This is a genomic window from Telluria sp. ZT3P26 (genome assembly GCF_059686035.1).
The window spans coordinates 1-55767 of record NZ_JCASII010000009.1; the positions used below are offsets into that span (position 1 = coordinate 1).

At 53.3% G+C, this 55767-nt stretch carries 46 protein-coding genes and 4 pseudogenes; 29 read left to right on the forward strand and 21 right to left on the reverse strand.

The window, feature by feature from the left end:
• From AC56LN_RS21940 to AC56LN_RS21950, 3 genes are all read right to left on the reverse strand, one after another.
• A partial coding sequence (locus AC56LN_RS21940; protein ID WP_499574704.1) for a transposase occupies positions 1–271 on the reverse strand: 271 nt, incomplete at its 3' end.
• A gap of 300 nt (positions 272–571) precedes the next feature.
• Positions 572–2164 carry a Na+/H+ antiporter gene (locus AC56LN_RS21945; RefSeq protein ID WP_499574705.1) on the reverse strand — a complete coding sequence of 531 codons (1593 nt, stop codon included), beginning with the start codon at positions 2162–2164 and terminating at the stop codon, positions 572–574.
• 5 nt (positions 2165–2169) lie between these two features.
• Complete coding sequence (locus AC56LN_RS21950) at positions 2170–2841, reverse strand: HAD family hydrolase (RefSeq protein ID WP_499574706.1); 672 nt, start codon at positions 2839–2841, stop codon at positions 2170–2172.
• Positions 2842–3429: 588 nt separating this feature from the next.
• Here AC56LN_RS21950 and AC56LN_RS21955 point away from each other — a divergent pair.
• Positions 3430–4080 carry an OmpA family protein gene (locus tag AC56LN_RS21955; RefSeq protein WP_499574707.1) on the forward strand — a complete coding sequence of 217 codons (651 nt, stop codon included), beginning with the start codon at positions 3430–3432 and terminating at the stop codon, positions 4078–4080.
• Between the two features lie 30 nt (positions 4081–4110).
• On the forward strand, positions 4111–5256 hold the full coding sequence (locus AC56LN_RS21960; protein ID WP_499574708.1) for a YsnF/AvaK domain-containing protein: 1146 nt from the start codon (positions 4111–4113) through the stop codon (positions 5254–5256).
• A 387-nt stretch (positions 5257–5643) separates the two neighbouring features.
• Here the strand turns inward: AC56LN_RS21960 and AC56LN_RS21965 are convergent, their stop codons facing one another.
• Positions 5644–5805, reverse strand: a complete 162-nt coding sequence (locus AC56LN_RS21965; protein WP_499574709.1) for a hypothetical protein — start codon at positions 5803–5805, stop codon at positions 5644–5646.
• 171 nt (positions 5806–5976) lie between these two features.
• Between AC56LN_RS21965 and AC56LN_RS21970 the strand changes: the two are divergent.
• Positions 5977–6522: pseudogene (locus tag AC56LN_RS21970) on the forward strand (transposase); the annotation flags it as partial.
• 84 nt (positions 6523–6606) lie between these two features.
• Here the strand turns inward: AC56LN_RS21970 and AC56LN_RS21975 are convergent.
• Positions 6607–7314, reverse strand: a complete 708-nt coding sequence (locus AC56LN_RS21975) for an IS6 family transposase (RefSeq protein ID WP_499560972.1) — start codon at positions 7312–7314, stop codon at positions 6607–6609.
• A 61-nt stretch (positions 7315–7375) separates the two neighbouring features.
• Here AC56LN_RS21975 and AC56LN_RS21980 point away from each other — a divergent pair.
• The 10 genes and pseudogenes from AC56LN_RS21980 to AC56LN_RS22025 form a co-directional block, all read left to right on the forward strand.
• A pseudogene (locus tag AC56LN_RS21980) lies at positions 7376–7669 on the forward strand (TrbI/VirB10 family protein); the annotation flags it as partial.
• Between the two features lie 15 nt (positions 7670–7684).
• The gene (locus AC56LN_RS21985; protein WP_499574710.1) at positions 7685–7936 is read left to right on the forward strand and encodes a type IV secretion system protein; all 252 of its coding nucleotides are present in this window, start codon (positions 7685–7687) and stop codon (positions 7934–7936) included.
• 18 nt (positions 7937–7954) lie between these two features.
• Positions 7955–8464, forward strand: coding sequence for a TrbJ/VirB5 family protein (locus tag AC56LN_RS21990; RefSeq protein WP_499574711.1), 510 nt, complete (start codon positions 7955–7957; stop codon positions 8462–8464).
• A gap of 10 nt (positions 8465–8474) precedes the next feature.
• Complete coding sequence (trbK, locus tag AC56LN_RS21995; protein ID WP_499574712.1) at positions 8475–8675, forward strand: entry exclusion lipoprotein TrbK; 201 nt, start codon at positions 8475–8477, stop codon at positions 8673–8675.
• 9 nt (positions 8676–8684) lie between these two features.
• The gene (trbL, locus tag AC56LN_RS22000; RefSeq protein WP_499574713.1) at positions 8685–10487 is read left to right on the forward strand and encodes a P-type conjugative transfer protein TrbL; all 1803 of its coding nucleotides are present in this window, start codon (positions 8685–8687) and stop codon (positions 10485–10487) included.
• Positions 10488–10498: 11 nt separating this feature from the next.
• Entirely contained in the window at positions 10499–11065 is a 567-nt protein-coding gene (locus tag AC56LN_RS22005) for a TrbM/KikA/MpfK family conjugal transfer protein (RefSeq protein WP_499574714.1), read from the forward strand.
• A gap of 19 nt (positions 11066–11084) precedes the next feature.
• On the forward strand, positions 11085–11660 hold the full coding sequence (locus AC56LN_RS22010) for a transglycosylase SLT domain-containing protein (RefSeq protein WP_499574715.1): 576 nt from the start codon (positions 11085–11087) through the stop codon (positions 11658–11660).
• Positions 11661–11731: 71 nt separating this feature from the next.
• On the forward strand, positions 11732–12445 hold the full coding sequence (locus AC56LN_RS22015) for a TraX family protein (RefSeq protein WP_499574716.1): 714 nt from the start codon (positions 11732–11734) through the stop codon (positions 12443–12445).
• Positions 12446–12455: 10 nt separating this feature from the next.
• Positions 12456–12887: an OmpA family protein gene (locus AC56LN_RS22020; RefSeq protein ID WP_499574717.1), complete on the forward strand. Its 432-nt coding sequence runs from the start codon at positions 12456–12458 to the stop codon at positions 12885–12887.
• A 48-nt stretch (positions 12888–12935) separates the two neighbouring features.
• Positions 12936–13361 carry a hypothetical protein gene (locus AC56LN_RS22025; RefSeq protein WP_499574718.1) on the forward strand — a complete coding sequence of 142 codons (426 nt, stop codon included), beginning with the start codon at positions 12936–12938 and terminating at the stop codon, positions 13359–13361.
• A 200-nt stretch (positions 13362–13561) separates the two neighbouring features.
• Here AC56LN_RS22025 and AC56LN_RS22030 read toward each other — a convergent pair whose 3' ends face one another.
• From AC56LN_RS22030 to AC56LN_RS22070, 9 genes are all read right to left on the reverse strand, one after another.
• Positions 13562–14188, reverse strand: coding sequence for a recombinase family protein (locus AC56LN_RS22030; protein ID WP_499574719.1), 627 nt, complete (start codon positions 14186–14188; stop codon positions 13562–13564).
• A gap of 96 nt (positions 14189–14284) precedes the next feature.
• Entirely contained in the window at positions 14285–15040 is a 756-nt protein-coding gene (locus AC56LN_RS22035; protein WP_499574720.1) for a hypothetical protein, read from the reverse strand.
• Between the two features lie 148 nt (positions 15041–15188).
• Entirely contained in the window at positions 15189–15482 is a 294-nt protein-coding gene (locus AC56LN_RS22040; protein ID WP_499574721.1) for a DUF7673 family protein, read from the reverse strand.
• A 60-nt stretch (positions 15483–15542) separates the two neighbouring features.
• Positions 15543–15932: a hypothetical protein gene (locus AC56LN_RS22045; protein ID WP_499574722.1), complete on the reverse strand. Its 390-nt coding sequence runs from the start codon at positions 15930–15932 to the stop codon at positions 15543–15545.
• A gap of 68 nt (positions 15933–16000) precedes the next feature.
• A complete protein-coding gene (locus tag AC56LN_RS22050; RefSeq protein WP_499574723.1) occupies positions 16001–16180 on the reverse strand; it encodes a hypothetical protein in 180 nt (59 codons plus the stop codon).
• 73 nt (positions 16181–16253) lie between these two features.
• Complete coding sequence (locus AC56LN_RS22055; RefSeq protein ID WP_499574724.1) at positions 16254–16583, reverse strand: hypothetical protein; 330 nt, start codon at positions 16581–16583, stop codon at positions 16254–16256.
• Positions 16584–16615: 32 nt separating this feature from the next.
• Positions 16616–17323, reverse strand: coding sequence for a phospholipase D family protein (locus AC56LN_RS22060; protein ID WP_499574725.1), 708 nt, complete (start codon positions 17321–17323; stop codon positions 16616–16618).
• Between the two features lie 497 nt (positions 17324–17820).
• Positions 17821–18147, reverse strand: a complete 327-nt coding sequence (locus tag AC56LN_RS22065; protein ID WP_499574726.1) for a hypothetical protein — start codon at positions 18145–18147, stop codon at positions 17821–17823.
• A gap of 55 nt (positions 18148–18202) precedes the next feature.
• Positions 18203–18424, reverse strand: coding sequence for a hypothetical protein (locus AC56LN_RS22070; RefSeq protein ID WP_499574727.1), 222 nt, complete (start codon positions 18422–18424; stop codon positions 18203–18205).
• A 489-nt stretch (positions 18425–18913) separates the two neighbouring features.
• Between AC56LN_RS22070 and AC56LN_RS22075 the strand changes: the two genes are divergently transcribed.
• From AC56LN_RS22075 to AC56LN_RS22085, 3 genes are all read left to right on the forward strand, one after another.
• On the forward strand, positions 18914–19204 hold the full coding sequence (locus AC56LN_RS22075; protein WP_499574728.1) for a hypothetical protein: 291 nt from the start codon (positions 18914–18916) through the stop codon (positions 19202–19204).
• An 85-nt stretch (positions 19205–19289) separates the two neighbouring features.
• Positions 19290–20867 carry a methyl-accepting chemotaxis protein gene (locus AC56LN_RS22080; RefSeq protein ID WP_499574729.1) on the forward strand — a complete coding sequence of 526 codons (1578 nt, stop codon included), beginning with the start codon at positions 19290–19292 and terminating at the stop codon, positions 20865–20867.
• Between the two features lie 1622 nt (positions 20868–22489).
• The gene (locus AC56LN_RS22085) at positions 22490–24268 is read left to right on the forward strand and encodes a site-specific integrase (protein WP_499574730.1); all 1779 of its coding nucleotides are present in this window, start codon (positions 22490–22492) and stop codon (positions 24266–24268) included.
• Between the two features lie 609 nt (positions 24269–24877).
• On the opposite strand, the gene AC56LN_RS22090 is transcribed toward AC56LN_RS22085, so the two are convergent.
• Positions 24878–25528, reverse strand: coding sequence for a hypothetical protein (locus AC56LN_RS22090; RefSeq protein ID WP_499574731.1), 651 nt, complete (start codon positions 25526–25528; stop codon positions 24878–24880).
• Between the two features lie 563 nt (positions 25529–26091).
• Here AC56LN_RS22090 and AC56LN_RS22095 point away from each other — a divergent pair.
• The 5 genes and pseudogenes from AC56LN_RS22095 (at position 26092) to AC56LN_RS22115 (ending at position 37800) form a co-directional block, all read left to right on the forward strand.
• A pseudogene (locus AC56LN_RS22095) lies at positions 26092–26681 on the forward strand (recombinase family protein).
• A gap of 10 nt (positions 26682–26691) precedes the next feature.
• Positions 26692–31464: a DEAD/DEAH box helicase gene (locus tag AC56LN_RS22100; protein WP_499574732.1), complete on the forward strand. Its 4773-nt coding sequence runs from the start codon at positions 26692–26694 to the stop codon at positions 31462–31464.
• Positions 31465–31533: 69 nt separating this feature from the next.
• Complete coding sequence (locus tag AC56LN_RS22105) at positions 31534–34188, forward strand: TrlF family AAA-like ATPase (RefSeq protein WP_499574733.1); 2655 nt, start codon at positions 31534–31536, stop codon at positions 34186–34188.
• 569 nt (positions 34189–34757) lie between these two features.
• Complete coding sequence (locus AC56LN_RS22110) at positions 34758–36467, forward strand: methyl-accepting chemotaxis protein (RefSeq protein ID WP_499574734.1); 1710 nt, start codon at positions 34758–34760, stop codon at positions 36465–36467.
• A 112-nt stretch (positions 36468–36579) separates the two neighbouring features.
• Positions 36580–37800: an HD-GYP domain-containing protein gene (locus AC56LN_RS22115; protein ID WP_499574735.1), complete on the forward strand. Its 1221-nt coding sequence runs from the start codon at positions 36580–36582 to the stop codon at positions 37798–37800.
• A gap of 285 nt (positions 37801–38085) precedes the next feature.
• On the opposite strand, the pseudogene AC56LN_RS22120 reads toward AC56LN_RS22115, so the two are convergent.
• The 4 genes and pseudogenes from AC56LN_RS22120 to AC56LN_RS22135 all read right to left on the reverse strand — a co-directional run.
• Positions 38086–38304: pseudogene (locus AC56LN_RS22120) on the reverse strand (IS3 family transposase); the annotation flags it as partial.
• A gap of 12 nt (positions 38305–38316) precedes the next feature.
• Positions 38317–39378: an IS110 family RNA-guided transposase gene (locus AC56LN_RS22125; protein ID WP_499504476.1), complete on the reverse strand. Its 1062-nt coding sequence runs from the start codon at positions 39376–39378 to the stop codon at positions 38317–38319.
• 314 nt (positions 39379–39692) lie between these two features.
• On the reverse strand, positions 39693–40409 hold the full coding sequence (locus tag AC56LN_RS22130) for an IS6 family transposase (RefSeq protein ID WP_288064078.1): 717 nt from the start codon (positions 40407–40409) through the stop codon (positions 39693–39695).
• Positions 40410–40683: 274 nt separating this feature from the next.
• A complete protein-coding gene (locus tag AC56LN_RS22135) occupies positions 40684–43371 on the reverse strand; it encodes a putative bifunctional diguanylate cyclase/phosphodiesterase (protein WP_499574736.1) in 2688 nt (895 codons plus the stop codon).
• 271 nt (positions 43372–43642) lie between these two features.
• Here AC56LN_RS22135 and mscL point away from each other — a divergent pair, with 271 nt between their 5' ends.
• The 4 genes from mscL (at position 43643) to AC56LN_RS22155 (ending at position 47177) form a co-directional block, all read left to right on the forward strand.
• The gene (mscL, locus tag AC56LN_RS22140) at positions 43643–44053 is read left to right on the forward strand and encodes a large conductance mechanosensitive channel protein MscL (protein ID WP_499574737.1); all 411 of its coding nucleotides are present in this window, start codon (positions 43643–43645) and stop codon (positions 44051–44053) included.
• Positions 44054–44212: 159 nt separating this feature from the next.
• Entirely contained in the window at positions 44213–44458 is a 246-nt protein-coding gene (locus tag AC56LN_RS22145; RefSeq protein ID WP_499574738.1) for a hypothetical protein, read from the forward strand.
• Between the two features lie 398 nt (positions 44459–44856).
• Entirely contained in the window at positions 44857–45507 is a 651-nt protein-coding gene (locus AC56LN_RS22150; RefSeq protein WP_499574739.1) for an MBL fold metallo-hydrolase, read from the forward strand.
• A 731-nt stretch (positions 45508–46238) separates the two neighbouring features.
• Complete coding sequence (locus AC56LN_RS22155) at positions 46239–47177, forward strand: IS5 family transposase (RefSeq protein WP_499574740.1); 939 nt, start codon at positions 46239–46241, stop codon at positions 47175–47177.
• Positions 47178–47490: 313 nt separating this feature from the next.
• On the opposite strand, the gene AC56LN_RS22160 is transcribed toward AC56LN_RS22155, so the two are convergent.
• Positions 47491–47931 carry an Rrf2 family transcriptional regulator gene (locus tag AC56LN_RS22160; RefSeq protein ID WP_499574741.1) on the reverse strand — a complete coding sequence of 147 codons (441 nt, stop codon included), beginning with the start codon at positions 47929–47931 and terminating at the stop codon, positions 47491–47493.
• A gap of 83 nt (positions 47932–48014) precedes the next feature.
• On the opposite strand from AC56LN_RS22160, the gene AC56LN_RS22165 reads away from it, so the two are divergent.
• A complete protein-coding gene (locus AC56LN_RS22165; RefSeq protein ID WP_499574742.1) occupies positions 48015–48245 on the forward strand; it encodes an alpha/beta fold hydrolase in 231 nt (76 codons plus the stop codon).
• A 276-nt stretch (positions 48246–48521) separates the two neighbouring features.
• Here AC56LN_RS22165 and AC56LN_RS22170 read toward each other — a convergent pair whose 3' ends face one another.
• Positions 48522–51515 carry a Tn3 family transposase gene (locus AC56LN_RS22170; protein ID WP_499574743.1) on the reverse strand — a complete coding sequence of 998 codons (2994 nt, stop codon included), beginning with the start codon at positions 51513–51515 and terminating at the stop codon, positions 48522–48524.
• A gap of 263 nt (positions 51516–51778) precedes the next feature.
• On the opposite strand from AC56LN_RS22170, the gene AC56LN_RS22175 reads away from it, so the two are divergent.
• The 3 genes from AC56LN_RS22175 (at position 51779) to AC56LN_RS22185 (ending at position 55617) form a co-directional block, all read left to right on the forward strand.
• Positions 51779–52255, forward strand: coding sequence for a chemotaxis protein CheW (locus AC56LN_RS22175; RefSeq protein ID WP_499574744.1), 477 nt, complete (start codon positions 51779–51781; stop codon positions 52253–52255).
• A 64-nt stretch (positions 52256–52319) separates the two neighbouring features.
• Positions 52320–54056 (forward strand): methyl-accepting chemotaxis protein, encoded by a 1737-nt coding sequence (locus AC56LN_RS22180; RefSeq protein ID WP_499574745.1) that lies wholly within the window; start codon positions 52320–52322, stop codon positions 54054–54056.
• A 994-nt stretch (positions 54057–55050) separates the two neighbouring features.
• Positions 55051–55617, forward strand: a complete 567-nt coding sequence (locus AC56LN_RS22185; RefSeq protein WP_499574746.1) for a recombinase family protein — start codon at positions 55051–55053, stop codon at positions 55615–55617.
• Positions 55618–55767 lie beyond the last annotated feature (150 nt).

Here is a 55767-nt window from a genome sequence, read left to right on the forward strand (position 1 = left end):
CCGGCACCGGCCAATCGAGGCCGGCAAGCTTCAGGAGGCTTTGCGTCATGCCTACAGCCTGGCGCAGCGGCAGACTGAAGAGGCACTTGATGCTCAGGCAGAACTGGATTGCCTCGTCGCTGAATTTCTCGCTGCGTCCTCGCTTACCGCTCGGCTGGCCATGCCAGTTCATGTTCGGATCAAACCAGATGAGCAGCGAGCCGCGTGACTTCAGCGCTTCGTTGTATGACTTCCAGTTCGTAGTACGGTACTTCTGAGGAGCCGGTTTCATCCGCTCAGGCTACCTGATCAGCATGATCCATGCTGATCAGGGCTGATTTGCGCAACAAAGCCTCGGTAATTGGTCAACTGCGCAATATGGCAAAGACAGAATAAGTAACTTACTTTATCGGAAGTTTTGAAGGCGCCTCCCTTGCTTGATGGCAGCAAGGCTTATCGTGATGACGCACAACGCATTTTGTTAAACGAAATAACTCGTCAAGGTATGAGTGGCACCGCTGGCGATCGCAAAAGCTGAAATATATCCCCCGTATTGAAGCTTTTGCGTAGTTTGCAGGCTGACACCGACAAGTTAGCTAGATTTGTTCATTGCACTTCTGATTTGCTGCTCCTCCAGGTCCAATTCGTTTGCCAGTGAGCGGTGCGTCTCCGCATCGACCTGATCTGTGTGCTCTGACAGCTTCTCTCGGGCTGCTTCAATTGCCACCAGCCGCAAGCGTCTTTGCGCATTGAACTGTTCGGCATTCTCGGGCGATTCAGCTTCTTTCTCGTCAGCTGCCCGCTCAGCCCTGGCTTCGTACTCGTCAACGAGTGCAGACGCTGCAGTTGAATGTTCCGGGCTGGCGGCTGGTTCGAGGTGTTCCTTGACGACTTCAAGCGCGGCGTCAGCAATCTCTGCCCTGGCCAGGGCTTCTGCTGGTTCAGCAGCGTCCTTCTCCGGCTCGATCACTTCGAGTTTTCGTACCAGCCAGCCAAGCGTGGTGCCCTGAACAATCAGCGTTGCAAAAATTGCACAAAATGCCAGGAAAACGATGACATCTCGCGCGGGGAAGTTGGCCGGCAATGCAAGTGCCGCCGCCAGGCTGACCACCCCTCGCATCCCGGCCCACGACACGACCGCATGGTGCGTCCAGAGGGGACGCGTCGACTGCGCTGCCTCGCTCCGGGAGAACGCGCCTGGCAGCCAGCCTGTCATGAACACCCAAACGAAGCGGCTGACAATGAGGGTCACAGACACGGCAAGTGCAAGCAATGCAAGCGAGGTAAGCGTCGTAGCACTCTCTCTCGCAAGCCGTTCAACGATGCCCCGCATTTGAAGTCCGATCAGCATGAAGATGAGGCTGGCGAGCAGGAACTCGATGAAATTCCAGACTGCATGGAGCTCCAGTCGGGTACGGGCTGTGAACTCTGCATGCTGTTTCCGGCCGAGAACGAGACCACAAACTACCGCGCCTAACACCCCCGATGCGTGCAGCGCCTCAGCGCTCAGGTAGGCGGCAAAGCCCGCCAGAATGCTGATCGTGATGTCGAGCATCGTGTCATCGATCTTGCTGAACACCCACATTGCCAGACGACCGGTCAACCAGCCGATGATGATTCCGCCGATTCCCATGCCAAAGAACTGAAGCAGGCCGCTCGAATAGCTGACCGAGCTTGCCGCTACCGCCGCCACAGCAAAACGGTAGAGAACCAGTGACGACGCATCGTTGATCAGGCTTTCGCCTTCCAGAACGGTAACGATCCGCTTGGGCAGGTTAAATTTCTTCAGAACCGAGCTGGCGGCAACGGCATCGGGCGGCGCCACGATGGCACCAAGTGCTGCTGCAGCCCACCAGGGAAGTCCGGGCACCAGCCAGTGCGCCACAACGGCGACTGCAGCTGTCGTAAAGAGAACGGCGCCGATAGCGAGTAAAAGAATAGGCCGAAGGTTCGAACGGAACGCTGGCCAATCTGTGCGGTAGGCACTGACCTGCAGGAGCGGCGGAAGAAACAGAGCCAGTGCAAGCTCCGGATCCAGCTCGACCGCAGGCAGACCTGGTATCAGAGCCAGACCCATGCCGCCCAATACCAGGGGGATCGCCACCGGCAAATCCAGGCGCTGTGCCACGATCGCAAGCACGACGCAGAATGCCACCAGGCTAAGAAGAATTTCGAAATTCGCCATCGAATTCAGCCTGCCAGCAGCGAGTCGGGCCAGTGACGCAATAATGTTGCGGGATCATCGAAGATGGCGACGGCTTCGGACGACGCTGCATCGTCCCAGTAGCCGCCGCAGCGCAATGCAATGCACTTGACCCCGGCTGCCTTGGCCGCTGCAATATCGTAGGGCGTGTCGCCAATCATCACGGCCTCGGTGGGATGCACGCCGGCCTTTTGCAAGGCAGCTTCGATGATGTCACCGTCGGGTTTGGACTCCTTTATCTCATCCGAAGAGACCGATGTGTCGAGCAAGTCCTGCAGGCCGGCCTGCTCGAGTAATGCCGGTAGCTCTTCGCCGCTGGATGACGCAATGACCAGACGCAGACTTTTGGATCTCATGTGCTGCACCAACAGCCGGGCGCCGGGTGTCGGGTTCAGGTTCGCCATAAAGCTGCTCAGCAATAACTGCGTGCGGTCTTTTCTGATCTGTTTTGCCAGAGCCGATTCTGAATCGATGTCAAGTAGCTCAGCGAAAACCTTGTCCGATCCCTTACCGATCAAACTCCTTATCTGCTCATAACTAATTACATGGCCATGCCGTTCAAGAGTTTGCATCCACGCTTGCGTATGAGCATCATTGCTATCGATAAGCGTGCCGTCAATGTCAAACAAAACAGCTTTTAGTGCGATTTGATTCATCATATTTTTAATTAAAACGGAATATTTAATGTTAATTTATAGTTACTATTCGACCTAAATGACCAAAGAATCCGCGTCGTTCGAACCGAGAGCAAATGCCCGGAGCAGTATGTCAGCTAGTTTGCACCTGCCTGCGCGGTTCTGTCGCACTGTTAATCAAAGGAGAATATTTACCGGACGGCACTGTAGATGAACTGGATGAACCATTTCTGACACTACAGAAAATCGGTCGTAAACGATATGCTCTCAATGCCGTCGCTTGCGAATGCGCCTGCGAATCTTCTCTGTCAGTTCAATACAGGTGATCACGGAGCTGGCAAACCGGAACGATTGACTCAGAGAACTACTCGTTACTATGTGTCATATGTAAAAGGCTGCCAGGTCAATTGTATTTACGAATACATCATTTGTCCTACATAGATTTGCGCAATATCCTTACAAAAACTCCCAAAAAATTCAAGCCGAATTGCTAGAATGACCCGCTAAGTAACGACCTGGCTAACTAGCCGCGTAATAGCTTGAATAAAAACTGATCGTTTCAATGTCGACTTGATTAGAAATTTCTAAAACACACAAGAGAGGATATACCTGATGGCAAATTCGGATCATAAAGGCAACGGCGCACCGCCAAGCAAAATTCATGTTGGCCCGGCGACAAAGAAGGCAGGCTGGCTCCCTTGGCTGCTGCTGGGATTAGGCCTCATCGCCCTCCTGTTCGGGCTGCGACGCTGCAGTAACGACGAAGCAACGACACGAGTTGAGACGGCCCCAGTGGCCGCGCCTGTTGCTGAGACAGCCATGGTTCCAGCACCTGCCCCGACAGCCGCTGCTGGCACTACCGCGATTCTGGCCGGCACCTCCGGCGTCGGTCTCTATCTTGCTGGAACTGATGCACTGCCCCGAACCTTCGTGTTTGAAAAACTCTATTTCGATACCGCCAAAAGCGACATCCGGACGGCCGATCGCGAAGAGGTAAGCATGCTGAGTGCCGCCATGAAGCAATATCCGAACTCGCGCATCCAGATTGTCGGTTATGCCGATGCACGCGGCGACGCCTCTGCAAATGCAACGCTTGGCAAGGAACGTGCTGAGAGCGTGAAAGCGGCACTCGTGGCTGACGGCACTGCCGCCGATCGAATCGACACTGCTTCTGGCGGCGAAACGAACCCTGCCAACACCAATGCCACCTCGTCAGGCCAAGCCGAAAACCGCCGGACCGAGCTGATCGTCCTCCAGCGCTGATCCTAACAATTTCCAAGAAAGGAACATCCCATGTCACGTACTATTACCGCACTGTTCGACAGCTATGCCGATGCCGATGCAGGCCGCCAGCGGCTGCTTGCCGCCGATCTCGATACCGATAATGTCAAGATTTACGACAAGTCGGCGCTTGGCGATACGGGCCACTCGTCGCAAGAAGGCGACGGCATGTGGGCGTCGAACAAGAACGCGTTCCTGCCCGGGGAAGATCGCCATGCCTATGAAGAGGGTGTGCGTCGCGGTGGCTTCCTGCTCATCGCCGACGTCGACGACGACGAGGCCGACGAGGCCGTTGCAGCACTTAACGAATCCCATCTGAAAAGCGTCGATATCGAAGACCGCGCCCATCAGTGGAAGTCGCAAGGCTGGATGCCAGCGGTCGCCGGTGCTGGAGTGGCGGGCATGGGCACCGGCACGCAGCAGCCGTCCTCATCGATGTCGGCGCAGTCGTCGAATCTGCAGGGCAACATGGGCCGCACTGACTCCCCGCAGGTCGATACGTCGACCCAGAGCATTCCAGTCGTGGAAGAGCAGCTGAAGGTCGGCAAGCGTGAAGTCGAGCGGGGCGGCGTGCGGGTCTATTCGCACATCGTGGAAACACCTGTCAACGAGAGCATCGAATTGCGTGAGGAGCATGTTGACGTGCAACGTCGCGCCGTCGACAAGCCAATCAGCGCCTCCGACACGACCGCTTTCAGGGAGCAAAGTATCGAGATGCATGAGATGGCCCAGGAAGCTGTCGTCCAGAAAACGGCGCGTGTCGTCGAGGAAGTCACGATCAGCAAGGAAGTCAGTGAGCGTCAGGAACAGATCCACGATACGGTGCGCCACACCGAAGTCGAAGTCGAGCGTTTTGACGGTTTGGCAGCTGGCGCCGGCACGAATGACGATACCTACTACCGCAATCATTTCCAGAGCAACTACGGCAGCGCGAACGATTCGTACGAAGACTACGCCCCAGCCTACAGCTATGGCTCCCAGATGCGCGGCGACAACCGCTACAGCGGCCGGCAATGGGACACTGCCGAAACTGATTTGCGTAACGACTGGGAATCGCGCAACACCGGCAGTGGTTCGACCTGGGAAAAGGTAAAGGCGGCTGTGCGTCATGGATGGGATCGCATGACTGACAACAACGGCACAAATCGATCGAATTAATGTTTGGAAGCCCGCAGAAGCCAGTGCCTTACCGGTAGCCAGTCATAGAGTCGCAAAAGGGATTGAACGAGCGGGCGATATATACGGTCTTATGCAAAAAACGCGGCATGTCTGCGTTTTTTTTCATGGGCTCAATTCGCCAATGCCTTGTTTCAAGGGGAGCTCCGGCTAATGAGCTTCAGCATCAGCGCGATATCGTAGACAAGGAACGCATCCGTAAATTACGAACTGAAGGAAACGTCCGATTGCCATCCGGACTATGTAAAAATTTAAATTTAACATCGACCTTGTGAGATTCGACATCTTTTAGTCGCCAGCACTAGCATCAAAATGCTCGGCGAAGGCAAATGGAAAACCAAGAAGCATGATGCGGACTATCGTCGGACTTCAGTTTTTTCGCCGGCACGCCTCTTTGTATGCTTCGACATAGGGCATGTCGAAGCATTTTTGAAGTCCTTCGGCGACATCGATATTGGGAGGCCAGCGCATCTTTCTCGTAGTACCGTCTGCTAATTTCACTTCCATGTAGCCGTTGACGATTGGCGGCATATTCGCGTCTTTGGGAGGCGCAGGAAATGCCGCCAGCTTTACCTTTGCCTGCTGGAGTGGGGGTAGGAGGTGCAACGGAACGGAAAACCTGGTTAAGGGCTGCTTTCGACCTTGGATTCAACCGGTCGACGCAACACACTAAACTCTGGGTAAGCAGAAGGAGTGTTACGGATGAAGCAGAGAGCAAGGATTTATTATACGGATGCCCAGAAGGCGTTGATGTGGGAGCACTGGAAAAAGGGGGAATCGCTCCAGCAAATTGCCCAGCTGTTCGATCGAAACCACTCGTCTATACAGCGAATTCTTGCCGAGTCTGGTGGCATTCGGCCCGCAGAAAGACACCGATCAAGACTGGCATTAACCTTGGCCGAGCGGGAAGAAATATCACGCTCGCTAGCTACTGGTCAATCGATCCGTCAGATTGCTCAAGCACTTGGACGAGCACCGTCCACTATTAGCCGTGAGATCAGTCGCAATGGTGGCCAGACGAGCTATCGAGCTGGCTGTGCAGACGCGGCTGCTTGGAAGCGAGCCCATCGTCCTAAGTGCTGCAAACTGGTGACCAACCCTGAGTTGGCAAATATCGTAACAAGCAAACTCCAATTACAGTGGTCGCCTGAGCAAATTGCTGGGTGGCTCAAGCATACGTTTTCAGGCAGCGAGGATTACCAGGTGTCGCATGAAACGATTTATCGCAGCCTCTTCATTCAGGCCCGGGTACTGTCAACTTGCTGAACCTGGACGGCGAGTCGTAGAATTCGAAGTGAAATTGCTTCTGGTCGGGTAATACTGTCCCACGAATTAAGCGTTCTTTGCGACCTGGGTGACCTCACTCCATATAGAAAATGCCTGCGTGCGGACGTGCCGGTACTGCTCCGCTGTCAAGCGGTTGCGCTGGCAGCGGAAAGCATTGTTGATCGGGCCATGCGCCGACAAAAAGCGCTGACCTTGCCCGGCTGATTTGAAGCGGCGCATCTGTCGTTCTCGTTGCCGCGTCGGTTGATGCGAGAGTTCGGCCCGGTTGTTGAGGCCCTTGTGCTGGCGATGCTCGACACCCGGCATGATTTGCTTCTTCGCCGCAGCATAGCTCTTCAGCTTGTCGGTGATCAGCACCCGTGGTGCGTAACGCAAGCCCTTGAGGAGCTTGCGCAAAAAACGCTTTGCTGCCTGCCGGTTACGCCGACTCTGGATCAAGATATCGAGCACCTGACTGTTCTGATCGACTGCACGCCAGAGGTAATGGTGCTTGCCCTTGATTGTTAGCACCACCTCGTCGAGATGCCATTTGTCCCCGCGCTGCGGTTGACGCCGGCGAAGTTCATTGGCATAGCCCTGGCCGAACTTCAATGTCCATTGGCGGATCGTCTCGTACGTTACGCTGATGCCACGGCTTGCCATCAGCTCTTCTATGTCGCGAAAACTCAGCGCGAACCGGAAGTAGAGCCATACGACATGACTGATGATTTCTGCCGGGTAGCGGAAACCGCAGTAGAGTTGGGATTTTTTCATCCCGCTACTTTACAAAGTTTTCCCCGCACCTGTAAGTTGACAGTACCGATACGCTGGCTTAAGAGACCAAGTGAACAACCACTACTTCCGGCTTTTTGGCTCCGCTTTCTTAATGTCGGGAGTCACAGCGGGTATCGCACTTAGCCAGCCTGATCAGGGAATAAATTCGCGCCCTACAGCAAGCAGTGCTATGAGTGAAGCGCTTGGCCAACAGCTGGGCCAGGTAACCGCTCAAATCATCTCGAAAAACCTGAACATTTCACCGACAATCGAGATTCGGCCAGGTTATCGGTTTAACGTCATGGTCACTAAAGACATGACATTCTCAAAGCCTTACAAGGCATTTGACTATTAACGCCAAGGAGAAATAATGAAACCGTTCACTCGTAAAATTTTAGCCGCTAAAGTTGCTTTAACGATGGCAGTGTCTTTGCTTCCTGGTGTCATTAGTCCGGCACATGCTGGCATTCCAGTTGTTGACGGGGCGAACTTAAAACAGAACTTGATGACTGCTTTTGAGAGCGTTACGCAGACGCTCAAGCAGGTTCAACAGTACCAGACTCAACTCCAGCAGTATGAAAATCAATTGCGGAATACCTTGCAGCCAACAACTCAGCTGTAGGACAACGCGACTACAACGATGGGCAAGCTGCGCGGCGCTATCGACACTCTAGAACATTACAAAAGGACGCTAGGTACTGTTGACGCATATCTGGAACGTTTCAAGGATACCGCTGAATATCGCAGTTCGCCCTGCTATTCAGTAAAAGGGTGCTCGGCCGAAGAATGGAATGCGATGAAAGCAACTGAAATTCTAGGTTCGCAGGCGCAAAAGAAAGCGAACGATGCTATGTTCCGTGGGCTTGATCAGCAGCAGCAAAATTTGGAACTTGACGCCTCTCAGTTGGGTCGTCTTCAAACTGCGGCGCGTGGAGCGGACGGACAATTACAAGCCATTGGGTATGCGAACCAGCTTGCAAGTCAACAGGCCAACCAGCTGCTGCAAATTAGGGCGTTGCTAATTGCGCAGCAAAATGCCGTAGCTACTCGCAACCAGGTCTTACAAGATCGGGAAGCGCGGGAAGCTGCCGCTGCTCAGGCGATCCGTCGAGGCACTTTCACCCCCACGCCTTATACGCGTACTTACTAAAGGATAGATCATGATATTGAAAAAAAATGCGCTGTTTCTCATCTTGGCTGTTGCACTCGTGAGCGGCTGCGATAAGCCTGTGGAGGTGACAACTACTCCATGCGACCAGCTGGGAAAGACAACGGACCCGGAACTGAAAGAGAAGTTGAAAAAACAATGTGGTCACGGCGGCGCTGAATTCAAGCCAACGCCGAAAACCAAGACCTACTAAGGAGTTTCCATGAATAAGCCAGTCATCGCGATAAAACCTATCTACTGGTTGCTGTTTCTATGGCTGGCGTTTTTCTCAGCACACGCCTTTGCCGAAGTTACTAGCACGGGTGTCCTCAACTCCGTTTTAGACAAGTTCCAAGCCCGATCTACCACTTGGCAAACAATCATGGTGGCGCGAGCGACCTGGTTGTTTTGGCTTTTGGTCGTGATTAGCATGGTGTGGACCTTTGGTTTTATGGCCTTGCGTAAAGCCGATATTGGCGAACTATTCGCAGAGTTCATACGATTTACAATATTCACCGGATTCTTCTGGTGGTTACTAATGAATGGCCCGCGATTTCCAGTAGATATTATGAACTCACTTCGCATGGTTGGTGCGCAAGCATCGGGATTACCCAATGACTTAGGACCGTCCGGGATTGTTGATGTTGGCTTTGATATTTTCTACAAAGTCCTTGATCGAACGACCGGGTGGCAGCCAATTGACAGTTTATTCGGGATGCTCCTGGGTGCGGCAGTTTTGATCATGTTCGCCCTAATTGGCGTCAATATGCTCCTGCTTCTGGTCAGTGGATATTTCTTGGCGTATGCAGGCGTGTTCATCCTGGGGTTCGGCGGCTCGAAATGGACCTCGGAAATGGCCATCGGCTACTACAAGTCCATCCTCAACATTGGCCTGCAACTGATGGCGATGGTGTTGATTATCGGCGTAGGCAAATCATTCATTGACGACTATTACAAGGCGTTGAGTGCCGGTGTTGAATTGAAAGAAATGGGCGTGATGGTGGTCGTGGCGGCTTGCATGCTGTTCTTGGTGGCGAAGGTGCCACCTCAGGTTGGTGCTCTCGCTGGCGGGACAACCGGCAATCTTGGCTCTAACTTTGGCGTAGGCGCGGCTGTAGGCGCAGCAGCAATGGGTGTAGCAGTTGTGGCCTCGGCCGGCGCAGCGCTCGCAGCCGGCGCAGCCAATGCAGCTGGCGGCACGCAAGCGTTGATGGCGGCGTTTTCAAAAGCTAACGCAGCGGAAAGTGCAGGCGGTGGCAGTTCCTCTGGGTTGATGAGCGCAATGAACAGTGGCGGTGGCGCGGCTAACGATGCTAGCGGTGGCGGTAGCGCTCTCGCTGCGGCCATGGGCGATTCCTCCGGAAGTGGCGGTGGCGGTGGTAGTGGTAGTGGTAGTGGTGGTGGTGGTGGTGGTGGTAGTGGTAGTGGTGGTGGTGGTGGCGGTGGCGGCGGTAGTGGTGGTGGCGGTAATCTAGCGTCAAGTAGCGTTAGTGATTCATCGAGCGCCGCAGGTAGCTCATCTTCTCCAGGCAGTTCCGAAAGCCGTTCGACAGCAAGCACAGGTAGTTCAAGCGGCGGAAATGGAAGTGCAGGGGTAGCCGATACTGGGTCTGGCGAAAGCCCGAAGACCGAGAGTGTTGCGAGCAGCGGTGAGGCCGGCTCTAGCAGCCAATCTACTGTTGGCGCCAATGGGACCACTGGTCAAGCAAAGTCGGGAGGTACGCCATTAAAAGCAAGCGCACTAGCGGCGAAGGCCGGAAGACTTGCTGCTGGCACAGCTGCTAATTTGGCACAGGGGTCATGGGACGTGGCGAAGGGTAAAGCACTTGACATGAAAGAAGCAGCACAGGCTCGAATTGACGACACGACTGGCGGGAAGATCGCTGCCGCCATCAAAGCTAGTCAGGCGGGTGATGTGGGGCATTCGAATAGCTTTGAAGGTGACAGTCTGTCGGCCGGAACTACGTCAGCCGATGATGAAGAAGAAATCGCGGCATTCCGCGACGGTAAATCACAATCTACATAATGGAGTTCGTTATGAAAATAAAAGCTATGGTAGCCGCGACCGCATTAGCTGTCACACTGCCTATCTCAGCGTCAGCGCAGGAAGTTTTAACCGGCGATACTAGACTCGCGTGCGAGGCTGTTTTGTGCTTGGCTGCTCCGACACGACCAACTGAATGTGTGGCATCGATTGCTAAATATTTCAGCATATCGCTTCGCCGTTTTAGCCAGACATTACGTGCTCGTCGCAATTTCCTTTCGCTTTGCCCACGAGTAGATACCGCCACCATTGATCATGTCATTAACACGTACCCCCCCGAGCCTGATCCACCGGAGCCGCCGCCCCCGATACAACCAGGTACGCCCGCTAACCGCTCGGAGATTGAGACACGACTAGCCTATCTGCTGCCGATATTCGAGAAAAAGGCGACACTTTTGACAAATCTACGTGCCACGCTCGATTCTTGCATTGCTCAGAACGGGCGCGTCGAGGACGGTGCCTGCGGCTCTCAATCGTCTGATTACTCCAGTGAAAGTGCAGCAGCACAGGAAATGAGCGATGAAATTGCACGACTACAGAACGGTCTGAGCACCCTGTAACTTGTTCTTAGGACCATATATGCCCCTTGACCTTCCACCACAAATGCAAGAAAGGGTAGTCTGCTCGATAGCAGCGGCTACCAAATACGAAGTGCCAGCAAATATCATTCTTGCCGTCGCTGAGAAAGAGAACGGGAGGCCAGGGCAGTGGGTTCGCAATAGCAGTAACGGAAGCTATGATGTGGGTCCGCTCCAGTTTAATACTCGCTACCTGCAAGACCTGGCACGCTACGGAATTACGGCTGAACATGTAGCGGCCGCAGGTTGCTACTCGTTCGAACTAGCGGCCTGGCGCCTGAGAATGCACATTAAAAATGATCGCGGCGATTTGTGGACCCGTGCCGCAAATTACCATTCGCGCACGCCTCAATTCAACCAGATCTATCGCGCCGACTTGATGATTAGGGCCGCGAAATGGGCAAACTGGCTGACGATCCGCTATCCGACGCACGACGTGTCAAAACCTGCCTCGACAGTTGCAGCCGCAGCTCCTGCTAAATCTGCACGAATCCTACCTGCAGCCACTCCAAAAGCAGCTTCTCTAGCAACGCCAGCATACGTGCCAAGGCAGTTGATCGTCAGTACGAATCCATAATTTAGCAGCTAAAATTGAACTCTCTAGGCCCGTCGTCGTCGTCGAAAAAAGTGCGCCCATCTCGCATAAAGATGGAAAGTATTACGCTTCCACGCATCCTGATCGCAGACCAAACGCTGGAAGCGATCAAATGGATAGCATTGATCTTGATGACCGCAGATCATGTCAACAAGTATCTATTCAACGGGACAAATGAGTGGCTATTCAATTGTGGGCGGTTGGCTATGCCGCTCTTCGTTTTTGTCCTGGCGTACAACCTTGCTCGGCGCAAAACTTTCGAGCGCGGAGTGTACTGCCGAACCATTTGGCGCCTCTTCGTTGTGGGTTGCGTTTCCACGCCTTTTTTCATAGCTCTCGGTAACGTTGTCTATGGGTGGTGGCCGCTCAATATTATGTTCACACTGACCTCAACGGCAGGCATTCTGCTGCTGATTGATCGAGGCTTAATGTCGCATTACTTAGTGGCAATTGCGCTGTTTATCGCTGCTGGATCAATTGTTGAGTTTTGCTGGCCGGCCTTAGCTCTTGGCGTTGCTATTTGGATGTACATCAGGCAACCATCCTGGGCCGCCTTTACCTTGGCCGTGGCGGGTGCTGGAGGCGTGTTCTACGTGAATGGCAACGGATGGGCAATTCTTGCTATTCCGCTCGCCTGGGCTGTATGTCGCATGAATTTGGGGGTGCCTCGGCTGCGATGGGTTTTTTATGCGTATTACCCTCTCCACCTAATTGCTCTACTGCTTATCCGCATTCCAATGAGTAAAATGGGCTACATCTTCTTTTGACGGAATGTTTATGCGTACCAAACTGCATATCGCTGCTTTCGCAGCATCACTCGCTTTTACGGTGCCGGCCTCCGCTCAACCAATTGAGTATTCAGGCATTCCCGTATCGACCACAGTGTTTGTCTCATTTCCGCATGGCGGGGCTGTTTTTCTTCCACCAGTGGAGAGCCTGGAAACGCTAGCGGCAGCAAAAGATGCGGCCATGATAACGATTCGTGGCCGCACCAGCACAGTTGCTCCGACCGCTAAAGATGAGGCATTGGCATTCGCACGGGCGGCCGCTGCACGAAAATTCCTGATCCACCAGGGCGTCTCGCCGCTCAAGATCATGGTCAACTACGCTTCGGCAGCCGACTTCATTGCTGATAACAGTACCGCCGCTGGCAGGATTGAAAATCAGCGGGTAGAAATTGACATCGTGTATGTTCCTCGAAATAATTGAGGCGTGTCGGGTGGGTCAATTTGTCAATTTAAACTAAAAGGAATGGAAATGCGTCTTCTTACAAAATTACGAGTGCTTAGCGCCGCGTTTACCTGCCTTATCAGCGTTACGGCAAATGCTATGGATATTCCTATGGATCGTGGCCTGGCATATAAACAGCTCGAATCAAAAACATGCTTTTCTGAATTTTCTCGAAATGGCCAGCTGGCCGGCATCGAACTGCAAGACCTGCTGATTTCGCAGGGCGGTAGGCTTGCGACGTTGAAACCAATAGGATCATTCGAGGTAGGCGACAACACTACACGGAAATATCGCGGCGCTGGATTAGAAATCAGCATTACGCCTAGCTCAAGTCAGAAAACCGGCAACGACCTGGCTTATGAAATTCGGGAAAAGGCGAAACTGACCATTACACGGAAGGGAAAGCCTGTGAAATATAATGTGGAAGTCATTTTTAAATGTCCCCAGTTATAAGGCAGCTCTCATATGAAAAACGGAAACTGTCTTGCGAGCCACGCTGAAACTGTCTTGCGAGCCACGCTGAAACTGTCTTGCTGGCCACGCTGAAACTGTCTTGCTGGCCACTGCGTACGGGAGCTTCGAGCTGCCTTCTCGAACCCCTATCACTGCGTACCTTGAAAAACGTATCGCTCAATAGAAGTCGCAGGCTGGGCCTACTTGGCCGCCCTCTCTTGGCGTTCTACCGCGCAAATGCGCTTGACCTGGCTCTGGCTATATCCTGAAAGCTTCGCCGTAACGGCGATGCTATTACCTCCCGCACGCAATGCCAAGATACGGGCATGCACATTCGCGTCGTGTTTTCGGCCAGCATACTTCCCTGCCTGCTTGGCCAGCTCCACGCCTTGACGTTGCCTTTCACGCCGGTCTTCGTAATCGTCTCGGGCGCTCTGCAGGGCCAGGCGTAAAAGCATGTCCTGGACCGACTGCAGCACGATCTTGGCGACACCAGCCGCTGCGTCTGCCAGGTCGCTGAGGTCGATGACGCCAGGGATGGCGAGATAGGCGCCTTTGTCGCGGATCGACTGAACAAGGCGTTCGGCCTCGGGAAGCGGCAGCCGGCTAATCCGGTCGATCTTTTCCGCGATGACCGTTTCCCCTGGCTGCAAATCGTGGATCATGCGCAGCAGCTCGGGCCGATCTGCTCGCGCTCCAGATGCCTTTTCTCGATACACGCCAGCTACATAGAAGCCAGCCGCTATCGCATCTTCCTTGATTTTCTCTTGGCGGCCCAAATCCTGTTCGGCTGTGCTAACACGCAGATAAATGCGAGCTATTTTCATGATGCTCCGTATGTTTACAATTTATCACTCGGATTGGCCTAGTCGTAAACAGTTTATCAGTTTCAAAGTTACCGATCTGCTTAGCAACTTCAAAAATCATTTCTGAACTTCTTGCTGCAGTTTTTCGCCCTGCTTGCTAGGTACGCTGCGCGAGACTTCTTTTGCAGTCTGGCGTTGATTCACTCGGATACCTTCCGTGACTTCTTTTACTGGCTGTCTTTCGGATTTTGCTTTAGCCAAGGCGTCTGCTTGCACGACGTTCTTTTGTTCCGAAGGGTTAAGTTGGCTTTCGAGTCGGTCAAGACGCGTCTCTATTTCGTCATTTGTTTCCTTACCACTCAAATTAAACGATGATAGTTGCATCACCGTGCCAAATACCACAAATCCGAGAGCAATGCGAATATGCCGCTTTTGCTTGGGAGCCAGGCTTTCGTCGCTCTCTCCCGGTGTTCGCTCTGGCTGTAGCGCGAGCATAAGGGTTGCCAAATACAAAAAGAAAATACCGGCAAAATCGGCGGTTCGCTTGATTTCGAAGTGCATCACGCACACCATACTTACAAGCAATATAATTGCGAATAAAACCCGCCATAGCCAGCTTAACTCTGTGAGGGCTATCTTCCTTTTTAATTGAATGAACTGCTCAATGATGGGCCAGTCACGCCATGTTTTATCTTTTTTATTCTCCTGCAGGCTTGGACTGTTTTCTTGCTGCTCTGGACTGCTTTCTTGCTGGTCTGGACTATTTTCTAGCATTTCCTTTTCTTCTTTAGAAGTCGGGCTGTACAGCCGACGCACGCTAACGATCCACCCGGCCAGGAGCAACCACCACATCAGATTATTTTTTTTGAACATAGTTTTTTGTAACCCCTAGAGTTTTGGATTATCGTCAGAGCGGATTCTTTGATCGCCTAGTTAATTCAGGAAATCCAACGCACTGCTTTTTCAGCAATGCTAATGGCGGCAAAACATTGCGATACTAGCGAATGGCGTAGCAATACCGCTAAGCAGAAAGTTCGGGACGCCATTCGCGGATGATCATTGCGAAGTCTGATTCAAAGCCCAAGCTATCGGGGTACGAGTTATTTCGAGCGATGAAAGCAAAGATGGTAATCATGTCCTCTGTGATAGCCTGGTCGCAACCCCACATGGTTGTAAAGTCGAAACCGCCACATTGTGCCGGGTTCCACCACGCCAGAAGGAAGTCAGCAATACGACGACTCTGACCTGTATCGCGTTTGGCATACTCTATGAGGCGCCGTAGCGCTTGACTTTCAATTTCGCTCAGTTTAGCCATTTGACTATGCTTTCCGTAATTCCTTAAATCCCAGCTCTATTGATAACCGGATTTTTTGCGTTACCACTGGGCCAACAGCGATTGGTACTCAACAAGTTTTACAATCAACCCGTGTTCGTCTCTGAAATTATTTAGCGCGTTCGCCGTATCTTTTCGCTTATCCATTGCTGCTAGCATGGGCGCTATTTGTTCCTTCGCAATTTCCTTGCCATATTTCTCCACGCGCTTTTCCCATCCCAAATTTTCAGGATGCGCGGCATTTGAGATAGCTTCGAATGCGTCTCTATCCTCCGCCTGCAATACAACGTAATGGGCGTACAAGCTTTTACGTTCGTCATCGGAGTAAAATTCTTTTGCAAGATTTAGAACGGCAAGTACACCTAGCTTTTTGTTTAGACCGCCAATCGTCGGCTCAAGCATGTTAAATAATTCTGAAATTTCTTTATTCATTTCGTTCCTTGAAAATAGAATAGGATCACGCAGCCCGGAATGGGCTTATCGCGTTTTCCGAATGTGAATCAGGTCGTCGCCAAGCTGCGCAAAGTTGCTATCACCGTAGTCTTCTCGTTTTCGCTCATCGCGGCAAACCAACCGCCAGCGTTCGTTGCGATTACGTCGTCAGCGGCGCTCGATTCGACGCCAGCTGCTGTCAACTCGGCCTGCAGTTTCACTGCATTTTCATTCCAATAATCACGCATTGTTACTCCTTGTCTTGCCGGCATCCTGCCGGAGCGGGGCGCCGATCGGCACCAGGTTGTTTTCCTTGGCGTCTTACGTGAGCTGGGCTGATGCGGAAGAAACGACAGCATCCAGATCGGCGGCCGAAGGTAAGTGCAGGCGTGATGCCGCCAGCATTTCACCGTGTTGCCGCACGATTACGGTAAGCCATTCCATAGAAGCCACGATACCCCGCATGCGGAATCCCAACTCAAGTCCCTCGATATCGTACTGCGCGATGTGTTCGGCATGGTCCGAGCAACGCATGCTTGCCTCAGCCGCGTGTGCAGCACCTGGCGCGCGGTTCATCACCTGAAAGCTGGTTGCCTCTGCAACTTGGCACAAGTAGCGAACAGCCACCATGGAAATTTTTCGATCATCCATTTTTAATCCTAGACAAGCTTTATACCGTTTTCCTAGTTCAGTTGAACATCGAGGGGCCAGAGGAAGTAAGGGCCAAACCGAGATTTCCCGATGTACTCGATGCCAGCCAGTTCACCCTTCACCGTAGGGCCGTATTTGTTGTCGCCTAACGCCTCGACGTACCCGGCAGTGGCCGCTCGTTCGAGCACCTGAGCTGTCTTCAGGCCAAGCTTCTGCCCAAGCTTGGACGTTGTAAGCTTCCCAGCGTCTGCGCCATCCTCGTCGGCAGCTGCTACTCCTTCCGGCTCACTTAAAACGCGCTCCAGTGAAATGCGTATTTCATCGCTGACGCGAATAATGCGCTGCGCTTCTTCGTAGGCATCTTTGTACAGCTGGGCGTCTTCTGACCGTCGAATCAGAATCCCCATTTCATTATTGTTGACCTGGCTGAACTCGTACAGGTTCAAACTGGTGATAATGCACAGCTCTTCGCTCAAATAGCATTTGGCATGGAGGTTTTTGCAGAAACTTGTCCGTACATATGGCAGACCGCGCAGCCACTCGATTTCGGCAGGCTGCAACTCGCTTTTGCCGTACACAATTCGCACATCGATCTTGAGCCGGTCCTTGTCAACTAACAGCTCCTTGATTCGGTCGTTAAGCTTCAGGAACGGGCTAATCAAGATCACCCGATCTTTCGCGTCCTTGATCAGCTCTTCAAGAAAATAGTTAGTGCCACTCGTATTCAGGAATTTCGCCATAATCCGCGTTATCGTTCAACCTGGGTGGCACCGTGCCAACCCTCTCACGGCCTCAGCCGCGTCGAGCGCGGCGTGGGCAGTTCTGGGTGTTTCCCTCATGCGCCGACGCCGTGCAGCCCTCTCATTGCGTCGGGCCTGCTATGCGGGCCGTGGATGCTGCTCTGCGCGTTTTCCGTGATTCGTAGAGTTTCGGTTTATCAGCGCGGGGCGAAGCCCAATAGCTTGAATATCGGCTCCAAAAAGCCTAAGCCCATAACCAAGCACCCGCCCAGGACAATGCTCATCTTCAAGAGCACGCCAGGTTTTTGCAACCTTTCACGTGCATCTTGAACTCGCTTCTGTCGAGCCTGCATCGCCTTGTACTGCTCCCGAGCCTTACGAACCCGGTCTTGATCGGTAACCATATCTTGCCTCTTCTCCGCTGGCCAGGCACCGTGCCCCAGCCTCTCAATGCCAAGGCCAGCTCGTGGCTGGCATCGGGTTTCGGATGTGGTCGATCAACAGGCGCTGTCTAGCATGAGCTGGTAGCTGTCGATAGCGCATTGCCAGTATTCGGTGCTGCTGAAACGCGCGTCGCCGTAAATGGCCCGATCGAAGGTGTCGCCAGCATTGACCACGCCGGTTCCGTCTTCATCACCAGTCGCGTCGTATTGGGCTTTCAAACGACGGCCCTCGTTCAATTCCTTGGCGTAGGCGCTCTGTGCGGCTCCTGCGACCTTCTCAAGCTTGTGAATCGTGGCTTGAGGGGCGTTGGCCTCCAGGGCGGTGTCGAACGCCTGTTCCGCGGCTTCCATCGCATTGCGCAATTCGATAAACCTGAGCATTTCGTTTCCCGGATGCGTTTAAGAGCCTCTATATTGGTACACAGTGTGTACCATGTCAAGCACTCTTTTTGCCTTTACTCGAAACATCGACCAGCGCATCTTCGACGGCCTTTCGCACGAATTTGTCCATCCCCCGATAGCCCTTAGACGAAGCCGGTAGCCGATAGCTTTTAAGGGCACGCGCAGCGATTTGCGTTTGGGCGGCTACCTCATCCCAAGTGCCGCCGAGGGCAATTTTTAGGTCTTGAAGTAAGTCCTGTTGTGATCGTTCAGTCATAGTCATCGTTTGTACACATTGTGTACCATCATAGCACGCTGGCAGACATGGCTTACAGTCCGCCGTTACTTTAATACGTGTGACTTTCCGAAATAGATGCGACGTTTTGGAAATTACTGCGACGACAGGGCATGAAGTAGCAAGGTCCATCGTTTCTTGCTCAGTTACACTGGCGACGACGAACTTCCGGTTTGGGCCTTGCTGCCAGTGGTGACCACTCGTGAATTCCAGCTTGGCAACCTGCTAAGCTGACGCGAATGGCTGAACCCAGGGCGAAACCGGTCCATAGATTTGCGCTGCGCATCGGACAAACTCGTGCGACAAATAGAATTTCTGCTCCACTAGCCGTAGAATTTTTACTTCAACAAACGTTCGAACAAGGACCTTGATTCAACGTTTCCATCACGTTCCGCCTAATTTAGGTGCGGGATGCGAGGTACCTTCCCCGTCGATTCGCGTCAACTCGATGCGCCAAGCACAAGTTCCCTCATGACCACGTTCTACATTGACCAAGCAGTCAGCGTTGTGAGCAATATCTTTAAAGCTGTCGAAGGCGAAACGACGCAAGCTGTTGATGATGGGCGTGCCTCCATACTGCTCGACGTCCTGGGTGACATGCGCGTGTCCATCGACTACTGCGTTAGCCCTATATCGATGGTAGGTCTGCTGGCTGACGGATCCGAGCCCGTCACTCAAAAAAACATCACCTACTGTGCATATCGTCTTAGAAACAATACTTTCTTTAAGGAATTCACAGCGTGCTATCTATCTTGTCTATAATTCCCAACTTCTTAGTTTTTCTCTAGCTGGTCAACTAAAAGCTAGCAATAGGAACCTTTTACTTTATATTTTAAGTTGTTACTAAATGAACATATTTTCTACACTCAGCACACGGGCAAAACTCGGTGCGGGTTTTGGCCTGATCAGCATCCTTATCATCGTACTCTCAGTATTTGCTTGGCAGGAGCTGGGAAATGTCGGTCAAGAATTAGCCACACAGAACGCTGTCCGCACAACGAAACTCGAACGCCTGTACACACTACGCGAGTCACTTGCACAAACCGGGCTCGCGGCGCGCAACGCGTATATCCTACCCGATGCCAACGAAGCCACGCGTGAACTGGCCCTGCTCAACGAACAGAAGGCGAGCTTCCTCAATGAACTGCAGGCTTTGGCGCCACTTTTCAAAGACAACAATGACTTCACAACGATGCGTACAGGTTTGCTGCGCATGGCCGAAGAACTCAAGCGTCCGCAGCTCTACCGCAATTCGGGTCAGATGGCCGAATTTGCTGCTTTCTTGGTCAATGAGTGCGGCCCGCTGCGTCGCCAGAACGTGCTGGATATCAATCGTGTGATCACTGACGTGCAAAAGCAGGTTAATGCGAGCACCTTGCAGGCCCAAGAATCGATTAGCTCTGCACGGACAACTATCATCATTGTGACGCTCGCTGCAGTTGTCCTGAGCATTTTGGTCGGCAGTGCCATTACAGCGCACTTGTTACGTCAGTTGGGTGGTGAACCGATTGAAGTGAACCGCATCGCGTCCGAAATTGCATCAGGCGACCTCACAGTCAATGTTGTCGTGCGTCCGGATGATAATACTAGTGTTATGCACGCCATTCGCGAGATGCAAACCAGTTTGCAACGCATTGTTGCGCAAGTTCGTAGTGGCACCGATATGATCGCAAATGCATCGAGCGAAATCAGCGCTGGTAATAGCGATCTCTCCACCCGCACGGAGAAGCAAGCGCACTCACTCGGCCGCACGGCAACATCGATGAACGAACTCACCGTTGTGGTGGAACAAAACGCTGCACACGCCCGTCACGCGAATAGTTTAGCTGCTTCGGCCAGCCTAGTTGCCAGCAAAGGAGGTACGGTGGTTACGGCAGTGGTAAACACAATGCAGGAAATCAACGCATCGGCCACCAAAATATCTGACATCATCAGTGTTATCGATGGCATTGCATTCCAGACGAATATTCTTGCGCTTAATGCTGCCGTGGAAGCAGCGCGTGCAGGGGAACAGGGGCGCGGCTTTGCCGTCGTTGCAAGCGAAGTGCGTAACTTAGCGCAGCGTTCAGCTAGTGCTGCTAAAGAGATTGCCGCTCTGATCGGCGAATCTGTAGCCAAGGTGGATGCAGGGTCAAAGCTAGTAGAACAGGCCGGCATGACGATGAAAGACATCGTGACCAGCGTGCAGCATGTCAGTGGCATCATTGAAGAAATCACTGCTGCAAGCGAAGCGCAGCACGCCGGCATCCAGCAGATCAACCACGCAGTGGATCAAATGGATGAAGCAACCCAGCAAAATGCTGCACTGGTCGAGCAGGCTGCAGCATCGGCAGCGGCGCTCAAGGAGCAGGCCGGCAGTTTATCACGGACTGTCCGTGTGTTTCGTGTTCGTACGGAAGCCAATTCTTTTCAAATAACTGCTTAAGCATAAAGACGATCGATGCAGAAAGACTATTAGCTAACGGGCGGTAAGCTGAAGAAATATTGTAAGAGATGAACATCCGACAACATCAACTTTGCCTCGGATTCAGCCTTTTGCGTTCTGTTCCTGCCAGTAACCCGTCCCTAGCCCTCTGAGTGATATTTGTACTTGATCCATCGATACGCGTCTTGCCCAGATCAACTGGTCATGTCATTCAACGCAATTCTCGTTGTATCCCTTTACAATTAGGAGTCTTGTTCCCATCAAGCTGCCGCTTTGGATCGAACCCGACCATCATGAGGGATCATGATTCGGACTTAACGGCCTGCTATGCGCAGCTCAATAGCCAAGATCGGAATCTAGTGAACTATTTTTTCTTTCAGCTACTCTTATGGAACAAATACTAAGTTACTTTATGGCACCTAAGCTAGGTCGCGGAACCGTGCTTGCGAAGTTCCTCGCTGGTAGAGAGGCACTCATTATCATCGAATTTGCTACGCCGAGAGGGGAGCAAAACTGTGTGAAACTCAGGGCTGTGCCTTCTCAAGTAATGTCAATGTCTTCGCCAGGAATTCACACTTTGTATCGACTGAGTCGCCACGCAATATCGCAAGTCCAGCACTGCATGAAAGGTGAATCGTTTGATGAGGACTATCTGGAGCTAGACTGCTCAGTGCGCCCATGGAATGGCGACCTTTCCGAATCACCTTATGGAGGCGCCACTGTGGGTCAAGTTCGGCTACGAGCAGCCATCCCAATGAGCATTAAAAAAGGATAATGAGTTGGAAACGTACCGGCCCGATCTCTTATTGATCGAGGAAAAAACGGACTTCCCCCAAATATGCAAGTCGAATTGCAATTAATCGCCGAGTGGGATGGCAGCTGGTATGCGCTACCAAATGCTCTGGCTCCCAACATGCGAAAAGCGGGCCTGACCGTACTAAGAGCACCACGAGGCCCAGCATCCTCAGTTTACGTCTCCATACAACACATCGATACCAAGCAACAGCCGATAACTACAAAAGAACAGCTGCTAGCCGCAATCGAACAGTACGGAAGCACGGTGCGTGCCTGTGCTTCAGTTGAGGCAACACGCTTGGCGACAGATCGAAAGGACCATGGGCCGCGGCCTGACGAGTTACGCATGCGAGACAACGCACAAGAACTGAGGATCATGATCCAGAACGCTATCGAAGCGCTGCCAATCGAATAGGTAATCTGGTGAACATCAGAACGGCAGTTACGAACCTAGTGATTTGATCGAAGTCTATGTTCTTAGAAGCGGCTTCTCTGCATCGTCGTCTGACAGATTGGCGCGAGTGACCGCAATGGGTCGGAAGCAGCCGGTCGTAACAGTGTGTGATTTTTCGACCATGACGGCGTGCCATGCCGATTTGGTTCGTTATCCACCCGAGTCATATAAGCTCTGCTGGCTTGTTCGATAAAACCAGCGAACTAAGTAAAAACTCACTTTGTTCGGGGTTTCACACACGCTTACTTGCCTGATAAGATTATTTATCAAGAAAGCATTTATAGCGATTTTGGCGTGAAACAGGGATAATTCATGGGTATCTACCTTCCTAACGGGCACGATGCTGTCTCCGTAATCGCCAACAGAAGCCACAATGAGCCAGAACACGAACGTCCTGCTTGCTCCCGTCACTTACAACCGCAGTGACTACACTGCGCTACGGGCGCACTGCCTCAAAATTCCGATCGCGAAAATCGCCGAGCTGTACTACAGCGACGACAGCCCACAAGTCGAGATGGGCCTGGAGCGGTTTTTACTGTTCATGCGCGCGGACTTGATCGAGCGCTGTATCGTCAACAATCCTGCCACGGCCCAGATTCTTCAAGGTGCCCGCCAGGGCGGCTCCATCACCAGCCGAGCACTGGAAATCTTAATCAAGGCTGCCGACGCGCCGGCACCCGTACCCCACCCGGATCAACCGGTTTCGCAATGGTTTCGTCCATTAACGGCTAAGGCGCTGAGAGCAGAGCACATCCACACGCTTGCCGATCTCACAGCCATCATGACAAATCGAGGCCCCAGCTGGTGGCGCGGCTTACGGCGCATAGGCGTTCACAGGGCCAAAGTGATGCATGCCTGGATGGGACGTCATGAACGCACCCTTGGTACGACCTATGCGATTGATCTAATGGCACCGCCTGGGCTGTCGAAGGTCATCGTCGGTCCTGAGAACGACAGTTCTTTAGCACCCATCGAGCGCCTGGTGGCGCCGAGCTGGCTGGACGGATCCGAAGGTATCAACCGCGACACACGCTTCAATTACATCGGCGCCGCCAATGACCTGGAAGCGATCAACAACTACCTGCACCGGTTCCGTGATCGTCCGCACACCCTACGTGCCTACACGAAAGAGATAGAACGGTTTTTGTTCTGGTGCATCCTGGAACTGCGTAAGCCGCTTTCTTCAGTTTTGGTACCCGACTGTGAAAGCTATAAAGATTTTTTGAAGGCGCCCAGTGCGCGCTTCGTAGGAGGGCGTGCGCCTCGAGAGTCGGCGCGCTGGCGACCGTTTTCGCACACCAGGCTCTCACCGGCATCTCAAAAACAAGCAGTGTTGGTCGTCAAGATCGTTTTCGAGTATTTGGTGGGCGTGCGCTACCTGGCAGGCAACCCATGGTCTGCCGTCGACCTGCCCAAAGTGCCAGTCGCAGTCAACCGGATGCAGATCGAAAAGGCATTGGCGCAACCGCTTTGGGACGAGCTTATCGAACGCCTGGAAGCAAGTGGTAACCATCCCGAGCGTATCCAAGACCGTGTCGCTTTGTCAATGATGCTCCTGTTTGGGGACTCAGGGTTGAGGCGGGCGGAAGTTGCCGGCGCCCAGCGTATTGCTTTGTTGCGCAGCAAGTGGAGCTCAGAGGTATTTGAATTGACCGTGCTTGGTAAACGCAGCGCGTATCGCGTCGTGCCGGTTAGCGGTCGCACTGTCGAAGCGCTGCGCCGGCATTGGAAGGACCGAGGTCTGGATTTCGACTCAGAAAACGCAGAAGGTGCCCTGCTTGCTCCGGTGGTCATTCCTGGCCACGCTGCAGCGTCGTTACGACATCGGGAAGGAGATGCGCAGTCTGGATATACAACGGATGGCCTGTACAAACTGTTTCAGAGCTCGATCAAACGTTTGAGGCGTGATCATACGGTCGAAAAAGGCTTCAGTCTAGATGACCTTGCCGCCCTTTCCAGAGCCTCGCCACATGCGTTAAGACATACCTTCGGCACATTGGCCGTAGCCGACGGTATGCCAATCGATGTCGCGCAAGCAGTGCTTGGCCACAAGGACAGTGCGACGACAGCCATCTATGTGCAAGCGAAGACCAAGCGAGTCATTGAGGAAGGTGCAAAATATTTTGCCAGCAAGCGAGCAAAGGTATCCTGACGAGGTGCCAGTATGGTCAATGCTGCCTATTTCTAATGCATCGGGGTGGAACCCGCATAGGCAGCGACTTTCGCTATATAAACCAACCAGTTATCCACAGAAATTGTGCATAACTAGTTAACCCCAATAATTGCGGCAAGACTGGCACTCCTGTGCAAAACCTCGTAAATCTAGGAAAAAGGTGCTTTCTTGTCAACATGTGTGGCACTACTAGTACTACTGATAATGTATTTTATCAACAGTAAAAAGAAACCTCTGTACTGAAGTAGTAGGACCATGCCTTACCATCTACTAGGGTAGTTAAAATGACTCGGAAATCTGCCAAGGCTACTCCATCCTGCCTCTCCTACGGTGAGGTAGGGATGTCACAATAAAAAAAGCCGCCCTGAGGCGGCCCTTACATGCTTGATGACGCTATTTAAGCGTATACCTCCTCAGTAGTCATTCCAACCGACTCAAACGTAACATGCTCAATTACACCTTCTTGGGCGCGGCGCTCCAAGAGAGCAAACATGTCATCAAGCGAGACTTGTCCCTCTACTTCGAATACTCGATCAGTCGAAGTACTGTCCATTTGTCCAGTATAAAGTTGAAGTGATAAAAATTTGTTCATGGAAAGAACCCCTTTCTTTTGCCATATGCCACGAAGGTCTGTGAATGAACACTATTCGGATCGACGTCAAAAGTCAATCTACAACCATCTCCATGGAGCACCCATTGAGCCAGACCCTCGTCTGCCTGGATTAGTTGTTGCACAGTTCTACAGTGAGAAAAATTCGGTCCTAGCGTCTCTACTGAGGTCGCCGGAAGCGGACCGTCAAACCCAAGCTTTGGCCATACTATATACCCATCCAGCGGTGTACGCTTGCCTTGCTCATCCTTAGCCCATCTTCCTGCAATGCAAGCAATGGTTGTTACTTCAAGTTCGCGACAGGCATTGATCTGACTGTTCAGCATCTGGAAGCCAACCCCACCGTGGTACTCAGGTTTCATGTGGAATTGTGCGTTTATCAACACTAAGCCTCTGTTAGAATCATTGATGAGTAACCTTTCCATCTGCTTACCAGCTTGGAAAAACTGAGGATGATCGCCAGTAATAATCACGCCACCGTGAGTCTTCCCAAAGGCAAATTTCGTGCCGTCAGGAGCACCAGAGAGATGGGCCAATTGACGTGTCGTAAAGTTTTTTCCCCCAATTTTATAGACGGCCATCTCTCTGATACGATGGTTTTGGGTGAATTCTGGACTAGGATCTTGCACCAAGTACCTCAAGGATTATTTTATCAATATTTTTATTGATAGAATTCTAACATCCCGACATTGGTTATCCAACCCGTCCTGTAAATGAACTTGTGTGCCCGTTGCGCACGGGTTTGGGGTGCTAGGGCAAAAGCTACATAGGCAGGGACATCAAACGGTTCTGTCTCATTGCTGATCAAACGGCAGAAATTTCCTGGAAGGGCACTGTCCCACTCATTCCAGACGGACCATTCATGCCAGCTTAGAAAATTGGTCGGCGACCGACATTGCATCCACGCCGTTGGTCGCGAACATCCTTTGATCATGTGTATCAGCTCGATGCTGGTTAGCACGGAGTCTGCTGCAAAAAATACTCTTCCGCTACCGACAACCACGAACTGGAATTATGTTAAGTCTGCGTTGAGAGCAGTTGGCTACTGTCCATAAAACGGTGGTTTGTTGAACAGTTGCTACAAGGGCGGTTTTGCCTGCCCAAAGTGATCTTCGGCTGTTAAAATCGCCGTCCAACGTCCAGCAAGGACACCTTTGTTGGGCATTTTTGTGTCTGAAAGGCGGATCGGCCAATGGGGCAGCGCATCGGGTACGCCCGAGTCTCGACGGATGACCAAAACCTTGATTTGCAGCTTGATGCGTTACACAGGCTGGCATCGGTGAGGATTGCCTCTACTCCGACACGGCAAGCGGCAAGGATGCCGAGCGGCAAGAACTGGCTGCGTGCCTCAAGGCGATGCGAGAAGGTGACACCATCGTCGTATGGCGGCTAGATCGCCTCGGTCGCAGCCTGCCCGATCTCGTGCGCATCGTTGGTGAGCTAGAACAGAAGGGCATCAGCTTTGAGAGCCTGACCGAGAGGATCGAGACGCGTAGCGCAGCGGGGAAGCTGGTATTTCACGTCTTTGCAGCCCTCGCTGAGTTCGAGCGGAACCTAATCCGTGAGCGCACGCGAGCTGGCCTTGTCGCCGCCCGAGCCCGAGGCCGCTCCGGCGGACGGAAGCCCAAGCTCAGTGGAGCACAGATCAAAGAAATCAACGCAATGATGGATGCGCAGAAGCTCCCTATAAGCCGAATCGCCGAGCTGTATGGCGTATCGAGGACAACCATTTACAACGTCTCACCCCGCAGGAAAAACGAAGCGGGTGAACACAGTCAGTGAAGAAGAAGACATGATCCGAACCATCCTTCAACAGTATCGAGAAGAGTCTGCTTTTAACCGTGATCTTGGCGATCTCTTTGAGCGCCTGATGCGGGCATATCTCAAGCTCGATCCTCAGTACGTCGCCCTCTTCTCCGACGTATGGATGTGGAAAGACTGGCCCGAGCGTGAGGCCTTTGGCTACAAGGCACCGGACACGGGCATCGACTTGGTGGCCAAGCTGCGTGATGACGAGGGCTTTTGTGCCATTCAGTGCAAGTTCTACGAGATGCCAATTCCCCTTGGCGACCTTGGCAATTTCTTTACCCTGTCCGGCAAGGGTGGGTTCTCGCAGCGCTTAATCGTCGCAACGGCCAACCTCAGCAAGCACGCAGCCGATGCGCTGGAAAACCAGACCATTCCGGTCGAGCTGATGACCTTGGAGGACTTGGATGCGTCACCTATTGACTGGTCGCAGTTCTCGCTCGACAAGCCCGATCAACTACGCAAGCTGCCGAAAAAAGACCCTCGCGAGCACCAAAGCGAAGCCTTAGTGGATGTACTCAAGGGCTTCAAGACCAGCGACCGCGGCAAGCTCATCATGGCTTGTGGTACAGGCAAGACCTACACTTCGCTGATCGTCGCTCAGGAGATGGTCAGGCCGGGTCAGACTATTCTTTTCCTTGTTCCGTCCATTGCGCTGCTGTCGCAGACGCTGAGAGCATGGACTGCTGATGCTAGCGTACCGTTGCGCTGCTTTGCTGTGTGCTCAGATAGTAAGGCCAGTCGAAACGAAGAGGACATGCGTATCTATGAGCTGGCTTATCCAGCTACGACGAACGCAACCAAGCTCGCTAAGGCTATGAACGAGACGCAGGACAGTACGACAGTGACCGTGGTGTTCTCGACGTACCAGTCCATCGAGGTGGTGCATCAGGCCCAGCAACAGACCGGCATCGAGTTCGACTTGGTGGTTTGCGATGAAGCTCACCGGACAGCAGGCTACACCGTGCCTGGCGACGATCCTTCGGCCTTCGTGCGGGTGCATGACAACGCCGTCATCAAGGGTAAAAAGCGGCTTTACATGACCGCCACCCCGCGCATCTACGCAGAGGCCAGCAAGAGCAAAGCCGAAGAGTCGAACGTGCAGGTTTACTCGATGGACGACGCGTCCACTTTCGGCCCAGTTTTTCACCGCCTGCGCTTCGACGAAGCGGTGCGGCGCGACCTTCTTTCCGATTACAAGGTGTTGGTGATTGCTGTCGACGAGCTGCACGTCAGTCAAGTGTTAAATCAGCGGATCGCTGACAGTGGTGATGAACTCAAGCTAGACGATGCGGTGAAGGTGGTGGGATGCTGGAACGGTTTGGGCAAGCACGTCGCCGCCGAGGATGGCATGGACATCAGCGGCGACCCGCAACCCATGCGCACGGCCATTGCCTTTGCTCAGTCTATTAAGCATTCCAAGTTGCTAACCGCTGAATTTGAGCGGGTGTCTAACGACCTTGGCGATAAGATCGACTACCTGCCCGCTTTGGAAGCCAAACACGTTGACGGAACCATGAACGTCGTCGAACGCAATCAGAAGCTGTCATGGCTAAAGGGCAATATTGGCAAGGATGAGCCAGTGTGCCGGATATTGACCAATGCCCGATGCTTGTCGGAAGGCGTGGACGTACCTGCGCTCGATGCCGCCATCTTCTTGAATCCTCGCGACTCGGTGGTGGACGTGGTGCAGTCTGTTGGCCGCGTTATGCGCAAAGACCCGACAGGCCGCAAAAAGTATGGCTATGTGATCCTGCCCATTGGCATACGTAAGGACACATCGCCCGAGGCTGCCCTGGATGACAATAAAAAATACCGCGTTGTATGGCAGGTGCTTAATGCCTTGCGTGCTCACGATGACCGGCTCGATAAGCAATTCGCTACCATTGACTTGACCGGAAAAGCCAATGGCATCGTCAACATCATTGGTGTTGGAGCAGGCAACGAAAAAACAGACCGTATGCCCGATCAGCTCGGTTTCGCCTTCGACCCGGTGGAGCTAGGCAAGTGGCAGGATGCAATGTTCGCGAAGATCGTTCACAAGTGTGGCAATCGTCGCTACTGGGAGGACTGGGCCAAGGACATCGCGGAGATTGCCGACCGCCATCAGATGCGTATTCGCGCTTTATTGGAAAAGCCGCATAGCAAGGGCAAGAAGGCCTTTGACGAGTTCCTCAAGGGAGTGCGTAAGAACCTAAACCCGAGCGTCAGCCAAAACGACGCCATCGAGATGCTGGCACAGCACATCGTTACCAAGCCGGTGTTTGATGCGCTGTTCGAGGGCTACGCCTTCACAAGCAAGAACCCTGTGTCACAGTCCATGCAAAAAATCATGGACATCCTTGAGGCGCAGGCCTTGGACAAGGAGCACGAAACGCTTCAAGGCTTCTATGCAAGCGTTCGCGAGCGCGCTTCCGGTATAACTGATCCAAAAGGCCGCCAGAAGATTATCGTTGAGCTGTACGAGCGATTTTTCAAGACAGCCTTCCCACGCATGGTCGAGCGTCTTGGTATTGTTTACACACCGGTCCCCATTGTGGATTTCATCTTGCACAGTGCCGACGCTGCTTTGCAGGAGCATTTTGGCTGTCGTCTTGCGGACGAAAATGTCCACATCCTCGATCCGTTCACTGGCACCGGCACTTTCCCGGTTCGCCTTATCGAAACCGGGTTGATCCCGGCAGATAAGTTGCACTATAAGTATCGCCATGAGCTGCACGCTAATGAGATCGTATTACTGGCCTACTACATTGCAGCTATTAATATCGAAGAGTCGTTTCATCGCGTTACTGGACAGGATTATGAGCCGTTTCCCGGTATCGTGCTGACGGATACTTTCCAGATGGGGGAACCGCAGACCAGCGATCTTGACGAAGGTCTCCCAGAAAATCATGAGCGAGCAGATGGGCAGAAAGCCCGTCACATCCGTGTAATTGTTGGCAATCCACCATATTCTGCGAAGCAAGAAGACGTGGGCGATAACAATCAGAATATGAATTATCCGATTCTGGACGGAAGAATCACCGCAACATATGCGGCAAATTCAACCGCTGTTTTGAAAAATAGTCTTTATGACCCTTATATTCGTGCCTTCCGATGGGCAGCAGATCGCATTAAAGATGAAGGGATTGTCTGCTTTGTGACGAATGGCGGCTGGATCGACGGAAATACGATGGATGGCTTTCGAAATTCCCTCCAAAACGAATTCTCTGACGTGTATGTTTTTAACCTGCGTGGTAATGCTCGTACTCAAGGTGAGCAACGTCGCAAAGAAGCAGGGAACGTATTTGATGTCGGTTCACGGACACCAGTAGCGGTTACGCTGCTGGTCAAGCGAAAGGAGCACCAAGGTAAGGCCGTTGTTCGCTATTACGACATAGGTGACTACCTTAGCCGTGACCAAAAGCTGGACATTATTACCGGATTTGGCGGGTACGAAAACGTTCCGTGGAAGAATCTTGAGCCAAATTTGCACCATGACTGGATTAATCAGCGTAGTGGCGATTTCAGCGAATTCACCCCCTTGGCTGATAGTGCCGGATCTATATTTGTTGATCGTTCGATCGGAGTTAAAGCAAATCGAGATGGATGGGTTTTTGATTTTGGAAAGAAAGCCCTTCTTGTTAAATCTGAGCGGATGATTGATTTTTTCAATAATCAGCGTAAGGCACACTGGCCGACATTACAAGCCCTAGGTGGTAGTGATGCCAGGAAAGATATGGCTGCAAAAATTTCAGACTCTAATCCGAGGAAAATAAAATGGACACGCGGGTTAATTAATGATTTAGCTCGCAATAAAGAAGCTTTCTTCAGATCTGACCATATTAGGGTAGCGTTATATCGACCGTACTGTAAAAATTGGTTATATTACGACCCACAGTTTGTTGAAGTGCCAGGAAGATTCCGTGAATTGCTGCCTTCCGAAAAAACTAAAAACATTGTCATTCAGGTCGTTGGTACTGGAACACCTAAAGAATTTTCTTGTATCGCCACAAACGTTCACACCGATTACTCGGTGATGGCGAATGGACAATGCTTTCCGCTCTATTGGTACGAATCAGCCACCGAGAACGCCGTCCAGTCAGGCTTTAGTTTTGATGGCAGCAACACCGTCGATGTCAGGGCTCACGGCTATGTAAAGCGCGATGGAATCACTGACGTGGCACTTGCTAACTTTAGCAAGCAGTATGGGGATGCAGCTATCACCAAGGAAGCGATCTTTTACTACTGCTACGGCATACTGCATTCATTGCAGTATAGAGAGCAATACGCTTCCGACCTCAAAAAAATGCTGCCCCGAATTCCATATGCATCGGATTTCCGATCGTTCGAGCAGGCTGGGCGTGCTCTTGCCACGTTGCATCTTGACTACGAAACGGTGGATCCGTGGCCGGTGGTTGAGGAGGCGAAGGAAAAAGGCGACCTCAACGACTTGGCATACTATCGGGTGGAAAAGATGCGCTTTGCTTCTGCAGGTGGAAGGGCGAAGGACAAAAGCGTGCTGATTTTCAACGGGCGCATTACTCTCAAGAACATCCCATCAGAAACGCATGAATACATGGTCAACGGTAAGAGCGCGCTTGAATGGGTAATGGAACGCTACGAGCCTTATACCGACAAAGACAGCGGTATCAAGAACGACCCAAATGATTGGTGCAGTGAGCACCGCGATCCAGCCTATATCTTAAATCTGGTTAAGCGTGTGATCCGTGTCAGTGTGGAGACGGTCAAGATCGTAGCCAGCTTGCCCTCGATTTAGTGACGTCGGGGTTCATAGGTATCAGACTGTGTAGCTAGTTACACGGCGCCGAGCAACTCTGAGAGGAATATGAGCGACCAATACACTTACGCGAGATTTTGGCGTTGCGCGCTACAGGTCAATCCTGTCGGCTACAACGGCATCTATCGGGGAGCCGATCATGGATTGGACGAAGGCAGCTACAACCAAGCCCTACTTCAGAAGTGTCTTGATCTGGATATTACGGTTGTAGGTTTGGCCGACCATGGCAGTGTAACCAGTGTCGATGCCTTACGTCAGGTTCTCCAGCCAAATGGAATTGTGGTGTTCCCCGGCTTTGAGATCGCTTCAAACGACAAGACCCATTACGTTTGCCTTTTTTCCGAGGATACGACGGTACAGCAGCTTGATCGCTATCTTGGGCACCTCAGGTTGCTTGATCCAACGGATGGTATCCGGCCTTCCCGCTTGAGTTCGGAAGAGTTGATCGAACAGGTCGATCAACTTGGCGGGTTTATCTATGCCGCGCACTGCACACAGGATAGTGGGCTCTTAAAGAATCGACTAAACCACGTTTGGAAGCACCCTAAGCTGCGCGCGGCCCAGATTCCGGGACAGATAGATGACTTGGTCAACGTCGAGAGCAACTTCTACCGAAAGGTGTTCTTGAACCAGGACGCTAACTACCGGCGTGAGCGGCCAGTTGCGGCGATCAATGCCAAAGATGTCGCCAAACCTGACGACTTGGAGCAACCGGGGGCGACTTGCTTCGTTAAGATGACAAGGCCCAACTTCGCCGCGTTCAAAGTTGCCTTCCTTGATCCCGGATCGCGAATCCGTCTCAACTCGCAAAAGGCTCAAATATCCATTGGCAAAATTGTGCGCATGACAGTGGCAGGTGGCTACCTCGATGGTATCAGAGTAGACTTTTCCGATCACCTTAACACCGTCATAGGTGGGCGTGGCACAGGCAAGTCAACCTTGCTTGAATGTTTGCGTTATGCCTTGGATTTTCCGCCCAAGGGCAGGCAGGCCCAAAAACTCCACCAAGAAATCATTAAGGAAAACCTTGGCCGGTCAGCTGGTCGAGTTGAACTCACGGTGATTTCATCAGCCCAGAATGGCAGGCAATACACCATCTCTCGCCGCCATGGCGAGCCGCCGATGGTGCGTGATATAGATGGCAATGTCTCCACCCTACACCCACGCGACTTACTTCCGGGCATTGACATTTATGGGCAAAACGAGATTTACGAGTTGGCCCAAGATGAGACCAGCCGGTTACAGTTGCTGGATCGCTTCCTTCCCCATAATGGCGATTATGAAGCGAAGAGCCCTGATGTGCATAAGCGCTTAAAGGAGAACCAGAAGCATCTCACGAAATCTTTGACCGACCTCGATGACTTGAAGGCTCAGGTTGAGCGTTTACCTAAGCTTGAAGAGCAGCTTCGAGGATTCGATGAGCTGGGCATCAAGGAAAAACTGGCCAAAACCTCATTGCTTGCGCGCGAGCATGAGATTGCGAAAACCGCTATCGAGGGCATGCAAAGCTTTAAGGACGCGCTCTCGAGCCTGAGTGACAGCCTTCCCAACCTCGCATTTTTCGACGATGAAGCTCTTGGCGGGTTGCCAGATGCTACCCAGTTGCTTGCCATGCGTACGTCACTTGAAGGACTCAAGCAAGGTTTTGTCAGCCATTTGACTACTATGCAGATCTTGCTTGATGAAGGGACGCGCCAGTTCACTGCCGAGCATGTGACGTGGCAGCAGGCCATTCAGGGCTACGAGGCCGAGTTAGAAAAGGCACTTCGGACTTTGCCTGCAACTGCGGGCAAGAGTGGGCAAGTAGTTGGTGTTGCCTACCAGCGGCTTATGAGCGAAATCGAGCGCATTAAGCCGATGAAATCGCGAGTGTTCAACCATCAGACACTGCAGGATACCTTAAAGCAGGAGCGACGTAACTTGTTGGCCGAGTTGTCCGATTTAAAGGGGCAGCGCATTCAAGCATTGCAGAAGGCCGTGAAAAAATTAAACAAGCATCTGGAAGGCAAGCTCAGGGTGGAGATCGTGCCAGAGGCTGACCGCACGCCGCTATTGAACTTTCTACTGGGATGTAAACTAGATGGCATTGGCGAAAAGCGGCTTGCGTTTATTGATGAAGCAGTGACGATCAGCTCGTTGTCATTGGCGCAGTCGATACAGAAAGGTTCATCCAACGTACAACTGGACTGGGGAGTCACGCAAATGGTAGCCGATGCACTTACCAAGCTCCAGTCTTCGCAGATCATGGAGCTGGAAGCGTTGGAGCTAGAACACCGCGTGGATATTTTTTTGAATGTCGCCCATGGCCAGGCCGAACCAGTCTTTCGGCAGCTCAGTAAGCTCTCGACAGGTCAGCAATGCACAGCCATCTTACACATGCTTCTCTTGGAAAACGTCGATCCTCTTATTATGGATCAGCCGGAGGACAACTTGGACAATGCCTTCATCGCAAATCGGATCGTTACCGAGCTGAGAGAAGCGAAAACCTGTCGGCAGTTCCTGTTCGCAACACACAATGCAAATATCCCAGTCTTTGGCGATGCCGAGTGGATCGGTGTTTTTACGGCTGCAGAGAACCAAGGATACCTCGGACTGGAAGCACAAGGTTCGATTGACGTGCCGATGATCCGCGATCATGTAGCTAGTATTCTCGAAGGTGGTCGTGATGCCTTTATTCAGCGCAAGGAAAAGTACGAGTTCTGAATTCTCAGCATTCAGTAAAAAATTAAAGAATAAACCAGCGATAACAACAAGCGGCGCGGAGGAAATTTTAGGGAAGCGCTGATTCATTCTAAGTTGTAATCTTGGCGCCTTTAACGTAATTTATGTCAAACAAAGGAGCAAAAATTGTCTTATTTTCACTCAAGTTGTGATATTAAATTTATTATGGGTTAGCTAAATTGATAAATGCTTGGCTGATAAAGAGCATTATCAATAGTAGAGTTCACGGCTTGTGACATGATCGGCCAATCTTGATCAGATCGGTGACCTGTTTTTCCATTGGATGACGTGTACGTACAGTCCTACGCAAGTCCGATACCCGCATGCACTGGACGCACTGTTTCGCATGTAGAGGCTTGAGTGGCGTCTTCGAGCTCTTCTGTAGGTCTATAACATGAACGGCATCCATGAATAGGCCTTTTCAAAATCATCAATTTTGTTGATTTTCCGCAATAAAACAACACATTAAACGCAGTTTCTTAACTAATAGTTAATTTTATGCGATAGGAATGATGAATTTACTCTCTAATGGTTCTTAGTTTCCCGATGGCATGATAAATTGTCCGTGTGACCCCACCCTTGTCGCTCCTACCAAAGGAGTCCTAACTTCCGACGGCCAACGTCTCCTGTCAATATATGACTATCATGCTATCCCACACTTCAATCACAACGCGGCTGCGTATCGGTTTTTTTGCAGTGTTGGCTTCCTTGATGGTAGTCGCTGCTACTGGCTTGTACAAGATGTCTCAACCAATCAAGCCACGGCCAACATCGTCCACATCAACATGAAGAAGATTGAGCTGCTCGAACAGATGTCCGACTCGGTGCATGTCGTCGCGCGCGTAGTCCGCTCAATGGCTCTGCTCAAGGACCGTGAAGCCGCAGCACAAGAACAACGCAAGGTAGTAGCCGCCCGCGAACGCTATGACCAAGCCTTGGCCAGTCTCAGTACCATGCAGTTGGATCCACAAGGGAAAGACCTGGTACAGCAACTGGCGGACTTATCGAAAGAGGTACGTCCACTGAACAACCGTTTCGTCGAGATGGCACTGGCCGGTGATGAGAACGCAACTCGCTTCCTTCTCGATACTGCGGGACCGGCCACAACCAAATGGCAAAACACGATCCAGGCACTCAAGGATAGGCAACAGAAAAAAAGCGCAGCTGATGCAGAGGCTACGGCAGCCGCCTACAAAACCGCGAGAAACTTGATGCTCGGCCTCGCCCTGGTCACGCTGACCGGTGGCGCAATGTTCTCCCGATGGGTGACGCGATCAATCGTCATACCCATGGCACGTGCCGTTGATGTTGCTGATGGCGTCGCCGGTGGCAACCTCACTCAGCGAGTGGAAGTCGATCCCAAAGACAGGTCCGAAAGTAGCTCGATGCTGCGTGCGCTGAACGACATGAGCGATGGCCTGAACTCGATAGTTGGCCAGGTACGCGTAGGCGCGCACACGCTAACCACCAGTGCGACTGAAATCGCTGCGGGCAACCTGGATCTTTCGGCACGAACCGAACGTCAAGCAAGCACGCTCGAAGAGACAGCCGCTGCCATGGAAGAGTTAACCTCGACCGTCCGCAACAACGCTGAGCATGCGCGCAAGGCCAGCTCGATGGCAAAACACACTGCGGAAGTTGCTGCCCATGGAGGAACTGTCGTCGGCCAAGTGGTCGAGGTCATGACCGGCATCGAATCTTCGTCGACGCGCATAGTCGAAATTATCGATGTCATCGACAGCATTGCTTTCCAGACAAACATTCTCGCATTGAACGCTGCGGTAGAAGCCGCACGCGCAGGCGAACAAGGACGAGGCTTTGCCGTTGTCGCTAGTGAGGTCCGTACACTTGCGCAGCGCTCGGCAGGTGCCGCCCATCAAATCAAGGAACTGATACACAGCTCAGTGAACCAGATTAAGGCTGGTAGCGTTCTGGTCCAAGATGCCGGCACGACGATGCAGGATATCGTCACAGAAATTGGCAACGTGTCCGGCCTGGTGGCCGAGATTGCCGATGCAACCGAACAGCAATCGGTCGCCATCGAACAGACTTACCAAGCCGTAAGCGAGCTTGATACCATCAATCAGCAGAACACAGCCCTGGTCGAAGAGGTCGCGGCAACAACTGCCTCATTGAGGGATGATGCGATGGCACTCGAAGAGTTAGTGAGTCGCTTCGTCCTCCAGGGTGGGTTGCTAGCAGGTGTATCGACCAAGGCAACTCGCCCAACTGAAAGAACAAAGTTGAAGTTAGTTGCCTAGCTATAGCGGCTCGGCACAGACAAAGTAGCCATATCGCGATCACCAGCTTGCCGTTCCGCCAAAGGTCGCTCGGTACAAGTTTCTTGTAGTAGAAATTATCCTTCAATGAATTATGCTTAAAACACTCGACTCCTCGGATCTTCGCACTGGTATGTTTATCCAGGACCTTGATTGTGGCTGGATGGAGCACCCTTTTGTCCTCCCTCGTTTCGTCATCACTCGCCAGGAAGAAATCCAAAAAATCATTCATGCCGGTATCCGCAGGGTGACGATCGATTGCGCGCGCGGATTGGATGTGGACGATGCTCCCACGATTGAAGAAGCAGCAGCGGCAACCGAGGCTGAGGTAATTGCACTCGCAGTCAAGCCGGTAGCGCCGCTGCCTGTATCATTGGCTGAAGAGCTCAATCGCGCAGCTGTGATTCAGCGCCAGGCCGCGGATCTAGTGCGTATTGTGATGCAAGATGCAAAGTTGGGCAAGGCAGTAGAACTGGACAGAGTATCGCCAGTAGTGGAAAACATTACCGCTTCGATCCTGCGTAATTCCAGCGCTTTACTTGGCCTGTCTGTGATTAAAAAAAAAGATGAATACACTTTCTTGCATTCGGTCAGCGTATGCACGCTGCTGGTGGCATTTTGTCGTTCCCGCAAACTGAATGCCGATACGATATATCAAGCTGGTATCGGAGGATTGCTGCACGACACCGGCAAAGCACTAGTCCCCGACCATATCCTGAATAAACCAGGCCGCTTGAGCAACGAAGAATTGGAGGTAGTACGCAAGCATCCAAGAGACGGCTACGACATCCTGTGTCGTACGCCAGAGATCGGAGCAATCCCGCTTGATATTACCTTGCACCACCACGAACGACGCGACGGTACAGGTTACCCGGATCGCCAGGGCGAGCAGGAAATCAGCGAGATGGCGCAGATGGCGGCTATCGTCGATGTCTATGACGCTATCACAACCGACCGTTGTTATCATAAGGGCATGCAGGCGGCCGAGGCGTTACGCAAGATGTACGAGTGGAGCAAATTTCACTTCAACCCAGCCCTAATGCAGGAATTCGTACGCTGCGTAGGCATATATCCTGTTGGTACCTTAGTGCTGCTGGAGTCACGCCGCTTGGGCGTGGTAGTCGAGCCGCACGAAACCAGTCTGCTCACGCCCAAGGTCAATGTGTTTTACAACACTAAGACCCAAACATATATTAGGCCGGAAACGGTCGATCTGGCACGCGGAATTGGTTTTGGTGGAGGCGACAAAATTATAAGCCACGAATCCCCAAAAAAATGGAAGGTTGACCCGCAACGCTTTATGGTTCTAGACTAAATTAGACAGCAGGGTTAGATCGTCAACTGAAGGGCTAACGTTGAGGTCGGTTGGATAGCACAAAGGTCTTGATATTCCATCCCTAGTATAGCTACACTAAACTAGGGATCAGGTTAAGCAGACTTTTTGACAAAAAAGGGACAGTTCGATCAGAGGTCGACTAAATAGGTTCGTTGACAATTTTATAACCCATTTCCATACAGTAAGCTTGCTGTTCCTTAGGTAGATCCTCAATAAAGATTTGTCTGCAGCCCCAGCTGCATGCCTCAGCCTCGACTGTAGTGGTCAAGTAATTTCGGACACGACGATAAATTCTTTCTCTGCCATTGTGCGTTCATAGACGCTGGGCGGCAGATTGCCCAGTACTGAGTGCAGGCGCTCACAGTTATAGAAGCCGGCGATGTAATTGGCCACATCCAACTTCGCTTCCGCGTGGTTCGCATAATTGCGCTGCCAGACACGCTCCATCTTCAGGTTTAGGAAGAAGCGTTCAGCGACGGCGTTGACGCTCCTATGTCAAGAAACCTCTGCTACAGAGGCGAGATCCGCCATGATCAGCGGATAAAGTTCCCGCACAATGTAGCGCTTCAAGCAGCGATGAATCTCCTTGTTTGACATGCCTTCTGCCGATCTCCGGGCAACGTACGCGCGGGTTCTTGGTTCACTTCTCATTCGAACCATCGCGATGGTCCAGAGCGCATTGTTGGCCTGGCGATCTCCGCCGCGATTCAACCGGTGTCGTACAGTTTTACCCGACGACGCGGGGAGAGGATTTACGCCACAAAGGGCTGCAAGCGCCGCCTCGCTACGCAAGCGCTCTGGATTGTCCCCGGCCGTTGCAATCAACACAGCAGCAGTTTGCGGGCCAATGCCAAACTGTGCTCTCAGATGTGGCGCTGAAACATTGGTCAAAGTCTCCAAGCTCGCATCGAGCTCCTTCAATTCAGCAGCCAGTGCAAGCCAGCGTTTTGCGAGAAGTCGCAACGCAGTGGTCAATGTCTGTAGAAGTAAGGTCGGTCCCAGATTGCGCAAATGCGCGCAGGCCGCCACGCAATGTTCGGCTTTTGGTTTCCACAGACGTTCTCGGATATCCTGGGGTGCACTGATTAGAATCGCACGCAGCTGGTTAATTGCTTGTGTCTTGGCCTTGACTGCACTACGCCTGGCGACGGAAATGGTCCGCAAGGCTTCAGCCGCACCAGACTGGATTTTTGGGATGGCAGTTGCCACTCCCGAGAGAACAGAGCGCGCAGCGCTCTCGGCGTCGGTAGGATCGGACTTTCCCTTCAATCTGCGCTTACTACGGTCAGGGCGATTTACCTCCAACACTTCTATCCCTTGCTCGCGTAAAACGCGAGCAAGGCCGGCACCATACGTCCCAGTTCCTTCAACACCGGCTCTACAAACGCAGCCGAATGATCGGGCCCATGTTAGCAACGATAAATATCCTGACTGGGTCGTTGGTGCCGCGTACGTTCCAAGAAACTTGCCGCTTTGGCTGATTGCCACGCCGACGTGGGTGTCCAGATGTGTATCAACACCCAAGATTACTTCGTCTTGTTTTGCATGACCGTCCATCTCGCGCTCCTCATTCCTAGGTGGGCGCATCACCAACCCCACTTGCCGGACAGGACACTCACGGTGCAGTACAAAGCTCCTATTAGGTCACAAGCACTGGGCCCGGCAACGCTCGGGGAACGCTCTGACCAAATCGACAGGTCAACGCAAAGGCAAACTGGCCAATCCCAGCACGGGTCAGATTCGGCAGGCGTTCTAGACCATATTAAACTGAGTATCCCAGCAGTTACCTTTGCGGCTCATGCTGCAGACGAAGCGGCTCTGGTGCAAATTACGAGTGAACCGGCGCAAAGCGGCATATTCACCGAATGGGTTCATGCTGCTAAGACAGCTGCCCAGATTTCGGACGGAGTTTGCCCCTGAGTTGCCAGATCTCGTAAGTCGAACTGGCCTTTGCGAATGCGATGTATGAGCTCGACGCCTCGAATTGTCGTGGCAGCCGAAGCGAAGCTTTTCAGGCCTAGCATGACGCTCAGCCTGGACTTCACATTGCGATGATCCTGCTCGATTAGATTGTTTAGGTATTTTGACGAGCGAAGCTTCGTCAGCTCGGGAAGCCTTCCTTGCTGTTGAAGTTCGCGAACGGCCCTGTGCGAGGCTGCATAGCCGTCCAGTGTGATGGTTTCCGGCGACCGACCCTGAGAACGTACGGCCTTGCGAAAAAAGGCTTTTGCCGAGGCGACGTTGCGCCGCGGGCTGAGCCGGAAGTCGATGGTCTTGCCTGATGCATCCACAGCCCGATAGAGATAAGCCCACCGGCCACGGATCCTGACGTAGGTCTCATCCACTCTCCAAGAAGTACCTGCCTGCGATGAAAATCGACTCCAGCGCTTGTCGAACTCCGGCGCGTAACGCTGGACCCAGCGCAGGATTGTCGTGTGAGCGATTGACAGGCCGCGCTCGGCCATCATCTCGACCAGGTCACGATACGACAGCTTGTAGCGCAGGTACCAGCGTACGCAGAGAATAATGATCTCTTGTTCGAAGTGTCGGCCCTTGAAAAGATCAGTTTTGCTTGGAGGGTTACGCATGCTGGGCAAAGCTCGTCATTCTAGCCGAGCTGCAGGTTTGCACCACAGCCAAAATTAACTGAGTAGCAACGGCAAGTCTTAAGCCTGGACAAGAAGTTTCAAGCGCGTTACTTGTTACAAGTGCGAAGACGTGGACTCAGGCCCCAACGGAGAGAGGCCAATCCAAGGAAGGACTCAACTAACTTAGCAGTGATCGTGGTGGTTGGCTTTCCCGCCCGATCACGGGGCAGGCGGGACGGTTCTTGGCATATGGCAGCACCTAACGAGCCAGGAACTACTCGCCAACGTTGCGAACTGCATTCTCGAAATTTTTAATCGCATTTTTGAACATTTGCGATTGATCAGAATTGGCGGCCAACGGATGCGATATCAAAAAGCCTTGGATTTCGTCGCACCGCAATTGTTTGAGTAGTTCAAGCTGCGTTGCATCTTCCACTCCCTCAGCTACGACGCTCATTCCTAGCCCATGGGCCATGGCAACGATGGCGGAAAACAGGATCTTTGCCTCTGCAGTCAATGCAATACGATCGGTAAATGCCTTGTCGACCTTTAAGACATCGAATGAATATTCCTGTAGTTGTGCGAGCGACGAATAGCCTGTTCCGAAATCATCTATGATGAGCTTGATTCCGTGCGCTCTCAGCAAATTAATGGCGTCGCGAATGTGATTTCCCTTTGCCATCATTGCTGATTCTGTCAATTCAATTTCAATCAAATGAAACGGCACTCCCGATTCTGCCACAGTCTCACAGAACCTTTGCGCAAAGTCAGATTGTTGAAACTGTCGAGGTGAGACATTAATTGAAATCGGCACAACTGGCGAACCCGTAGCACCCCATTTTTGGAGTTGCGTACAGACCTTCCGTAACACCAGCAGGCCAAGTTCGATGATGGTTCCGTTTTCCTCGGCCAAGGAAATGAACAAAGCTGGGCTTAAACAGCCTTTTGTAGGATGATTCCACCGCATGAGAGCCTCCATACCGCTTGGTCTTGCTTCATCAATGGCGAGTCGCGGCTGATAATAAACCTCAAACTGGTCGCTCTGTATGGCGTTCTTCAACGCAATGTCGAGCGTAGCCTTGCTGCGCAAATCGTCGTATAGCTTCGGCTCAAAAAACCTGTACGTACCTTTCTGGGCACTAGTCTTCACCGAATACATTGCGACATCGGCGTTTTGCAGGAGCGTGGCTGCATCGTTTCCATCTCTCGGAAACATCGCGATGCCAATTGACGCTCCCAGATTGTGCGATCCTTTACTTAAGGTGAATGCCGTTCGAAATCCTGTAATAATCCGTGTTGCAATAGCCGCGGCCCCGTCATCGTTGACATTGCTCTGTAAAACAATGACGAACTCATCTCCGCCAATACGTACGACGTTGTCATGAGGCCTGACCGCGTCCTTGAGTCGGTGAGCTACATGTTGCAACAGTTCGTCTCCAGCAGCATGCCCCATCGTGTCATTTGCCATCTTGAACCCATCGAGATCGATGAACAGTAGGGCAGCGGTTCGACCGCTTTCATCAGCGAGGCTCAGGGTTGACGGTAGATGGTTTAATAGCCAGAGCCGGTTAGGAAGACCGGTCAGTGAATCATGTGTGCTCTTGTACTGCAATTCGTCAAGATGGGCCTTAGACTCCGAGATGTCGCGAAGCGTTACCGCTAGCCGGTTACTCGATCTGACTGCGCGTATGAACATCCAGCGGACCATGGGTCCAGGCCCGTAGAACTCTGCTTCGCCTTCAAAGCTGGAATCAAAATAAGCCTGGCACAGAATTTTGTCGATACGATCGAAGTTGCGCGCTCCGTATAGCTGCGAGAATCGCTGGCCTACCAGGGTGCTATGATCTTTGTTGCAAAACGCGGCACCGGTGCGGTTGCAGTCGACGACCGTAAAGTCTTCGACCGATCCGTTTGAGTTTAGCAGCACTTCAACAATGAAAAAACCCTCGTTACTCCCTTCAGTTGCCATCCTGTAGGTCTCTTGAGTCGTCGTCACCTCTTGCTTTCGCCAGGCAAGGGTCAGCAAGAATCCAATGAAAAGCATTGATACCGCAACAGCGGCAACAGATCCAGCAGCTGTTACCCAAATGGTTCGAGTCCGAAACGCACTGTAGTCTTCTGACTCGACAGAAAAATCAACGCCGATCAAGGCCGACAATGGATAGCCGGCGATTGGCGCGGTCTCAACGAATCGTGCACGGCCATCACGAAAGTGGGACTTGTCCCAAAGCTGTGCTTGTGTCACCGATCCGAACTTCCCTCGTTCTAACGTCCGAGGCGAAAGCGCTGGGGAAGCGATCAAAGTTCGGCCGGAGCGATCGATAATAGCAAGCCACATCGCCCGACCACCTGGGGTATTGATTCCTATATTGGAGAAAAATTCAGGCGTAACGCTGAGAGACACCAACCCACGCTCGGCCTCGGGTTCTGCCAAGAATGAACGGGCGAAATGCAGCCGCATCGAATGGGCGTCAGCGGACGGCCAGATCGATAGGGCCTCACTTTGAAAAAGATGCTCAAGTTCGAGTTGTGGCAACGATGCCAGCGAGGACTGTCGAGCCGGGCTGTTAGATAACTGAAGCGTTCCAGCACTATTAGAAACTTGAATTCCGATAATTCCCGGTATCGGAAAAACGTGTATGACAGGCGCCGCACCCCTGTGTCGATCGCCAGATTTGAGCGACGACTGCATCCCGACGATCGTATCGTCGATCGTGTCGATCACTGCGGCAATGGTCCTTGCCCCAGTTGCGGCGGCGGCCCGCGCTTCGGTCTTGCCACGATTGACGTGCGCAAGTTCATAGTTGTCGAGCGAGCGTATCGTGAACAGCCAGATGAGCGCGCATGTTGCTCCGGCCAAGGCGGTGCAAACCAGAACAATTTTTCGACCCGACCTATAGTCAGCCATAAAGCTGAGCAGTGCCTGGATTTGTTTGTGAAGATTTTTGATAGACCTGCGCATGATGGCTCCTACAAGGCCACGATTTATCTTCACGGTAGATCACAGCTGATACTCGTTCACAAGAAGTCTAACTCTAAATAGAGTCAGAGAAAGGCCGCGGAATGAGCGCTTAAGAATTTATTTTAAACAACGTGATTAAATTTTAACTAGTGTTGCGGTGTTGCATCAAAAAATTGCTTGGGCTGCAACGAACGAAGCATGGAGAATTTCCTTGTTTTAGTTTTTGCAACTGATTTATGATACAAATTCCACCAACTTTTTGGGAGCCATGATGTCAATGATGAACGAATTTAAAGAGTTTGCAATGAAGGGAAGCGTGGTCGACTTGGCTGTCGGTGTGATCATTGGTGGTGCGTTTGGACGAATTGTCGATTCATTAGTTCAAGACATCATCATGCCGCCATTGGGAAAACTGCTTGGTGGTTTGGATTTTGCCAACTATTATCTCCCTTTGAATGGTCAGCCTCTTGGCTTGGCGCTCAGCGAGGCAAAGAAAGGCGGCGCAGTCATCGCCTACGGCAATTTTTTGACAGTTGCCATCAACTTCGTGATCCTGGCTTTCATCATCTTCCTCATGATTCGAGCGATGAACCGCATGACGCGCAGACAGCCGCCGGCCGCGCCCGCGACGGCCGAGGATATCGTCTTGCTCCGCGAAATCAGGGATTCGCTGCGTAGATAGGGAACGTAAGGCTGATCGGCCACGTGATCGTTGGTCGATCAGGTTTTGTAGCGACAGCGAAGCCAAGTTCTTGCGCGCAGGATCGTATGAACCCAGAATTCGCGGCTAGGTTGCTGCTGCTGAACTGCAGAACTGGCTCTATTTTCGGCGAGGCGCGCGATGACTGAGTTTGAACTTGAACGTCAGGCTGAGATTACAAAAGCCCAGCTCGATGTTGCTCGTGATTTTGCCATATCCATCAGCGTACTTACAGTTGTGCTTGCTGCTAGTGTTTCACTGACAGCATGGGCCTGGCCACCTCTTGCGTTTGCGGCCTATCATGGCTGCACATTTTGGTATCGGCGGCGCGCGTTTGTTGCAGAGTATAACTATCATCGCGTTTCAAGGCTGGGGCGCTACTTATAGAATCGGAGCTAATGGCAAAAAGGTCTTGGCGCATGTTTTGGCTAACGCAACGCCAACGGTATGAAGTTAGCCAAATTCACAAAAGCACACATGTTGTGCTTCAGGAGAGGCGCTTCTGTAACGGCTGGCTTGTCGACATATGCCCAATACAGTGGCGCCAGCTCGCCCTGATCGAGAGCGCGCAGGCCCAGCCTAAGATTGCGACCCTGTAGGTACGGCCGGCTCTCAGCCGCGCCGTCACTATCGTAGCGCTACTTGGCTATGCCTGGGCGCTCGAGTTTTAACGTCAACCGCTACACTTTGCTAACTACTTGATCTGCACACGTGACTCGTCGCATGCCTTGCGCTTGAAAACAGCTATAGTAGAAAAATCGTCCCTACTTAACGAGCCTCTCGCCATGTCGTTCAATCCAATCCAGCTCTTCGATAGCGATGCGTCGAATTTTAGCTATATCCTGGTCGCGCCCAACTCAGGACATGCGGTTATTATCGACCCGATCGACCACTACTGTGAGCGCGATGTTCGACATCTTGAACGCCTTGGCCTGGAGTTGGTCTACGTTTTAGCCACACGCCCCTATGGGGATCCATCTACTCGTGCTGGACGGTTGTGCCGCCTAACGGGCGCCCTTAACGCGGTGCACATTCAAGATAGTACTAGTAAGTCTGGGGTTGCGTTGCATGACCGCGCCGTCATCCGTTTTGGCATCGATGAGGAGATTAGGGTAATCAGTACTCCAGGTCTTACCGCCGGCAGTTTGAGTTATGCCTGGCGCGGCAATGTGTTCACTGGGGATACATTGCTCATTGATGACCATGGCAGCATTGACTCCGAGTCTGGATGTCCTGATGCGCTCTACAGCAGCATCAAGGAGAAACTGTTCACGCTACCCGACCAGACGCGCCTGTGGCCTGGCCACGACCATAAAGGTCAAACGGTCTCAACGATTGGATGGGAAAAGCGCCATAACGTTCGCCTCGCTGCGCGCAGCCGCGAGGACTTTATTCGTTCCGCATTCTCTGCTGGTATAAGTCAAGGCGACGTATAAAGATAAAGCCGAGATACGGAAGTAGCTTAACTAGTCTGCTCCGTCGCCTCGAAAAGGGGTTGTAGTAGACGATCATAGGCCTTATCCTTGAAGTGTCTCCTGACACGGCTTAGTCGGCCCTTAGCCTCGGTTCACGGGGCTTTCTTTTGTTTCCCACACTCACTGTTCAGATTGGATCCAATCGACTTGTCGGTTTGATTAGCATGACTTTGCTTACCATTTCCAACAATTCCCGCAAACGCTCCCCACGCCTCGGCCCAGCGTGTGGCTTGCTCCTTTTCTGCTAGGGTCGTCGCCTCGATTGCTCGTTCGACAGCTCGGCGCATTCTTTGTAAAGGATAGAACTTTCGGTGTGCTAAGTCGGCCATGAAATCAGATTACCTGGTACGGGGCTTGTCCAATTGTCTATGTGAAAAACTCCAAGTAAGCATGTGAGCATACCAGTACTCTACGCCTACCCCTCAAACTGCTGAACGTTATCAATGGATGATTAATCGACCGACCCGTCATTCCATCCGTCGAGAACGACATAATGATGAAAGGACAAGGCTTGCTCGGCCAAACTAAACTTTTGTGAAACCGCGCGTCCGCCGTCACCGAATGCCCCTTGAGTGTCATCCCGTGCCCGAATTGACAAATTATTTATACCATGAATCTTAGCACAGTCGGGCTTTGTTGCACAAATAGGCCCCGTTCAGCGGTCTAGCGTGGGTGCGGGGTAAACTGACGGCATGACTGCCCCAGCAAAACCAAAGTACCGAACGACCAACTGGAAAGACTACAACACGGCGCTGAAGGCGCGCGGCTCGCTGCTCATCTGGCTGGAAAAGGACATGCGCTGGCACGGCAGTGCCAGCGGCAAGCGGGGCCGGCGACCGAAGTACAGCGAGGCGGCAATCCAGTTCTGCCTGACCATCAAGGGCTTGTTCAATCTGGCCCTGCGCCAGGCGATGGGCATGGCGCAAAGCCTGCTCAAGCTCGCTGGCCTGGACTGGCAGGTGCCTGACTTCAGCACCGTTAGCCGGCGCCAGAAATATCTACCGGTAACGATCGGAGCGCAGCCGACTGTAACCGGATTGCACCTCCTAGTCGACAGCACGGGCATTAAGATGCTGGGCGAAGGCGAGTGGAAGACCAAAAAACATGGGACCGACTATCGTCGTCAGTGGCGTAAGGTCCACCTTGGCATTGATGCGGCCACGCTGGAAATCCGGGCCATTGAAGTGACCGACAACGCCACAGGCGATGCGCAGATGCTGCCATACCTGCTCGACCAAATTCCCGCCAGCGAGACCGTCGCAAGCGTCAGCGGTGATGGTGCCTACGACACCAAAGACTGTCATGAAGCGATCGCGCAACGTGGGGCACAAGCGGTTATTCCAACTCGTAAGAACGCCAAGCCATGGAAGGATCGGCGCCCAGGCGCCACAGCCCGCAACGCCATCCTGGCGGCCACGCGTCTACTGGGCAGGAAAATCTGGAAGAAGTGGAGCGGCTATCACCGGCGCAGCCTTGTCGAGACCAAGATGCGTTGTTTCAAGCTGCTCGGTGAACGCGTTATGGCACGTGATTTCGACCGTCAGGTCGCGGAACTACAGGTCCGTGCCGCCATTCTCAATCGGTTCACCCGGTTGGGCACGCCTACGATTATGGCGGTGAGCATGCCGTAATTCCGCCTGGGGTTTGGGGAATTACGAACTCTGCTGATTTATGCAACAAAGCCCCGTAGCGTCAAACCTTGAAACGGCTTCAAGGTCTTCTAACGTCGCCAGTCGGAAACTAAGATTCTTATTTTCTAATTTTTGGCAGTCCGATTTCATATTCGTAATCTTTAATTGAATCTTGGGAAGGTCAGCTTCTGGCAGAATCCGGCCGTTCAGGGAAGCATAGCAGGTTGCCGGGTTGAAAATTCAGTGGTGGCCGCGACAGGCCGGCACCGACCCATAGCAGACGTTTCCTATCTGCTGTCTGCAGTTGGTTTGACTAAATACGGTCCGCATCTTTTGCTAGCGTTCCAAGTGTCACATCTCGCATCCGCTCAAGCATGAACTTCTCCGTATCTTCGAATACGGCGCCTAGTTTGGCGACTACGGCTCGCTCTACCGGACAGATCTTGTGATCGACTGCTACATTGATCGCTAACGCTGAAGGCGAGCCAAGCGCTTCATAGACATCCCCGATCGTCACACCGTCGATAACACGAGCAAGCGACCACCCACCACCTGCTCCACCATCAGAGGTCACAAGGCCGGCCTGCTTCAACGGCGCCATGGTGCGACGAACGACGACGGGGTTAGTGCCTAGCATTAGGGCAATCGTCTCGGAAGTAGTCTTGCCGCCCCTTTTTTCCATGTGTATCAGCACATGAAGCATGCGCGATAGCCTACCGTCGTGTCTCATTCCTACCTCGTGTTGTTGGTTCATATTCGTAACACTATATGTTACGCTACTTGACTGCTCGAAATGCGCAACATATGATGTTACGAATTCAAAGTCAGGAGGATGATATGCAACGCAAATCAGTTGATGTGAACCGAATCACGCTATCGTATCTCGAAGCCGGCGAAGGCCCAGCGATACTACTTTGCCATGGCTTTCCCGAAACATCGAAATCATGGCACAAGCTAGTGCCCGCACTTGCCGCTGCTGGCTACCGTGTCATTGCCCCAGACCTGCGTGGTTACGGCGAGTCGTCTTGCCCAGAATCGACCGATGCATACACGATATTTGGGGTTTGAGGTGCAGTGGAACGTAAAACCGGGTTAAGGGGGAGCTGAGCCGGAACCCCAGAAAATTCCGACCATCCTGCCGCAGTTTGAACCCGATAAGTCCCGACGCTAAGCCATGGCGACCGGCGCCCATCCGCTTGAAAAGGTAAAAGTTTGCCGCGCGCTGTGGGCCGTCTCTGGAACAATGGAAAAACAAGCGCTGTTAAGCCCCGTGGTTATATAGAACCCGCTTGTTATACGTTTTTCGCTTATGTGCTATTTCTAGCCGTATCCCGGCTGGCCGGTTTACTCATCGCTCGCCGGGTTACGCAACGGCCGGAGCTCGCCCTTGGCCACCGCGTCGGGTACGGAGAACGAATACCGCCCCAGCATGTTGATGTGTTCGTGCAGCAGCGGCGATAGCCTGGCCATGTCCTCATCCCTCACCTCAAAGCCGTCGGCGCGCAGCTGGTTCAGCGCCGCCTCCATGTAGCTGGTGTTCCACAGCACGATCATGTTGAGCACCAGACCGAGCGCGCCGAGCTGGTCTTCCTGGCCCTCACGGTAATGTTGCCGCAGCTCGCCACGCTTACCGTGAAAGACCGCGCGGGCAACGCTATGTCGGCCCTCGCCTCGGTTGAGTTGGGTCAGCGTTCCCCGGCGCTTGGCTTCGTCATCGATATACGTCAGCGTGTGCAAGGTCTTGTCGATGCGGCCGAACTCTGCGATGGCTCGGGCCAGTCTGGTCGGACGCTCGCCCACCTGGAGCGTGCGCATGATGCCCGCTGCCGGCACTCGGCCAAGCTTGAGCGAGCCGGCTAGGCGCAGCATATCGTCCCAATGTGGCTCGATCTTTTGCAGGCTGATATTGTATCCGGATACAGAATTCAGCAACCCGTAGTCGGCCTTCGAGTCGATCCGCCAGAAGCGCGTACCGCCGACATCGGCCAGGCGCGGGCTGAATCGGTAGCCAAGCAGGCGGAACAGCCCGAAAACCACGTCGCTGTACGCGCCTGTGTCCGTCATGATCTGGGTCGGCTGAAGGTCCGTCTGCTGTTCCAGGACGACGGCCAGCAGGACCAGGCTGTCGCGCAGCGTGCCCGGCACCGTGATGTCATTCAGTCCGGAAAACTGGTTCGATATCAGGTTGTACCAAGTCACGCCGCGCCCGACGCCGAAGTATTTCGGGTTTGGCCCGGAATGCACTGACCGCACCGGCACTACGAAACGCATGCCGTCGGCCGACGCGACCTCGCCACCGCCCCACACGCTGGCCAGCACCGAACGGCCCTGCGCGGCGACCAGCACGGTGTTCGCCGCCGTGATGGTGTCGTCGCGCAGGTAGTTCTGGTCCACCCAGGACAACCTGTCGCGCTTGAGCGCCGGCACGTCGCCGCGAATCAGCGGCTCCGGTCCCGTGTTGCAGGCCTCGGCCATCAGGACCGCGCAGATGCTCACATGCAGATCGGAAGCGCGCGCGGTGCGCTCCGATATATGGGTGAAGGCGTCCGTAAAACGAGTGCGTGCGGCAATCTCCAGGATCAGTTCCGGCAGATCGACGCGCGGCAGCATGCCCATGACCTTAGCGCGCAGCGCGATCAAAGACGCTGGTTCGTCCATTTTGTCCAACGGGCTGAGCACCAGTTCTTGTTTGTCGCCTACCTTCTCAAATCGCACGGCCTGGTTGTCGGGCAATCTGGCGGCGACCGCTTGGTAGGTGCGGTCCAGTTCATCGGCCAGCGCGGTCAAGGTCGGCCCCGGCACCGTCGACAGGCCCAGCGTGCGGCAAATGATAGGACGCGTGGATTCCCATTCGGCGCTGTCGAGCAGGCCGGCGCGCGGATCGGCGTAACGCCAGCTCGGGGCTACGAACACGTCGCGCCGGCGCAGCGCGATACGCAATTCGGACAAAACGCAGAAAGTGTAAGCGTGGAAGTCGATGGCGCCATCATCGTGCAGCACATGGCGTTGCCACGGCTTGGTGATGATCTCGCGCGGCGCGTCGTTGCCGGGCCTCTTCACCGTCATGTTGGCGCGAAGCCAGGCGAATGCAGCGATGAAAGGTTCGCCAGCGGCATTCGCGCCAAACTGAATGTGTTCGGCCAGCGCCGGCAAGAAACGCCGCACGGTCTTGTATTTGGCGTCCAGCTCCTGGTAATACACGTTGTCGGTAGGCCGAATAAGCTTGTTAACGCCGGCAAGGGCTAACGCGAGCGCGTCCGGAGAAATTCGCGCGAACAAGTGCTTGCGCAGCTCCGCATCCGGCACTGCATCATCCAGCAGTAATTGGCAGGCGCTGGCGAGGATGCCCGCCGCTTCGTCAAGGTCTTTGAGCGATCGGAGGCGCGATTTCCTGTCGGCCTTCACGGCGTCACCGAAAAGCTCGCGCAGGATGACTTCGAGCACTTCCAGAGCGTCGTCCTGTGCCGATGCTTCAAGGCAGTGCAGGAACGCGACCAGGGTGGCCAGGCGGCGCAGCACCGGCAGGCGCAGAATCGCGCTGGCCTTGGCGGCGCCGGCGAACCGGGCCAGCGCCGCGACCCGCGTGGCCGGGATGCGTGTGGCGGCCGGCAATCGGATGCCAAGCTCTCGGACGGCTTGCAGTCGCATCAGCGCCAGGCTCATCGACCGACTGCTGGCCACCACCGGCCCGGTACGCAGGCGATCAAGCGGCGAGCTCCGAGTGCCGCCAGAAGGGACCAGGAGGCCTTCCAGGCGCATTTGCTGGTCGAGACTAATCCCATTGCCGAGCGAGCGCCATAAGCGCTCCTCGACACGGCTACGCAGGCGCGCTACGTACCGTTCGAGGGTTGTGCAGCCTGGCAGCAGCACCTTGTGCGTAACGAGCCACGTTGTCGCGCGCTCGAACAGCACGCTTGGCCGGTCGGTGCCGGTCCAGCAAAGGGCGTACAGCCACCGGGTTAGGCGGAAGGCGATCAGGGGGGCCGTGAAGTCCACGTAGCCATAGGATGCGCGAATCTCCGTCGCGTGCTGCCAGCGCTGCTCGCCGGCACTGTAGGCGATCGCATTGTCCAACGCTTCGATGCGCAGCTGCTTGGCAAGAGTCCGCAGAACGGGCTGCGGTACGGCCAGCGGGTCTTCCAAGAAGGTGCCCAGGTAGCGCACCGTCCCGAGTTGGACGGCGTAGCCCAGCCGATTGTGCACACCGCGCTTCTGTGCGATCAACGCATGATCTGTGTCGTCCAAGTGGAAATACCGAGCGAGTTCGTGGGGCGATGGCGGGCCGAGGTAGCGGCCGTAGTTTTCGCGTTGATCGTTCGAGAGAAAGCTGACTGGCATGAGTTCTCCTGCAGAGCCGAGATCGGGCATTATGCTTGGATTTGTGCCATAGCTAAAGTGCAATCCTCGAATCGCGAGCTGCGCAAATGGTTTTCAAGAAAGACCGTTTACATCGCCCTATCCTTCTGCACAGGCGAAAGACTGGTGTGCAAAATTGTTACACTTGGCAATTATTTTCTTGACGGAAAGTTCAAGCAGGGGCAAGATGTTTCTTTGATGAAATTAACCAAATTAATCAAATTAATTAAATCTTTGGAAGGCAAATGACTAAATTACGCACGGAAACTCCGCTGTCCGAAGTGCTCTCGTTCAAACTGGGCAGCGAAGAGTATGGAATCGATATTCTCAATGTGCAGGAAATACGCGGCTACGATGCCGTCACGGCCATCGCCAACGCTCCAGAGCACATCAAGGGTGTGATGAATTTGCGCGGCATCATCGTACCGATCGTGGACATGCGCATTCGGTTCAATCTGGGCACGCCGACTTACGACGCGCTCACCGTTGTCATCATTCTTGCTCTGAGCAACCGCATCGTCGGGATGATAGTCGACAGCGTCTCCGACGTCGTCACCCTAGTGCCCGATCAAATCAAGCCGGCCCCGAACATGGGCACCGCCCTTGACACCCGATATTTTGTGGGCCTGGGCGTCCTCGGACAACGCATGCTGATCCTGATCGATATCGCCCAGTTGCTGTCATCGACCGAAATGGGCCTGGTGGACCGCCTGGCCGCTTGATCAGTCCCACGCGCTTACCTCGCGTTCTCCTTCTTACTACCTCACCTGCCTTCGAAACGACTTTATGAAATTTTCAAATTTGCGCATCGGCATGCGCCTCGGCCTGGGTTTTGCCACCGTATTGGCTTTCCTGGTGATTGTTGCCGTGCTGGGCCTTCAGCGTATGGGGCAGATCCAGTCGCGTCTCACCGAAATTACCGACGTGAACAATGTCCAGATAAAGCTGGCAACGACGTTGCGCGTGACCGTTTTTGAGCGCGCAATTGCCAACCGCAATTTGGTTTTGCTTACTGAAATCGCAGACATGCAGCCTGAGCTTGACCGAATTCGCGCGCAAGAAAAGAAGTTCACTGAAGCCACCGAAGAGCTTGGCAAAATGTTTGCTGCGAACAGAAGCACGACGCAGGATGAGAAGGCCATCTACACCAGGATTCTAGAGACAGCAAAGGTTGCGACGCCTATGATTAACAGGGCTGCCGAATTGGGCCTTGCGAACAAGGCCGAGGAAGCCACAGCCTTTCTAATCAGGGAATTGCGTCCCGTGCAGCGCCGGCTGATCAATGAGGTAGGTGAACTGATTGCGCTCGAAACAAAGTTGAACGAGGAAGCGTCTGCCCGGGCGGCGGCGGCGTATGACAGCGCACATGCACTCATGATCGGCGTCAGTTCGTTGGCGGTGGCACTCGGTGCGCTGTTGGCATGGCTGACGGCGCGCAGCATCACTGTCCCCATCAATACCGCAGTTGGAATTGCGCGGACCGTCGCCGCAGGAAATCTAACTCACCAGATTACCGTCAGCAGCAAGGATGAAACAGGCGAGCTCCTGCAGGCACTAAAAGACATGAACCAGAGTCTGGTCAAGATCGTTGGGGAAGTCCGCACCGGCACCGACACGATTGCCACCGCGAGCAGCCAGATCGCCGCAGGGAATATGGACCTGTCTTCGCGTACGGAACAGCAGGCCAGTTCGCTGGAAGAAACCGCTTCCTCCATGGAGGAACTCACGTCCACCGTGAAGCAGAACGCCGACAATGCCCGCCAGGCCAACCAACTGGCCGTGTCGGCATCGGACGTCGCTATCCGGGGCGGCGCCGTGGTGTCCCAAGTAGTCGATACGATGAGCGCCATTAACGATTCCGCCAAAAAGATCGTCGATATCATTGGCGTCATCGATGGGATTGCCTTCCAGACCAATATCTTGGCGCTCAATGCCGCCGTGGAAGCTGCCCGTGCCGGCGAGCAGGGGCGTGGCTTTGCGGTGGTGGCGACGGAAGTGCGCAGCCTGGCGCAGCGCAGCGCAGCAGCCGCGAAGGAGATCAAGACCTTGATCGGCGACTCGGTGCAAAAGGTCGATGCTGGCAGCAAATTGGTTGCCAACGCAGGAAGCACCATGGATGAAGTCGTCAGCAGCGTCAAGCGTGTCACGGACATGATGGGTGAAATCACGGCCGCCAGTCAGGAACAGAGCGCGGGGATCGAGCAGGTCAATCAGGCGATTAGCCAGATGGATCAAGTCACGCAGCAGAATGCCGCCCTGGTGGAGGAAGCCGCGGCCGCGGCAGAATCGCTGCAGGAGCAATCGAGCCATTTGGCGCAGGTCGTGAGTGCTTTCCAGCTGGATGGCAACCGTACCGCGGTGACGGCTGTCATGCGGACGCCGGCAACCGCCCCCCTCAGCAGTAAAGCAGTACCCGCCCTTGCGGTGTCACGCAGCCGAATCTCCACGCCCTCACGCCCACCGGCACCGCTGCGCGAAAATACCACGGCTATCAGCGCCGCGAAGGAATGGGAAGAATTCTAAGTGCTCTCAAGGAATGAAATGGACGCCTTGTGACTAATGGTGTTCAGTTAAGCGCGTTTTAGCTACCTTCAGGCAGCTAGAAACGGAGTTTCACCTACGAGAAAGGCCGCTCCGATGTGAATCGAAGCGGCTTTTTTTAGCTTAACTGAACGGCATTACGCCTTGTGACAGTTTTATCCATTCGAGCGCCTAGGTGCAGGCGTAAAGATTTTCCGATCTAGTGAGAATTTCTAGGCGTAACTAGGCGATATGCACTTGTCAAATCAACGGCATGCATGGCCACGCAGTGATGTTTTTATTCATCCACTACAAGAGCGCGCCGCAACTGCCGCTGCGAAGGACTTGCTCGGCCGACCAAAGCGTGTCAGCGGTGCGGCCGCTGTGCAGCCAGATCACGTTTCCAGGGGCCAGGCCCAACGCCGCGAGTGCCAGGGCTTTGGGCGGGTGTGGCAGCTCCAACAGGACGACGCGTCGGCCGGCGACCCTGGCCAGCGCGGGCCCAAGCAGCCGCAGCTCGACAATCCCGGGTTGTTGCAAAGGAAACGGAAAAAAAATCGGGCGCTAATCCTTTAGTGAGGCGTGGTTTTTGATCCGACGTCGCTACTCTGCTGACTTTACACCGGAATTGCAGGATTAGTGCGAGGGGCGCCAGCGCGACGATTACGCACCTCGGCGAGTAGCTTCTTGGTATGTTCGCGGTGACGCCGAATAGCTTCTTCAAGCTCGGATGATGTCATGTACTGCGGAGATTTTTGGTCGAGGATCATGTCGTATTTTACCTTGCGACGCGGACAAAGCCAAAAGCACTTTACGGGAGTTGACATTTTACACATTCCATCAAGTGGTACGGTCGCGTCAGCATAGGCTATACCCTAACCTGATGTCAGAAGCCCCAGCGTAAGCCGTCAGGATAGGGTTAGTATCGCAATTTGTTGACATATGCCTTGAACAGTCATAGAGTCTTTCCTGACACGTCTTGTTAAGAAGGCACGTTTTGCGAGGTCAACGCATCGGTTATGTCCGGGTCAGCAGTTTCGACCAAAATCCAGAGCGTCAGCTCGATCAGGTCCAAGTGGACAAGCTGTTCATCGACAAGGCCTCGGGCAAGGATACACAGCGGCCGCAGCTCGACGTTTTGCTGTCGTTCGCCCGCGAAGGCGACACGGTAGTCGTGCACAGCATGGACCGGTTGGCGCGCAATCTGGACGATCTGCGCCGGCTGGTGCAGACGTTGACCAAGCGCGGGGTACGGATTGAATTCGTCAAGGAATGCCTGAGCTTCACGGGCGAAGACTCGCCGATGGCGAACCTGCTGCTGTCAGTCATGGGAGCGTTCGCGGAGTTTGAGAGGGCTTTGATCGGCGAGCGGCAGCGCGAAGGGATCGCATTGGCCAAGCAGCGCGGTGCCTACCGGGGTCGCAAGAAAGCGCTGGGGGACAACCAGGTTGTCGAGCTGCGCCGCCGCGCCAGCGCCGGCGAGCAGAAATCAACACTGGCGCGGGAGTTCGGCATCAGTCGGGAGACCCTGTATCAATACTTGAAGATCGCGCCAACTCCTTAACCCGGTTTTCCGTTCCACTGCACCTCAAACCCCAGGTTCGAGGCATGATTAAGAGCATGTATTGCCCCCCCTGCTAGAAACGGACTTGGAATTAGCAGAACGACGACGATGGCAAGACGCATGTTTTCGTCCTGATCTACCTCCTCTTCT

What these genes read in the sequence shown, in the direction of transcription:
- AC56LN_RS21945 (WP_499574705.1), bottom strand. Translation starts at nt 2,164, where the DNA reads ATGGCGAATTTCGAAATTCTTCTTAGCCTGGTGGCATTCTGCGTCGTG.
- AC56LN_RS21950 (WP_499574706.1), bottom strand. Translation starts at nt 2,841, where the DNA reads ATGATGAATCAAATCGCACTAAAAGCTGTTTTGTTTGACATTGACGGC.
- AC56LN_RS21955 (WP_499574707.1), top strand. Translation starts at nt 3,430, where the DNA reads ATGGCAAATTCGGATCATAAAGGCAACGGCGCACCGCCAAGCAAAATT.
- AC56LN_RS21960 (WP_499574708.1), top strand. Translation starts at nt 4,111, where the DNA reads ATGTCACGTACTATTACCGCACTGTTCGACAGCTATGCCGATGCCGAT.
- AC56LN_RS21965 (WP_499574709.1), bottom strand. Translation starts at nt 5,805, where the DNA reads ATGCCGCCAATCGTCAACGGCTACATGGAAGTGAAATTAGCAGACGGT.
- AC56LN_RS21975 (WP_499560972.1), bottom strand. Translation starts at nt 7,314, where the DNA reads ATGAAAAAATCCCAACTCTACTGCGGTTTCCGCTACCCGGCAGAAATC.
- AC56LN_RS21985 (WP_499574710.1), top strand. Translation starts at nt 7,685, where the DNA reads ATGAAACCGTTCACTCGTAAAATTTTAGCCGCTAAAGTTGCTTTAACG.
- AC56LN_RS21990 (WP_499574711.1), top strand. Translation starts at nt 7,955, where the DNA reads ATGGGCAAGCTGCGCGGCGCTATCGACACTCTAGAACATTACAAAAGG.
- trbK (WP_499574712.1), top strand. Translation starts at nt 8,475, where the DNA reads ATGATATTGAAAAAAAATGCGCTGTTTCTCATCTTGGCTGTTGCACTC.
- trbL (WP_499574713.1), top strand. Translation starts at nt 8,685, where the DNA reads ATGAATAAGCCAGTCATCGCGATAAAACCTATCTACTGGTTGCTGTTT.
- AC56LN_RS22005 (WP_499574714.1), top strand. Translation starts at nt 10,499, where the DNA reads ATGAAAATAAAAGCTATGGTAGCCGCGACCGCATTAGCTGTCACACTG.
- AC56LN_RS22010 (WP_499574715.1), top strand. Translation starts at nt 11,085, where the DNA reads ATGCCCCTTGACCTTCCACCACAAATGCAAGAAAGGGTAGTCTGCTCG.
- AC56LN_RS22015 (WP_499574716.1), top strand. Translation starts at nt 11,732, where the DNA reads ATGGAAAGTATTACGCTTCCACGCATCCTGATCGCAGACCAAACGCTG.
- AC56LN_RS22020 (WP_499574717.1), top strand. Translation starts at nt 12,456, where the DNA reads ATGCGTACCAAACTGCATATCGCTGCTTTCGCAGCATCACTCGCTTTT.
- AC56LN_RS22025 (WP_499574718.1), top strand. Translation starts at nt 12,936, where the DNA reads ATGCGTCTTCTTACAAAATTACGAGTGCTTAGCGCCGCGTTTACCTGC.
- AC56LN_RS22030 (WP_499574719.1), bottom strand. Translation starts at nt 14,188, where the DNA reads ATGAAAATAGCTCGCATTTATCTGCGTGTTAGCACAGCCGAACAGGAT.
- AC56LN_RS22035 (WP_499574720.1), bottom strand. Translation starts at nt 15,040, where the DNA reads ATGTTCAAAAAAAATAATCTGATGTGGTGGTTGCTCCTGGCCGGGTGG.
- AC56LN_RS22040 (WP_499574721.1), bottom strand. Translation starts at nt 15,482, where the DNA reads ATGGCTAAACTGAGCGAAATTGAAAGTCAAGCGCTACGGCGCCTCATA.
- AC56LN_RS22045 (WP_499574722.1), bottom strand. Translation starts at nt 15,932, where the DNA reads ATGAATAAAGAAATTTCAGAATTATTTAACATGCTTGAGCCGACGATT.
- AC56LN_RS22050 (WP_499574723.1), bottom strand. Translation starts at nt 16,180, where the DNA reads ATGCGTGATTATTGGAATGAAAATGCAGTGAAACTGCAGGCCGAGTTG.
- AC56LN_RS22055 (WP_499574724.1), bottom strand. Translation starts at nt 16,583, where the DNA reads ATGGATGATCGAAAAATTTCCATGGTGGCTGTTCGCTACTTGTGCCAA.
- AC56LN_RS22060 (WP_499574725.1), bottom strand. Translation starts at nt 17,323, where the DNA reads ATGGCGAAATTCCTGAATACGAGTGGCACTAACTATTTTCTTGAAGAG.
- AC56LN_RS22065 (WP_499574726.1), bottom strand. Translation starts at nt 18,147, where the DNA reads ATGCTCAGGTTTATCGAATTGCGCAATGCGATGGAAGCCGCGGAACAG.
- AC56LN_RS22070 (WP_499574727.1), bottom strand. Translation starts at nt 18,424, where the DNA reads ATGACTGAACGATCACAACAGGACTTACTTCAAGACCTAAAAATTGCC.
- AC56LN_RS22075 (WP_499574728.1), top strand. Translation starts at nt 18,914, where the DNA reads ATGACCACGTTCTACATTGACCAAGCAGTCAGCGTTGTGAGCAATATC.
- AC56LN_RS22080 (WP_499574729.1), top strand. Translation starts at nt 19,290, where the DNA reads ATGAACATATTTTCTACACTCAGCACACGGGCAAAACTCGGTGCGGGT.
- AC56LN_RS22085 (WP_499574730.1), top strand. Translation starts at nt 22,490, where the DNA reads ATGAGCCAGAACACGAACGTCCTGCTTGCTCCCGTCACTTACAACCGC.
- AC56LN_RS22100 (WP_499574732.1), top strand. Translation starts at nt 26,692, where the DNA reads ATGATCCGAACCATCCTTCAACAGTATCGAGAAGAGTCTGCTTTTAAC.
- AC56LN_RS22105 (WP_499574733.1), top strand. Translation starts at nt 31,534, where the DNA reads ATGAGCGACCAATACACTTACGCGAGATTTTGGCGTTGCGCGCTACAG.
- AC56LN_RS22110 (WP_499574734.1), top strand. Translation starts at nt 34,758, where the DNA reads ATGATAAATTGTCCGTGTGACCCCACCCTTGTCGCTCCTACCAAAGGA.
- AC56LN_RS22115 (WP_499574735.1), top strand. Translation starts at nt 36,580, where the DNA reads ATGCTTAAAACACTCGACTCCTCGGATCTTCGCACTGGTATGTTTATC.
- AC56LN_RS22125 (WP_499504476.1), bottom strand. Translation starts at nt 39,378, where the DNA reads ATGGACGGTCATGCAAAACAAGACGAAGTAATCTTGGGTGTTGATACA.
- AC56LN_RS22130 (WP_288064078.1), bottom strand. Translation starts at nt 40,409, where the DNA reads ATGCGTAACCCTCCAAGCAAAACTGATCTTTTCAAGGGCCGACACTTC.
- AC56LN_RS22135 (WP_499574736.1), bottom strand. Translation starts at nt 43,371, where the DNA reads ATGCGCAGGTCTATCAAAAATCTTCACAAACAAATCCAGGCACTGCTC.
- mscL (WP_499574737.1), top strand. Translation starts at nt 43,643, where the DNA reads ATGTCAATGATGAACGAATTTAAAGAGTTTGCAATGAAGGGAAGCGTG.
- AC56LN_RS22145 (WP_499574738.1), top strand. Translation starts at nt 44,213, where the DNA reads ATGACTGAGTTTGAACTTGAACGTCAGGCTGAGATTACAAAAGCCCAG.
- AC56LN_RS22150 (WP_499574739.1), top strand. Translation starts at nt 44,857, where the DNA reads ATGTCGTTCAATCCAATCCAGCTCTTCGATAGCGATGCGTCGAATTTT.
- AC56LN_RS22155 (WP_499574740.1), top strand. Translation starts at nt 46,239, where the DNA reads ATGACTGCCCCAGCAAAACCAAAGTACCGAACGACCAACTGGAAAGAC.
- AC56LN_RS22160 (WP_499574741.1), bottom strand. Translation starts at nt 47,931, where the DNA reads ATGAACCAACAACACGAGGTAGGAATGAGACACGACGGTAGGCTATCG.
- AC56LN_RS22165 (WP_499574742.1), top strand. Translation starts at nt 48,015, where the DNA reads ATGCAACGCAAATCAGTTGATGTGAACCGAATCACGCTATCGTATCTC.
- AC56LN_RS22170 (WP_499574743.1), bottom strand. Translation starts at nt 51,515, where the DNA reads ATGCCAGTCAGCTTTCTCTCGAACGATCAACGCGAAAACTACGGCCGC.
- AC56LN_RS22175 (WP_499574744.1), top strand. Translation starts at nt 51,779, where the DNA reads ATGACTAAATTACGCACGGAAACTCCGCTGTCCGAAGTGCTCTCGTTC.
- AC56LN_RS22180 (WP_499574745.1), top strand. Translation starts at nt 52,320, where the DNA reads ATGAAATTTTCAAATTTGCGCATCGGCATGCGCCTCGGCCTGGGTTTT.